The sequence below is a fragment of the Mesorhizobium sp. M0410 genome, from assembly GCF_040321435.1.
Taxonomy (GTDB): domain Bacteria; phylum Pseudomonadota; class Alphaproteobacteria; order Rhizobiales; family Rhizobiaceae; genus Mesorhizobium.
In genome coordinates this window covers 53,792-107,789 of record NZ_JAMYRN010000013.1, presented here as the reverse complement: position 1 = coordinate 107,789, position 53,998 = coordinate 53,792, and the positions used below count along the sequence as shown (strand labels likewise).

The window sequence follows — 53,998 nt, the reverse complement described above, 5'->3', positions numbered from 1 at the left end:
GCTGTCGTCGAGCGGATCGCCCATCGCATTGCGGTCATCTATGCCGGCCAGATCGTCGAGATCGGCGATGCCAGATCGGTGCTCTCGCAGCCGAAGCACTCTTATACCAAACAGCTTATCGCGGCCGTTCCCACCATAGACCGGCGGCATGAACGTTTCGAGCTGGACACGCGCCAGGTTCCCTCGCTCGTGCGCCCGCTGGGATTTGAGCCGGGCCCGGCCAATTGGCAGCAATTCGGGCCGGACCATAGGGCACGGGTGGAAGCGTGATGATTGTCGCTCGAAAGCATGCAGAGTCAGACGGACAGCCCCCTCGCTGCTTTTCAGACGGAGGCCGCATTTGATCGAGCATGATCTCTTCGACCGTGCATTCGCCCCGCTCGAAACGGCCGTGGCTGCGTCGCGCATTCCTGGCGGCGTGCTCGGCATGGTCGACTGGGACGGTCAACGCATCGTCCGGGCAGTCGGCTCAGCCCAAGTCGTGCCGAAGATACGGCCGATGCATATCGAAACATGGTTCGATCTGGCGTCGCTGACCAAAGTCATCTTCACCACGCCGCGTATCCTTGCACTGGCGGAAGAAGGCGTCATCGACCTCGACGCGCCGCTGATTTCGGTCCTGCCCGACCTTCGCCAATATGACGAAAAAGCCTGGGAACGGAAGGTGACGTTTCGCCAGTGTCTCGGTCATCAGACGCCGTTTCCCGCCGTTGCTCCAATCTACACCTATGGCCGCGATCCCGAGCTGTTGCGCGCCTTTGTCCTGCAGCGCGAGTGGCAGGTCGGGGAGCCGGTCTATTCCGATATCAATTTCATTCTGCTCGGCTTCGTCCTGGAGCGCCTGTCCGGCAAGACCATTCGCTACATGGATCCCGGTCCGGGCTTCGCGTTCTCCACCGAACCGGATCGCGCGGCGGCCACAGAAGACTGCACATGGCGCCATCGTGTTCTCTGCGGCGAGGTCCACGACGACAATTGCTCGGCATTGCAAGGGGCCGGTCACGCCGGGCTGTTCGGAACGGCGGCCGCGATCCTCGATTTTGCGCTAGGGCTGCTGGACGGGAGCGGCGCATCCGAGCGTTCAATAGCGCTGATGCGCACGCCCTTGTCGGCAACCCGCACCCATGGCTGGGAGCGGCCTTACGAAGGCTGGTCCGGCGGCCGGCTGTGCAGCCCCGGCACAATTGGCCATACCGGCTTCACCGGCACCGGGCTTTGGGTCGACTTCGACAAAGGCAGAGCATGGACCTTGCTCACCAACCGGATCCATCCGACACGTCATTTCAACAGCGGGATCGCAGCGCTAAGGCAATCGATCGGCGATCTCGTCAACGGAGCCTGACAAGTCATGATTGCTAAAAATGGCGCACCAATGTGGGCTGTCGGCCTGATGACCGGCACCGTGCTGGACGGTAATATCGACGTCGCGCTGATCAAGACCGACGGCGAACGGATCGCGGATTTCGGCACCTACACGCTGGCGCCTTACCCCAGGTCGATCCGCAGCCTGTTGGAGGAGACGTTGCGCCAGGCCAGGATCTGGAATTTCACCGGACCGGAACCGGCGATTTTTCGTGAGGCAGAGGAGGCACTGACGCGCGCCCAATCCGCCGCGGTCAGGGATCTTGTCGAAAGTCACGGCCTGACCATGGCCGATATCGGCGTCGTCGGCTTCCATGGCCAGACCGTGCTGCACCGTGCCCCGCAAGTGGGCCGGCTGGGCCAGACCCGCCAGCTCGGCGACGGCGAGCTGATGCATGCGATCCTTGGCACCAGGGTCGCCTATGACTTCCGCTCGGCCGACATGCGCGCCGGCGGCCAAGGTGCGCCGCTCTCTGCCGCCTATCACGCCGCGCTGCTGCGCGACGCTGATGCCAGTGGAGACACGGCAGTGCTCAATCTCGGTGGCGTCGCCAACATCACCTGGTGGGACGGCAAGGACAATGTCGTCGCCTTCGATACCGGACCGGCCAACGCGCCGCTGAACGACTTCATCAAGTCGAAGGGGCTTGGCGAAATGGACCGCGACGGCGCGTTGGCCCGCGCCGGGACGGTCGACGAGACGCGGCTGGCCAAGCTCCTGCAGCACCCTTACTTGACCAAACCCTACCCGAAATCGCTGGACCGTTTCGATTTCGGCGCCTCGATGGCGGACGGAATGAACGCCGCGGATGGGGCAGCCCTGCTGACGGCCTTCACCGCGGCCGCCGTCGCCAAAGCGCTCGATCTTCTGCCGCACCGGCCGAAGCGGCTGGTGGTCAGCGGCGGCGGTCGCCACAATCCAACGATCATGGCCATGCTTGCCAGCCGCGCCGGCGTCGAAGCGGTTCCGGCCGAGGCGCTGGGCTGGAAGGGCGATGCGGTGGAGGCGGAGTGCTTTGCCTTCCTGGCAGTGCGCGTGCTTAGGGGCTTGCCGATCAGCTTCCCCAGCACGACCGGCGTGCCGCAGCCGATGCGCGGAGGGCGGCTCGCCGGCTAATCGTGTTTCAGGTTCTTCTGTAAGAAGATGCGGCTGCGGCCAATGGGAAAGTCGGCGAGCGCACCGAACGGCCGGTAGCCGTGGCGCTCATAGGCCTTGGCCGCCTTGGGATTGAACGTGTCGATCCAGGCGCCGTGACAGTCGCGCGCGATCGCCTCCCTCTCGGCCGCCTCGAGCATCCTGCCGGCCATGCCGTGGCCGCGCAGTTTTTCATCGACCCAGAGCCATTGCACATAGAGCCAGCCCCAGGCGGTGTATCCCGAGATGCCGGCGACAATTACGCCGTGCTCATCGCGCACGAACACGGCCATTGCCTTCCTGCGGGAGGCGCCGACATCACTGTCGTTGAACGCAGCAAGCCGCTCTCCGAGAAAAGCCAGCTCGTGCGGCAAGGGATCGGCGGTTGTCTCAAGCGTTGTATTGTCCATCCACCAAGCATCTATCGATGGACGGGGCCGAGACGCAAGCCTTGCTGCGCTATAGCTTCGGCGAACGCCACGCGGCTGCCACAGCAGCGATCAGCATGAGCAGGGCTGCAACCACCGCCGACGCCGCAAAACCGAATGTGGAATAAAGCGGTCCGAACGCCGTGGTGCCGACGAACACCGCGAGATAGGTCACCGCGCTGTTCAAGCCCATGATCGTGCCGCGCCGCGCAGGATCGAGCGCGGACAGGCGCATCACCAGGACATTCAGGCCGAAATGATTGGCAAGGCCCCAGACGGCTATCATCGCTATGGTCAGATGGAAACTACTGCTCGCCGCGGCAATCGCGACATAGACGGCCGCGACGAGCAGGTAGGCAAATGGCATGACACGCCGCGCGCCCAGGCGGTCGATAACGCCGTCAAGAAGTGCCGCCGCGCCAAATCCGGCGCCATAAGCGAGCGCGGCCAGCCCGTTGGCGCTGACCGGCCGTCCCAAGCCATTGTGAAGGTGATCGCCAAGATAGCCATAGACACCGTAGAACGCGGTCATGAATGCGGCGCAGGCAACCAGAAGCGGCACTATGCCGGGGACGCTCAAAGCGCCCAGCGGCGTCGGCGCCGGGCCGCTCTTCCTGACATCGCTCAGCGACGTCAGCGTCAGGCTTGCCAATGCGAGTGCTGAGAGCACCGCGACCGCCGCGAAAACGGCGCGCCAATGCACCAGGTCGGCAAGTACGGCCGACAGCGAAACCCCGGCGATCATGCTCAGCGTCCAGCCGGTCAGCACGACGCCTATGGTGCCGCTTTCGCGGCCGGGCGGTGCAATCGCGGCGGAGCTGGCGTAGATTGCCGGCATGGCGACACCTGCAGCGATGCCGGCGAGAAGCTGGGCCGCGACCAGCGCCGTCACCGTCGGCGCAGCAGCGCTGGCGACGAGCGCTATCGCCAGCAGCAGCAACGCTCCTTGCAGCATGCGGCGGGCACCAAGCCGGTCGATATAGCGCGCCAGGAACAAAGCGCTCGCCGACGTACCGAGCCCGAACGCGGCGGACGCGATCATAACCGCCGGCACGCTTGTGCCGAAGGACGCGGCAACCGCCGGTGCGATCGGACCGAGCACCAGCGAGTTCGAGCCGATCACGGCAATGCATCCGGTGAGGAGGTAAGCGAGCGCCGGGATAGGCGGCCTTGCCGTAAATGTTGCGACTTGATCATTGTTCGACATATGGCGATATTGGCCGTACTAAATTCTGCATCAATAGGGAATTTCATTATGGATGAAGAAACAGATGGCATTCCGCAGAACAGGCCTGCCGCCCGCGATATCGATGCAATCGACCGAAAAATATTAAGCGTTCTGGTCGACGACGCCACGATCAGCTATGCCGAGCTCGGCGACCGCGTCGGCCTTTCACCGCCGGCAGCCCATGAACGCGTCAAGCGCCTGCGGCGCAGCGGTGCCATCCGCAACACCGCGATCATCATCGATCCAAAAGCGGTGCACAAGCCGCTGCTTGCCTTCGTCCATATCGACACCAAGGGGTGGGGCAAGACGCCGGAGCTGATGGCAATCTCCGAACACCCCGAAGTCGAGGAGATTCATTCGGTGGCCGGCGACACATGCATGCTGATCAAGGTCCGCACCGAGGACACGCGGGCACTCGAAGGCCTGTTGTCGCGCCTCTACGAAACGCCTGGTGTCACCTCGACCCGAAGCTACGTCGTGCTGTCGACCTATCTCGAGCGGCCGGTGCAGCCGGGGATAACGACGGAATGGCCGACCCCCCGGCACATGGCCAAGCCGCTTTATTAGCTCATACGATCCTCACGCGTATCCAACGTCGAACCGGAAACGTCTTAGGCACTGCATCCTGTGGTCATCCGTCGGGCCGGTTCGTTTGCGCCGGTTTTTGGATCCGACGGAATGCCTGTTGCGCAACCGGAGACACGCGATGAGAAAATTAATCGTAGGCAGCTTCATTTCGCTGGACGGCGTCATCGAAGCACCAATGGAATGGGCCTCGCCCTTCTTCGACGAGGAGATGAAGGAACACTCATATGAAAAGGCCGGCGAGGCGGATTTTTTCCTGCTCGGCCGCATCACCTATGAAATGTTTTCGGCGCGTTGGCCGCAGGTCAAAGGCAGCAAGTACATGGACCGCATGAACGGGCTGAACAAGCTCGTCGCTTCGCGCAGCCTCAAGGCAGTGAGCTGGAACGCGTCGCTGATCGAAGGCGACGTCGCTGCCGAAATCGCCAGGATCAAGCAGCAAACCGGCGGCAACATATTGAAGTATGGAGTGAGCAATCTCGACCAGACGCTGCTCGCCAACAGGCTTGTCGACGAGTATCAACTCTCGATCGTGCCGACCCGCGTCGGGCATGGCAAACGCGCTTTCCAGGATGTCGACCCGTCCCTGGTCAAGCTGGAGCTTATAGATACGCACCGTTTCAAGAACGGGGTCATTACGCTGACCTATGTCCCGCTGTGATCCGCCGCCGAATTGAATGCCGATGAAGATGCAGCCAAGACTTGACCCGACCGGGCTTTTCGACGTCCGCTACGCCGGCTTCCTGGAGACAGTCGCGCATTTGCGTGGACGGCTGCACCGCTACTGTGCACGTATGACCGGTTCGACGCTCGACGCCGAAGACGTGATGCAAGAGGCGCTGTTCGAGGCCTATCGGAAGATCGAGAAGCTGGACGATGCGACTGCTCTTCGCCCCTGGCTGTTTCGCATTGCACATAATCGCTGCATCGATTTCCTGCGAAGCCGGCAGGTGCGTCAGCATGCGGAGGCCAATTTCGTCGAAGACGAGATCATCCTGCCGGTCGAGCCGGCGGGCAAGGGCGCGGATCGCGCGATGGAACGGCTGGTGATCCACCTGCCGCCCAAGGAAAGCGCCTGCGTCCTGCTCAAGGACGTCTTCGACTATTCGCTGGAAGAGATCGCCGATCTCGTCGGCTCGACCGTGGGTGGCGTCAAGGCCGCGTTGGGCCGTGGCCGCTCCAAATTGGGCGCCTTGTCAGGCGAGCCAATCGTGCGTTCGGAGCCCCAACGCGATCCGGAACTTCTGGAATTGCTCAGCCGCTATGTCGAACTGTTCAACCGCCGCGACTGGGACGGGGTTCGGGCGTTGACCAGCGCCGACGCACAATTGCGGGTCGCGGATTGCTTCAAGGGCAGGCTGTCGGAATCACCTTACTTCGTCGAATATGAAAGAGCCTCGACGGCCTGGAAAATGGCGATTGGCATGATCGATGGCGAGGCGGTGCTGCTCGTGCTCCACCATGGCGAAGACGGTTGGAAGCCGGCCCATCCGGTTCGGATCGAAGCCGCTGGCGGGACCATAAATCGCATCACCGATTATTATGCCTGCCGCTGGATCATGCCGACGGCTGGTGCGGTGGTCGTTTCCAGGCCGGCCTAACCAACAGGACATGCAAGTGTCCGGCATCAACCTCAATGAAATGGGATCAATGCCGGACAAGACATAGGGGGCTTACTGAAGCTTCGCCTGCAAGGCGTTGACGTCATCCGTCGTCATTTCGCCATCGGTCGTCACCTTGCCGTCGACGATCTTCCAGAGCCGGAACGGGCCGGTGATGTCGCCGTACTTATCGAAGGCTACAGGGCCGATGACGCCTTCGTAGCGGATCGGCTTGCCGTCCTTGATCAGGCCGAGCGCCTTGGCGAACTCGTCCTTGCCGGCATAGATCGGCGTGCCGGCCGGATCGACCGCCTTGTACATCGCGTCCTTGATCTTGGCCGGATCCTCGGAGCCGGCAATCGCGATAGCCAAGCCGACAATGGCGCCGGCATCATAGGACCGGTCGGCCGCCGGGTTCGACGGCTCAATGCCCGAAAATTCCTTGTAGTTCTTGGTGAAATATTCGGTCGATGCGGTCGGGCTGGTGCCCGAGGAAGTGCCATAGGCATCCTTCAAATAGTCGGCGCCGACGGATTCGATGAAATCCGGGCTGTTCATGCCGTCATTGAGCAGGAATTTCTGGACACCGCCCTGCGAAATCCAGGTACGGGCGATGGTTGCGCCATCGACAGGCGTGCTGACGAGGTAAAGCCCGTCCGGTTCGCCGGCCATGGCCGCGGTTACCTCCGAGGCATAGCTCGACTGCTTTTCATTGTAAGGCGTGTCGGAGACGATGGTGCCACCGAGCGCCTTATAGGCACGCGAGAATTCCGCCACCATGTTGACGCCGAAGTCGTTGTTGACGTGGATGACCGACAGCTTCTTGAAGCCCTTGTCGATGGCATATTTGGCGGCGGCGACGCCCTGCAGAGCGTCCGAGGTGATGGTGCGGAAAAAGATGCCGTTGGTCTTGCCGTCGCGCCCGAGCGCCGTCAGCGTCGGCGACGACGAAGCCGGCGACACCTGGACGATCTTGGCCGGCGCGGTGACCGAGGTCAGGATCGGGATCGACACAGAGGAGATGATGCCGCCTATGATCACCGGCACCTTCTTGACCTGCACGAGCTGGGTTGCGGCGTCGACCGCAATGTTGCCCTGGCTCTGGCTGTCGCGCGTGTCGGTCGCGAGATCGCAGCCGCGGACGCCGCCCGCATCGTTGATGTCGCGGAAGGCCATCTCGACCGATTTGGCGCCGGCCTGGCCGTACTCGCCAGCCGGGCCTGTCAGTTCCATGACGAGGCCGACGGTGATCTTGCAATCGGCGGCTTGCGCTGCGCCGGCCGCTGTCAGCAGAGCGAGCGCGGTGGTGATCTGAAGTATGGTCTTTTTCATTGTTGTTCCCCTTTCGTTGCACGACTCTCATTGATGTCTTGAGCCTGTTCAGCCTTCCGGCATCTGCAGCCAGGTTTCATGCAGATGTCGCCATTCGACGCCGTTGCGCGCCGATGAACTGGTGGTGAAAACGGCACTCGAGCGGCGGCGGCTATGTTTGCCGGCGCGCTGCTGCGCTTCGATGTAGCTGACGACGATCGTGTCGCCTTGTTGCCAGCCGGCCCTGATTTCCTCGATCGAGATGGTGAAATGGCCGTCACATGTGGCGCGGCTTGCCCTGACATGGTCGAGCACCGCGTCACGATCGAGGACCTGGCCATCCGGCACAACCATGCAGAAGCCTTCGCCCATGACGCGTTCGAAGCGCATGAAATCTGAATTGTCCGCACTCGCCGCATTGAACCAGTCGACGAAGAAGCGGTGGAGATCGACCACCTCGGCGCTGGCGCGGGAAAGCAAGGAGGGCTTTTCGTCCATGGCCGCGTTCATTTCCTGCCTGCATTCAAATTGTAATGCATGATCGAGCCGTGGCGGCCGTGACGGTCGCGTTCCAAAGTGTAGACGTCGCCCAGCGGCCCACGGCTTTGCGCGATCACGGCAGCGATCCTCGCCCGGTCGTCGGCATCGAGCGCGACGTCCATGATTCTGGCATTGGCAAGGGCGTGCGCCTGGTTGCGGGCGCCGACGATGACGGCCGCCACTTGCGGCTGCTCCAGCACCCAGGCGCTGGCGATGGTGGCGATATCGACGCCGTGGCGGTCGGCGACGGCCTTCAGTGTGCGAAGCAACTCCTGGAAAAGCTCCCAGCCACCAAAGTCGTCAATGATCAGCTTGTATTTGACCAGCGATCGGTTTTCGAGCGGCGTCTGCGGCTCGGCAGCGCCAAGCCATTTTTCGCTGAGGAAGCCGCCCGCCACCGAACCGTAGCAGAGGAAACTGACGCCGTGCCGGCTGGCGAGCGCTGCAAGGCTGTTGGCTGGCCGCTGGTCGAGCACCGAGTATTGCAATTGCTGGCTGACCAGCGGCACACCGGCCGCCAGGATCTCTGCCAACCGCGGCGTGTCGAAGTTCGTGGTGCCGATGTTGCGCACCTTGCCTTCCCTGCGGATTTCGTTGAGCCAGCCCATCGCTTCGACGTAGCCGGGCAGCGCATAGTCCCACCAGTGGAACTGCACGAGATCGAGCCGCTCGGTCTTCAGCCGCCGCAGCGACTGCTCGACGATGCCTCTGATGTAGTCGCGGCTGATATTGGAAAGCCTCTCCAGGTCAGGCACCAGCTTGGTGTGCACCTTCATTTTGGCGGCAGCATCAAGGCCACGCTCATTGGCAAGGCGCAGGCGTGCCGCGCCGATCAGCTCCTCGACACCGGTATAGATATCGGCGCAATCATAGGTCCTGATGCCGGCGTCGAAGGTGGCGATCAGGTCGGTTACCGCCTGTTGGCGGTCGATCGCGCCGTGCCCGCCGGCAAGCTGCCAGCCGCCGCGAATAACGCGCGAGATCGTATAGCCGGGGCTGAGCTCGAAAGCCTTGGCGGTCATCTCCGGTCATTCTCCTTCGGCAGCGGCACCGCCGTCGTTTCGGCATGGCTGAACCGCCGCTTGCCGGTCCTGACGATCCTCAGCCGGCTGGCACAATTGGGATCCGGACAAGCGATCTCGGCGTCCGACGTCATCCAGTCGTTCCTGTGGGTCGGGCGCTGCTTTGCGGCCAGAAGCGGCAACACTGCCGCAATGGAATAGATCGAGAAACCTTGCCCCGCCGGCATCGACAGCATCTCGCCCTTCAACTCGAAATAGTCGCCGGGCTTGGCGCCGCAATAGATCGGCTTGCCCTCGGGGATAACCGCCTCGACACGAAGGTCGAAGAGCTCAAAACTGTCGTCGGTCTCAGCCATTCAGATCTCCACCCGGGTGAAGGTGATGTCGCAGGCACCGTTGCGGCGGATCACGCCACAAGCGGCTGCGAATTTGTCGCGATCCTCAGGCACCACCTGCGCGACGACGCTTCCGGCAAGCCAGCCGATCGGGAACAGCAGGCGTGCACCCGCTCCGTAGAACAGGCCGACGTCAAAGATGGCATTCGGGTTGCCGCCCCACATGCGCGGCGGCACGTAGGACAACACGATGTCGCCCGGCTGCGGCGTCAGCGTTGCGTTCTCCGCCGGCAAGGGCCTGGCATAGGTTTGGCCCTCAAGTTCGGCTGATGGAACCGGGCAGGAGATTTCCGGCCCCGTCCACATAGCATGGATGCCGGAAACGACGCGCGGCTGCTCGAGATACGCCACCAGGAAGGCGGCGTTGTCGGGCGCCTTTTCAGGCAACAGAAGCGCGGTCACGGAAAGCTTCGAGCGTGGCTCGGTGATGCTGATGCCAGGCGCCGTCATGCCCTCAATCCTTCCTTGCTTGTGGATTGGAGCTTGTCGCGCAGAAAGGCGAAGGGCCGGCTGATATCGGCCACCAGCGCCTCGCGCGCCGCTTGCGCATCCTGCCTCGCAAGCGCTGCGACGATGCTGCGGTGGTAGTGGGCCGTATCGACCTCGCCGGCGTCGGAGAAGGCGTAGATGGCAACGCGGATGCAAGGCCCGGATTGCAACCACAGGCTCTCGATCATCGGGATCAGCACGGCGGAACCGCAGCAACGGTAGATCTCGAAGTGGAAGCTCTGGTTGAGCGTGGCCTCGCGGTCGATATCCTTCTTGTGCTTCAGCGCCCGCATCTCGTCCCATTCGCCGAGCATGGCCTCGACCGAAGCAATCTGGCGCGCGTTCATGCGCGTGGCGGCCAGGGCGATCGCTTCGCCCTCGATCAGGGAGCGGGCCCGCAAGAGGTCGTCGATGCGCTCCAGCGTGATCGGCGGCACGCGCACCGAACGGTTGGGAAGCGCCTCCAGCGCCTTCTCGGTGATCAGCCGTCCGAGCGCCTCGCGCACCGGCATGGTGCTTGTGACCAGCGCGTCGGCGAGGCCGCGGATGGTTAGCACCTGGCTCGGCTCGAAAAGGCCGCCGATCAAGGCGCGGCGCAGCTCCGAATAGACGCGATCCTGCACGGTCTCGCGGCCGACCGGCGTAAGCTGGGCTGCGATCACCTCATTGTTCTTTTCGATGGCGGCCTTCTGCATGGGCAATCCCGGTCTTGGCCGTTTTCGGCTTGCGGAAGAAATTAAAGCCGAATAGCGTGATCAAAGCAAGTGTGATCACAAATCAAATCATTGGCGGCGAAGATCGCTTTCGGCCTGAGGGATTCATGGGCGACACGACGGAACGGCAGGAGGAGATCCGCACGCCGGTTCTGACGGCCAGGAACGTCGTCAAGCGCTTCGGCGGCCTCGTCGCGGTCAACAATGTCTCGTTTGACGTCCGGCCGGGTGAAATACTCGGCCTCATCGGCCCGAACGGCGCCGGCAAGACCACGATGTTCGACCTGCTCGCCGGCAGCATTCTGCCGACCAGCGGCGAAATCCTCCTCAATGGCGTATCGGTGTCGGGGGAAGCAGCCCATCGCCGCATCGGCCGCGGCCTTGGCCGCACGTTCCAGATCCCCCGGCCCTTGCCTAACCTGACGCTGATCGAAAACGTCATGCTGGCCGCGCAAGGACAGACTGGAGAAAAACTGCTCGCCAATTTCCTGACGCCCCGGCGGGTCGCTGCCGAAGAAAGGGCTGCCGAGACAAGAGCCGTCGAACTGCTCGAGCTCGTCACGATCGCTCACCTCGCGCACGAACCTGCGCGCGTGCTTTCAGGCGGCCAGCGCAAGCTGCTCGAGTTGGCCCGCGTGATGATGGCCGACCCGGCGATCATCCTGCTCGACGAGCCGGCAGCCGGGGTCAACGCAACCCTGCTCGAGGTCATTATCGATCGCATCCGCGACATCAATGCGCGCGGCATCACCTTCCTGCTGATCGAGCACAATATCGACATGGTGACGCGGCTTTGCCACCGCGTGCTGGTCATGGCGAGCGGCCAGCTTCTGTGCGAAGGCACCCCGGAGGAGGTGGCGCGCGACCCGCGCGTCATCGAGGCGTACCTCGGAGGCACGGCATGAGCCAAAAGGTACTCGATGTCCGCGATCTCGAAGCCGGCTACGAGCCTGGCGTTCCGATCGTGCGCGGCGCTTCGATCACCGTCGACCAGGGCGAGATCGTCGTCGTTCTCGGTCCCAACGGCGCCGGCAAGTCGAGCCTTATCAAGGCCATCGCCGGCCTTGTCCCGATCACCGGCGGCACGGTGCTGCTGGACGGCAAGGATATCACGGCGTCGCCCGCTCACATCATGGTCCGCCTTGGCCTTGCCTTCGTGCCACAGACAGAGAACATCTTCCCGCTGATGTCGGTCGAGGACAATCTCAGGGTCGCCTGCGGCATCCTGAGGCCGCGCGAGGTCCCCGCCCGCATCGAGGAAATGTATGCGGCCTTTCCCGATCTCGCCCGTCAGCGCAGAACGGCCGCGGGCAATCTGTCGGGTGGACAGCGGCAGATGCTGGCTGTCGCCCGGGCGTTGATCGTCCATCCCAAGGTGCTGGTGCTCGACGAGCCGTCGGCCGGCCTGTCGCCGAAGTTCGTGGCGACGGTGTTCGAGATGCTGGCCGGCATCCGAAAGTCCGGCGTCACCATCCTGCTGGTCGAACAGAACGCCAAGGCAGCGCTTGCCATTGGAGACCGCGCCTATGTGCTGGTCGAGGGCAGGGAGCGGCACCAGGGCGTCGCCTCCGAGCTCTGGAACGACCCGGTCGTGGCTGAACTCTATCTTGGCCAGCGCCGCCTCGATCTTGGACAAGGAAGCGCGGCATGAACCTGCAATTCGTCGTCGACGGACTGCTGGCAGGGTCGATGATCGGCCTCGGCGCCATCGGCGTGACACTCACCTATTCGATCCTGCGCTTCTCGAACTTCGCCCATGGCGACTTCATGGCCTGGGGCGCCTATGCGACGCTCGCCGTGGTTGGCGCCATTGGCGCGATTTTCGGCAAGATCGCGCCGATCGCGCCCCTCTCCTTCGGTTGGCCGCTGATCGTCGCGCTCATCATCGGCATGGCGGCCACCGGCCTGCTGGCGCTGGTGCTCGACATGGTGCTGTTCGCGCGGCTGCGGGCCAAGGGCCAGGCGATCATCGTGGTGATGGCCAGCTTCGGCGCCTCGATGGCGCTGAGAAGCCTGCTCGAATTCATCTTCACCTCGCGTCCGACCTATTTCAGCCGGGCGATCCAGATCGCCATGCCGATAGGTTTCGGCATCCGCATCACCCCGGACCAGATCGCGCTGCTGCTGCTGACCGCCGTGCTGGTGCTCGGCGTGCATCTCCTGATGACGCGGACCCAGACCGGCCGCTCGATGCAGGCATTGAGCCAGAACGCGGCACTTGCCCGCATCGTCGGCATCGACGTCGCCAGGGTGGTGCGCGTCACCTGGATCATCGGCGGCGCGCTGGCCTGCGTCGCCGGCGTCATGATCGGCATTCTCATCCAGATCCGCCCGTTCATGGGTTTCGAGATGCTGCTGCCGATGTTCGCGGCCGCCATCCTCGGCGGCATCGGCAGCGTGCCTGGCGCCGTTCTCGGCGGCCTGATCATCGGCATGGCCGAAGCGGCTGCCGTGCATTTGATCGGCGCCGAATGGCGGGCAGCCGTCTCGTTCATCATCCTGATGGCGGTGCTGTTCGTGCGGCCCATCGGCCTTTTCGGAGTGAGGGAACGCTGATGGATCTGCTCGGCTACGGCGCCTTCTTCCTGACCACCGCGCTGATCTTTTCGCTCATCACGCTCGGGCTCAATCTGCAATGGGGGCTGACCGGGCTTTTCAATGTCGGGGTCGCCGGCTTCGTTGCCATCGGCGCCTACACCTCGGCGCTGCTGACCACGCCCGACGATGCCGCGCGCCTGGGCGGCTTCGACCTGCCGATCCTTATCGGCTGGCTTGGCGCCATGCTGTTGGGCGGCGTCACCGCCGCCATCACCGGCATTGCCACGCTACGCCTGAGATCGGACTATCTGGCGATCACTACTTTCGGCGTCGCCGTCGTCGTGCAACTGGTAGCGCTCAATGCCCAGAAGCTGACCGGCGGGCCGTTCGGCATCGGCTTTATTCCGCGTCCGTTCGGCGGCCTTGCCGAAACGCCGTTGCTGTTCAACCTTTCGAACCTTGCGATCGTCTCGGTGGTGACGCTGATCGTCTATCTCGCGCTGGAGCATCTGTCGCGCAGCCCGTGGGGGCGCGTGTTGAAGGCGCTTCGCGAGGATGAGCGGGCCGCGATATCCCTAGGCAAAAGCGCACGGTTCTACCGCGTCCAGGCCTTTGCCGTCGGTGGCGCCATCATGGCGCTTGCCGGTGCGCTGCAGGCGCATTTCACCGGCTTCATCGCCCCGGACAATTATTTGCCGGCACTGACTTTCCAGGTCTGGGTGATGCTGATCGTCGGTGGCTCGGGCAGCAACATCGGCGCCGTCATCGGCAGCATCCTGGTCTGGGCGATATGGGCCGGATCGGGAGCCTTGACCAGTATGTTGTTCTCGCCGGAACAGCAGGCCCGCGCCGCTTCGCTGCAGATCGTCGCCATCGGCGTGATGCTGTGCGTCATCCTTCTGGTCAGGCCGAACGGCCTGTTTGGCGACAGGCCGCGGCGTCCAAGGTTCGGCAAACGTCGACGCGTGGCCCCGAGCGAGAGCGGCTCATGAACGGCGTGACCGGGCCGCACGGCGTTTCCCTTTGGCATGCCGTCAGCCGCAGTCGCCGCGACCGGCCCACCCTCGAAGGCGCACTCGATGTCGATCTGGCAATTGTCGGCGGCGGTTTTTCAGGCCTTTCCACCGCGCTGCACAGTGCCGAGAAAGGCAACTCGGTTGCCGTCCTCGAGGCGGAAATCATCGCCTGGGGGGCAACCGGCAGGAATGCCGGCTTCGTCGTGCCGAATTTCGCGAAAAGAGACCCCGACGATATCATTGCCCAGCTCGGCCCCGAACGCGGTGAACGCCTTGTCGATTTCGCCGCCGGGAGCGCCGACCTCGTCTTCGACCTGATCAGGCGGCATGCCATCGAATGCGATTCCGTCCAGAGCGGCTGGATACAACCAGCCCATTCACCGGCCGCTTTGCAAAAGACCAGATCGCGCGCCGAACAATGGGCAAGGCGCGGAAGGCCGGCTGTTGCGCTGGACGGACAGGCGGTCGAAGAGCTGACCGGCGTTCGCGGTTATCTCGGCGGCTGGATCGACAGATCGGGTGGCGTCCTCAATCCGGTCGAACATGCGCGCGGATTGGCCGACGCGGCGGAAAAGGCCGGAGCGCGCATCTTCGAGAATACGCGTGTCGCGTCGATCGATCACATAGGCGATGGTTGGGCTTTGAAGACGGCCTCCGGTTCGGTACGGGCAGGAAAGGTGCTGGTCGCCACCAACGCCTATGGCGGGTCGCTGAACCGCACGCTTGAGCGAACCTACATCCCGCTGAAAATCTTCCAGATCGCGACGGCGCCGCTGCCGCGCGAAGTGCGCACTCGCCTGCTTCCTGGCGGGCAAGGCGTCGGCGACACAAGACGCAATCTCTTCACCTTCCGCTTCGACGGCGAAAACAGGCTGATCACCGGCGGCATGCATGTTTTTGGCCCCGGTGCCGACACGCGGGTGCCGCGGGCGATCTGGCGGCGGCTTGCCAGATATCTCGATCTCCCGGACATCCCGCCGCTTGAATACAGCTGGTCGGGGATGGCTGCCGTCGAGCCCAACTTCCTGCCGCACCTCGTCGATCTCGGCCCCGGGCTGATCGCCGGCTTCGCGTGCAACGGACGCGGCATCGCCATGACCACTGCGATGGGCAAGGTGCTTGCGGATTGGGCTGATGGAATAAAGCCTCAGGATTTGCCGCTGCCGTTTGCGCCGCCGTCGCCGATCCCGTTCCATAGCCTGATGCGGCATGCACCAAACATGGTGCTCCCCTGGAGCATGCTGCGCGACCGGCTGGATGGCTGATCGACGTGCGTCTCCGGCCGCCGTCCTGATACCCGAACTGCTAGACTCGCCCACACCATGTTGTTAACGACAGCGGATGAAGCAGAACTATCTTTATCTCATCATCGGCGCTTTGGCCGTCGCCGTTATTGCGTTGGGGATTTACGTTTATCGCGAGGAGACTAGGCCGAAAGGCGTGGAACTTCGCATCGACGATTCCGGCATTTCAGTTCAGGAAAAATAGACCGCGTAGTCCTGTTGCCCGACTTTGCACTGGAAGTCGGCTTGTACCGCCTCACCCCAACTCCAACGTCGTTATCGCAAAAACTCCGGACTGCACGAGCTGCGGCGCCTTTCCCTTGTACATCCGAGCCGTCTCGAAGCCCGGTTGAAGGCCTGCGGACGACAGCAAGTCTGCAAATTGCCGGCTGGTTTCGGGAACGTCGAGATGGACGTTTCCGGGACCGGACATGTGCGCGAGCGCGGCGAAGAGATGGCTTGCCGCGTCCAGGCTGCCGGCAAAGAGCGGGCCGATCTTGCAGCCGTCCCGGCATTGGCGCGCGACGCCGTATCCCGCAATGGCGCCGTGCTTGAGGATCGCAAGCGCCATATGCGGCGGGCGCAGCCAGTGTTCCAGGAAGGATCGCCTCGGACCGGGAAAGAAGCGGCGGTCATAGTCCAGTATGTCCGGCACGAGTTCCGGCCCTATGGCGCGAATGTCGTTGCCGACGGCTGCCGGCACATTCGGTGACCCCATGAACCGGATCGTCCGGTAGGCCGGTGCAAAACCCATGCTGCGGTAGTTGACCTGCTGTTCGACAACGCCGTCGAGGCCGATCGTGCGGTTGCCGAGCCGCGCTATGCCGGCATCCCAGACCGCCTTGCCATGACCTTGGGCACGCCTGTTCGGCCGGCAGATGTAGAGGCCGATGAAGCCGAAACCGTCGCCATAGGCAACGGCCGAAATGCCGGCCGCCATCTCGCCATCGATAAAGGCGCCGATGAAGCCCTGCGGGTCGGCTGCCTGAAACAGCGCGGCATCGTTAAGGCCGGGATTCCAGCCTTCCGCCGCCGCCCAATCGACAAGGGTTTGCACTTCTTCACGTGCGAGCGTTCGGATCGTTCGGGGCATTGCGATCACTCGGCGGCGCCAGGCGCGAAGGATTTCAACGCGCCATGATAAGACTTTGCCAACGGGCTTGCATAGGCGCCGCGCTTGGATGTCGTCAGGCCAAGGGCGATCAATGCCTCGGCCTGTTTCACGGCAGCGCCCACGCCGTCGATGACCGGAAGCCCGAATTCCCGCTGCAGCGCCGCCGCCAGATCGGCCATGCCGGCACAGCCGAGCACGATCGCCTCGGCGCGATCCTCGTCGATGGCGCGCGCAATCTCGCTGCGCAGCCTGAGCAGTGCGTCGGACGCCGGATCTTCGAGGGCAAGAACCGGGATGTCGGCGGCGCGCACGCGTGCCCGCCCCGCCATGCCATAGCGTTGCACCAGGCCTTCGACCGGCACGCGCGAACGTCCGGTGGTGGTGACGACGGTGAAGCGCTGGGCGATGAACGAGGCCGTGCTGAGCGATGCCTCGCAAATGCCGATGACCGGAATGTTGGCCATGGCGCGCGCGGCATCGAGGCCGGTGTCGTCGAAACAGGCAATGATCGCGGCTTGCGCGCCGGAGCGTTCGCCGGCGGCGATCTCGACCAGCAGGCCGGGCACGGCAAGTGCTTCATCGTAATAGCCTTCGATCGATACAGGTCCCATCGACGAGGTGACGGCAACGATCTTCGTCGATTGAGCAGCGACCGATCGGGCTGCCGCCGCGATAGTGTCGGTCATGCTGGCGGTGGTGTTTGGATTGACGACGAGGATCTGCACTGTCAGGCACGCTCGCGGCGGCGGCCGACATAGACGATTGCGCCGAGCGTCAGCAGGATCACCAGGAAGGAAAACACGGTCGTCACGGTGCCCAGCGCATAGAGCACCGGCGTCGTGACATTCGTCGTCATGCCGTAGATTTCGAGCGGCAACGTGTTGAACGTGCCCGAGGTCATCAGCGTGCGGGCGAACTCGTCATATGACAGAGTGAAGCCGAACAGGCCGACGCCGATCAGGCTGGGCGCGATCATCGGCAGCACGACATGGGCAAAGGTCTGCCACGACGATGCTCCGAGATCGCGCGCGGCTTCCTCATAGGCTGGCGAGAACCGGTTGAAGACAGCAAACATAATCAGCACGCCGAAAGGCAAGGTCCAGGTCAGATGGGCGCCGAAAGCGGAGGTGTACCAGGCGGGGCGGAAGCCGATCTGCTGGAAGACGACGCCGATGCCGAGACTGATGATGATCGACGGCACGACCAGGCTGGCGACGGCCAGATAGAACAGTGCGGTTGCGCCGCGAAATTTCTGCCGGAAGGCCAGGCCGGCGAGCAGCGACACGGCGACAGTGACGACCATCACCATCAGGCCAAGGACGAGCGAGCGTTTGAAGCTGCCGCCGAAGTCGCCGACCGCCTGGCGCTCGAACAAATTGGCGAACCAGTGCAGCGACACGCCGTTCAGCGGAAATGTCAGACCGCCGTTCTCGCCCTGGAAAGAGAGGATCAGGATCGCCGAAAGCGGGCCGTAGAGGAACAACACGAAAAGACCGAAGAACGCCGCCAACACATAGAATTCGAGGGTGCGCTTGTCCTGGCTCATCGCCTCACAGCTCCTTGCGGATGTCGACGATGCGCAGGATGCCCGCGACCATCAGCAGCACCAGCACCAAGAGCACGACGGCGTTGGCGGCGGCTGCCGGATATTGCAGCAGCGACATCTGGTTCTTCATCATCAGCGCGACGGAGGCGCTCTGCCCGCCGGACATCACCTGCACCGTCGAGAAATCGGCCATCACCAGGGTGACGACGAAAATGGTGCCGATCGCCATGCCGGGCTTGGCGAGCGGAATGACGACGTTCCACAGAACCTGCCAGCCGGAAGCGCCGGCGTCGCGCGCGGCTTCTATCAACGACTTGTCGATGCGCATCAGCGTGTTGAAGATCGGCGTCACCATGAACAGCGTATAGAGATGCACCATGGCCAGCACCACGGCGAATTCGGAATAGAGCAGCCATTCGATCGGCTTCGGGATCAGCCCCATTTGCACCAGCGTCGAGTTGACCAGGCCATTGCGGCCAAGCACCGGAATCCACGAGATCATGCGGATGATGTTGGAGGTCAGAAACGGCACCGTGCAGACAAGGAACAGCACCATCTGCATGGCCGTGGTCCTGATATGGAAGGCAAGGAAATAGGCGACCCAGAAACCGATGAACAGCGTCAGCCCCCAAACGATGGCGGCGTATTTCAGCGTATTCAGGTAGGTTTTCCAGGTGACCCAGGAGCCGAGCGTGTCGGAATAATTGGTGGTCAGGAAATCCGGATACATCGCCGCGAAATCGTAATCCCAGAATGAGACCACGGCGATCATCAGGATCGGCAGCAGGAGGAACGCGCCGAGGATCAGCGCCAGCGGTGCCGCCTGGAGATAGGGTGCGACTCCGGCAAAGGAGCGCCTACGTCTGGCAGACTTTGCAGACGTAACGTGCGTGGATTGTTCGAGCGCTACTGCCATCTATATCTCGGTCGAAGTCGGCGATGCGACTGAGGGGTGTTCCCTTCTCCCCCTGTGGGAGAAGGTGGCCGAGCGAAGCTCGGTCGGATGAGGGGTGTTCCAGCTTGGCACCAACAGTGCTCCGTCCAGCACCCCTCAACCGTCTTGGCGCTGCGCGCCAATCCACCTTCTCCCACAAGGGGAGAAGGCAGAGGGCATCAAGCAGCGATGAACTCGTTCCAGCGCTTCACCATGTAGCGGTCCTCGTCCATGACCGAGTTCCAGCAGGCGACCTTGCCCATGCGCTCTTCGAACGAGCCGCCGTCACGCACGGCGCCAGCCTTTTCCATGACCTTGCCGTCCGGCGACAGGATATCGCCCTTTGCCGGCTTGCCTTCGATCCAGTAGCCCCACTCGTCCTCGGACATGAACTTCTTGGCCGACACCATGTTGGCCGAGTAATAGCCCTGGCGGTTGAGATAGCCGCCAACCCAGCCGGACGTGTGCCAGTTGATGTATTCATAGGCGGCGTCGAGTTCGGCGCCGGAGAGATGGGCTGCCAGGCCAAGCCCGCCACCCCAGGACCGGTAGCCTTCCTTGAGCGGCTGGAACCGGCACGCGATGCCCTTGGAGCGGACCGCGGCCACGGCCGGCGACCACATCGACTGGATTACGACTTCGCCTGAAGCCATCAGGTTGACGCTCTCGTCGAAGGATTTCCAGAAGGCGCGGAACTGGCCGGCTTGCTTGGCCTTGATCAGGAAGTCGATCGTCTTGTCGATCTCCTCCTTGGTCATGTTGCCCTTGTCGGCGTATTTGATGTTGCCCGTTGCCTCCATGATCATCGCCGCATCCATGATGCCGATTGACGGGATGTTGAGGATGGCGGTCTTGCCCTTGAAGGCCGGATCCATGATGTCGGCCCAGGTGGTGATATCGCGGCCGACGAGGTCGGGGCGGATGCCAAGCGTATCGGCATTGTAGATCGTCGGCACCATGGTGAACCAGTTGGTCGGCGCCTTGGCGAAGACCTTGCTGTCCTGCGCCTCGACGTAACCGACGGTATGCGGCGCGGTGCCCTGGGCAATGACGCTGTCCGGCGTCAGCTTGCCGGTTTTGAACAGCGGCACCAGCTCGTCGTAATATTTCAGCTTGGTGACATCCATCGGCTGCAGGACGCCTGTCGGGAACACCTTCTTGCAGATCCAGTATTCGATGTCGGCGATGTCGTAGCTGTCGGGCTGCGTCACGGCGCGCTGCGCGGCGGCGTCGGAATCGGTTGCTGTCATCTCCAGCGTGATGCCGAGGTCGGCCTTGCACTTGTCGGCGATGGCATTGAGGTTGGATACGCCGGTGCCGAACTGGCGCAGCGTGATGTTCGATTGCGCCCAGATGGTCGGAAAGCCTGATATGGCGCCGGAACCGGCGGCGAAACCGACGGCGGCGGCACCTGTCTTGAGCAGCGAACGTCGCGATATTCCAGTCTTCTTGTCGGTGGTGTTGGTCATGTTCAGTTCCCCTGTTTTGGTTGGTTATGCTGGATTTCAGGAATCGAGACGGCCAAGGACGATCGCGTCCTCGGCGTCCCAGGCGATCGGCACTGCGTCGCCGACGGCAACCGGCCTGGCGAAGAAGCTGGTGTCGTCGACGATTACCGTGAAATCCTCGATGCCGGCGCCATTGACCGAGAGCTTCACGGTCGAACCGCGGTACTCGACGTTTGAAACGATGCCGGTGAAGCCGAGCCCGGCTGCCGCCGGCACGCCGATGCGCACGTGGTCGGTGCGAATGGCGATGTCGATGGGCTCCCCGGTCTCCCTGCCCTGCCCGCTCGCGGCGAACGCGACGCCGCCGGGCACGTCGAAAACGACCATGCCGTCGCGACTACCGGCGACGCGGCCGGAGATGACGTTGTGGTCGCCCATGAAACGAGCGACGAAGGCGGTGGCCGGCCGCTCGAACACCGTGCGCGGGTGCGCCGCCTGCTCGATTCGGCCGTCGTTCATCACCACGATCAGGTCGGCCAGCGCCATCGCCTCTTCCTGGCTGTGGGTGACGTGGACGAAAGTGATGCCGAGCGATGTCTGCAGCTTCTTCAGTTCGGCCCGCATGCGGATCTTCAGGAACGGATCGAGCGCCGAAAGCGGTTCGTCGAGCAACAGCGCCTCGGGATCGGTGATCAATGCGCGGGCAAGAGCAACGCGCTGCTGCTGGCCGCCGGAAAGCTGCGCCGGACGACGGCTGGCATAGGCCTCCATCTGCATCAGCTTCAGCATGTCGAGTGCCTTGGCGCGGCGCTCTTCCTTGCCGACGCCCTTCATCTTCAGGCTGAAGGCGACATTGTCGATCAGGTCGAGATGCGGAAACAGCGCGTAGGACTGGAACATCATGGCGGTGCCGCGCCTGGCCGGCGGCAGGTCGGTAACCACTGTGTTGCCGAGACGCACGTCGCCGCTCGATATGCTCTCGTGCCCGGCGATCATGCGCAGCGTCGAGGTCTTGCCACAGCCGGACGGACCGAGCAGGCAGCAATAGGTTCCCGCAGGGATTTTCAGGCTGATGCCTTCGACGGCAGTCGTCGCGCCATAGACTTTCGAAACGGACACAATGTCGATTTCGGCGGCTTTGGACATCCAGCTTCCCCTTTGGTCGGATTAGCCAAAGCATCATGCGTGCCAGTTGCGCACCGCCGCACCAACCGGCTGAATCCTCGAAGAAATCAGGGCCGCCTCTATATGGCTGCCGATACGGCATCCTTGTGCAATGCACAAATTATAGGCGATTGCCACCGATCCTCGCGAAAATCGTATGCAATCTTTTTCGTTCCTGTATTCACTTTGTCTCTCGTCCAAGCGACGCGATTCAGGATAGAAGAAGGCAGGACCACTGCCATGAACATTGCCAACCAGACTATCCCTGCTATCGAGGCCGCCAACGAGGATCGCGCGCAGGCGATCCGCGACCAGTTGCGCGACGCGATCGTCGATCGCCGGCTGGCGCCGGGAACCAAGCTTTCCGAGGGCGAAGTCGGCACGCTGTTCGATGTCAGCCGCACCGTGGCGCGCGCCGCACTGCAGATGCTCTCCTTCGAGGGATTGGTGCGCACCGAGCGCAATCGCGGCGCCTTCGTCGCCAATCCGTCGCCGGAGGAAGCGCGGCAAGTTTTTGCTTCGCGCCGGCTCATCGAACCCGGCATCGCGATTGCCGCCGTCGGGCGGATGACGCCGGCGCATGTCGCCGCGTTCAAGGCCCAGCTCGACGAAGAAGGCCGTTTCATCGCCGAACGCGGACCGAATGCAAGGCGATCGGAGATCAAGGCGTCGGGGGATTTTCACCTGCTTCTGGCGTCGGTCGCGGGAAACGTCATCCTGCAGCGCTTCATGGAGGAATTGGTCGCTCGTTCATCGCTGGTGATCGCACTCTATGGCCGCTCGGGTATCTCGAGCTGCGGCCACAACGAACACACGCAGATCCTCGAAGCGCTGGAAAATGGCAATGCCGAACGCGGCAGCGCCCTGATGCTGCACCACATCGACCATATCGAGGCCGACCTCGATTTGCGCGTCAGGAGCGGCCCGGCACTCAGGCAGGCGCTCGAGTTCTGAGGTCACTTCAACGCACGATCCTCACGCACATCGGCGTGCCGATGTCGATGGATCGGCCGGTATCGGTCAGCCGGCCGGTTGCGGCATCACGGGCGAAAATCGAGATGCGGTCGGCATTCTGGTTGGCCGAGAACAGATGGCCGCCCGAAGGCGTCAGGGCCAGGTTGCGCGGCGTGGCGCCCCCGCAAGGCGTATAGCCCACAAGGGCAAGTCTGCCGGCTTGCTGGTCGACCGAAAACACGGCGATGCTATTATGGCCGCGGTTGGAGCCATAGAGGAAGCGGCCGTCGGGCGAGATCTGGATGTCGGCGCAGTGATTGCCGTCGCGCGCCTCGGGCGGCACCGCCGGCTTACTGTCGATCACCGCAAGCTTGCCTGATCCGTCTTCCAGCGCCAGCGAGACGACCGTCGAATCCAGCTCGTTCATGACGAACACGAAGCGGCCGCCCGGATGCAGCGCGAGATGGCGCGGACCAGCCCCCGGCGCAAGCGCCGATTCGGCGAGCTTCGTCAGACTGCCGTCTGAGCCGATGCGATAGGACACCAGCTGGTCGATGCCGAGGTCGGCGACGATCGCAATGCCGCCGGCAACCGTCTCGGTTACGCTATGGGCGTGCGGCCGCTCCTGGCGTGCGGGGTCTGGTCCGGTCCCGCTATGGGCGACGCTCGACAACGGTGCGGTCAGGCCGCCATCCTCGCGCAGCCCCAAAACCACGACCGAGCGATCGGGGCCGCCCTCGCCCATGCCGTAATTGGCGACCAGCAGCTTGGTCCCGTCGCGCGTGATGGTGTTATGCGCCGTGATGCTGCCCAGCGTCGGCTGCTTGTTGATGTAGGACAGCGTGGCGGTCTGCCTGTCGAAACGGTAGGCCGAGACAACGCCTTCGCGCCAGGTGAACACTTCGGAATTGGCGTAGACGTGGGAGCCGTGCGGCGTCACCGACAGGAAGGTCGGATTGTCGATGTCTTCCGTCTCGGCCAGTTTCTTTGTCTCCAGCGTCCCCTCGTCGAAACTGTAGACGCCCAGCCCGACGCCGCGCGCGCCCTGAAAATATGGGGCGTCGCGATTGAGGCTGCCGACGAAAACCAGACAGGCATTCTGCATCACTTCCTCCCATGTTCCGCCGGCATGGGCCGCGACGGAGCCGCCAAAATTTCGCCGAGACTCGCTTGCATCACAACCCCATATGTGAAAATACTATTCACAAAAGAAGATTGACGGGAGGATCGATCATGCATTTCGCTGTCCTGCGGCGCGCCCTGATGGACGATTCCCGCTCCCAGAGGAAGTCGTCATGAGCGGTTTCGCGCCAACCGTGGGCGTGGCATCGACACACCCCGCCAACATGCCTAGGGATCACGCCGACCTTCCCGTCTGGAACGCGGAGAACTGGTTCTACGAAGACTGGCCGGTCGGCCAGAAGATCCGCTCGCTGCGCAGGACCATTGCCGAGGGCGACAGCCATCTTTTCAACGCGCTGGTGCTCGATATCCATCCTTACGTGCAGGACCAGATGTTCGCCGAAACAGAAGGCATCTTCGGCAAGCGCCTGGTCGCCGGCGCCTTCGTGTTCTCGGCCGGGCTCGGCCTCGTTGCCACCAATTGCATCAACGCTTTTTCCTATGGCTACGACAAATTGCGCTTCATCAAGCCGGTGTTCATCGGCGACACGATCTATTCGATCCGCTCCAACCTCGACAAGAAGCCAAAATACAAGGAAATGGGGCTGATCCGCGCCAGCTATGAAGTCTTCAAAGGTGAAGGCGAGCTTGTGCTTTATTGCGAGCACCTGCAGACGGTGAAGTACCGCAATCCGGCCGATTTCGCCGGCAAGACGGAGAAATAGGCAATGGCTGCCATTGCCGAACTGCCGCTGACCGGGCTCATCGTTGTCGATATGAGCCAGTTCTTGTCCGGCCCCTACTGCTCGCTCAGACTGCTCGACCTCGGCGCTCGCGTCATCAAGATCGAACGGCCGGATGGCGGCGACCTGTCGCGCCGACTCTATCTCAGCGACACCGAGATCGGCGGCGATTCCACTATCTTCCACGCGATCAACCGCGCCAAGGAAAGCTTTGCCATCGACCTCAAGGACGAGGCCGATCTTGCGGCACTGCGCGGCCTGCTGGCCAGGGCTGACGTGCTGATCCAGAACTTCAGGCCCGGCGTCATCGAACGACTGGGCTTCGATTATGAGGCGGTGCGCAACATCAATCCGAGCCTGGTCTACGCCTCGATCAGCGGCTATGGCGAGGAAGGCCCATGGGTCAAGCGGCCCGGGCAGGATCTGCTGGCGCAGGCCCGCTCCGGCGTCATGTGGCTGAACGGCGACGAGGACCAGGGGCCGGTGCCCTTCGGCCTGGCGATCGCCGACATGCTGGCGGGTTCGGCCGCCGCGCAAGGCATCCTCGCCGCACTGGTGCGGCGCGGTGTGACCGGCAAGGGCAGCCATGTCGAGACCAGCCTGCTCGAAGCGCTGGTCGACTTCCAGTTCGAGGTGCTGACCACGCATCTCAATGATGGGCGCCGGCTGCCGCGGCGGTCGAGCTTCCGCAGCGCGCACGCCTATCTGTCGGCGCCCTACGGCGTCTATCCGGCCAAGGACGGCTATCTGGCGATCGCCATGACGCCGATCTCGAAACTCGCCGATCTCCTCGGGCTCGAGGAACTTGCGCCCTACCGCGATCAGCCGTCGACCTGGTTCACTGCCCGCGACGAGATCAAGGCGATCATCGCGCAAAAAATCGCGACGAAAACGGTCGACGAGTGGCTTGCCATCCTCGAGCCTGCCGACATCTGGTGCGCCAAGGTTTTGACCTGGCCGGAAATGATGGCCAGCGAAGGCTTCCAGGTTCTCGACATGTTGCAGACGGTGACGCGCGAGGATGACGTTTCGATCCTTACCACGCGCTCGCCGCTCAGGGTCGACGGCATCCGCGCCAAGGTCGAGCGGGCCGCCCCACGCATCGGCGAGCACAGCGCAAAAATCCGCGCGGAGTTCGGGCTGTGAGCGACGTCATGCTCAAAGGCATGACCTGGAGCCATCCGCGCGGCTATGACCCAATGGTCGCCTGTTCGGCGCTGTGGAAGGAACGGACCGGCGTCACTATCGAATGGGACAAGCGCTCGCTGCAGGATTTCGAATCCTTCCCGGTCGAGGAACTGGCCCGCGCCTATGATCTGATCGTCATCGACCATCCGCATGTCGGCCAGATCATCGCCGAGAACTGCCTGACGCCGCTCGATGTCGCCGGCCGGGAAGCCGAACGTGCAGCACTTGCGGCGGGCAGCGTCGGCCGGTCCTATGCCAGCTACAACTGGCAGGGCCGGCAGTGGGCGTTTCCGATCGACGCGGCCAGCCAGGTGCAGGCATGGCGCCCCGACATGCTCTCGGCTGCGCCGGCGAGCTGGGCCGATGCGCTCGATCTGGCGCGGCAGGGCCGCGTGTTGTTGCCGCTCAGGCCGCCGCATTCGCTGATGGTGTTCTATACGCTCGCCGGCAATCTCGGCCGGCCCGCCGGTGAAGGCCCGGGCGACCATGTGGATCCAGCAACTGGCAAGCAGGTTTTCGAGATGATGCGCGAGATCGCGGCCCTCGTCGACCCGGCCTGTCTTGGCATGGACCCGATCGCGGTTCTTGAGCAAATGGCCGGATCGGGATCGCGGATCGCCTGTGCGCCGCTGATCTATGGCTATGTCTCCTACGCCATCGCCGGATTCCGGCCCAGCCGCGTTGTTTTCGCCGATATCCCTGCTGCGGGCAATGTCGGTCCCAAAGGCTCGGCGCTTGGCGGGACCGGCATCGCCGTGTCAGCCTTTTCGAAGGCCAGGCGGGCGGCCATCGACTTCGCTTACTGGATCGCCAGCGGTGACGTGCAGCGCGGCCCTTACGCCTCGGCCGGCGGCCAGCCCGGCCATGCGGCAGCCTGGGCGGATGCCGCCGTCAACGCCGCCACCGGCAAGTTCTACGTCGCCACCCGAGCCACGCTCGAAGGTGCCTGGGTCAGGCCGCGGCACGACGGCTACATGGCCTTCCAGCAGGCGGCGTCAGATCGGATCAATCTTGGCTTGGGCGAAAGGCACAATGCCGCTCGCGTCGTTGCCGATCTCAATCGCCTGTTTCGGGAGAGCCTTTCGACGCAGGTGTCCGGGGTTGCCGGCGGAGGAGCCTGAAACAACCGAACGGAGGCCTGCGCTCAAGACGTTTCGGGCGTGATTGCTGGATTGCCGACCGAACTGAAGGCGCGATATGACGGCGCGCCGCAGAAGGTGCTGCCGTCGGCCTGGGCCGCACCTGGCCTGGTCATCGTGCTCCTGGTTTCGCTCTACGGTCGCGAGCGGCGCGTGTCGGCGACCATCTGAGGCCGTCTATTCGTTTTAGCCGCGTTTGTGCGACGCCAAGTGATTCCGCTTGGCTGCAAAATGCTCTACAAACTCCACAGCCGCTTGGCGTTGCCGGAGAGCAGCTTTTGCCGTTCATCGTCGCTGGCACCACTGAGCAGCGCATGCGTCGCCGCCACCCAGGTCGCAAGCCCGCCGCCGAGCGTGCAGACCGGCCAGTCGCTGCCCCAGACGACGCGATCCCAGCCGAAGCATTCGATAGTGTGCTCGACATAGGAACGCAGCGTTTCGACAGTCCAGGATCCAGCATCCGCATAGGCGACCACACCGGAAATTTTGCCGGCGACGTTCGGGCGCCGCGCGATCTCCGCCATGTGCTCGCGCCAGGGGTGCTCGGCACTGCCCTTGATGTCGGGCACGCCGCAATGGTCGAGCACGAACTGCACATCCGGCGCGAGGTCGGCGAGTACGATCGCCTTGGGGATCTGGTGCGGCAGGACGACGAGGTCGAAGGTCAGGCCGCTGCCGGCAAGCCGCTTGATGTTTTCACGAAACAGCGCGCCTTCCGACAGTTCATCCGGCATGACGTGCAGCACACGCCGAAAGCCCTTGACGAAAGAATCTTCACGCTGGCGCTCGAGATAGCCGGCAAAGCCCGGCTCTTCCGGACGGCAGGAGGCGATTGCACCGCGTAGCAGGCTGCCCTTCTGCTGCGACAGCGTTTTCACATGGCTGGTCTCGGCCTCGATGTCGGCAGGATCGACATCGACCTCCATGTGCAATGCGCCCTCGATGCCGGCGCGGCGGGCCTGGACTGCATATTCGTCGTAGGAGAAATCGCGGTTGAGCGCCGGCACACCGGCCAGCCAGGGATAGCGCAGCGCGGACTGGTCGATCAGGTGCAGATGAGTGTCGAAGATCATGGTGGCGCGCTCCTCCTTGGCGACTTCGCGATCATCTCACGGAGAAATTCTTCATTCAAATAAGAATTCATCGCGATTGCTTGACGGTCGATCCCGCCAGCTGCGACAGCTTTTCGGTCGCTGCCAGCAGCAGCTCAATCGTCCTCGTAATGTCGGGCGCCTTGGGTGCGTTGACCAGTGTTATGTAGGGGATCGACAGCGCGGCGATCGCCCTGCCGTCCGAGCCAAGAACCGGTGTCGACAGGTTGAAGACACCGGCGGTCTGCATCGATGCCATCATCTCGTAGCCGCGTTCCCGGATCTGGTCGAGGCGGGCAAAGAACTCCGGCGATTGCGGCGGCTTGTCGGTGCTGCGCAGATGTTCTGAGATCATCATCTGCCGCTCTTCCGGCGGGCGGAACGCCAGCAACACATGGCCGGAGCCGGTGTCGAACAGGCTGATATGCGAGCCGACGCGGATCGAGATGCCCCAGTAATCCGGTGCTTCCTGCTGTGCGATCACCACCGCAGAACCGCGATCGAAGACGACCAGCTGATTTGCCTGCTGTGTGGTCTCGGCCAGCTCGCGCATCAGCGGCGTCGCATAGGAAACCAGCCGTCGCACCGGCGCGTGCAGCTGCGCTAGGCCAAACAGCTTCAGCGTCAGTGAGTAACGGTCACCATCCGGCCGCGTGACATAGCCGCGCCGCACCAGCCGGTCCAGCATGCGGTAGAATTCGTTCGGGCTGCGGTCGAGCTTCTTGGCGATTTCCGCCTGCGTCAGGCCACCATCGACCCCGGCCAGCAGCTCGAGGATGTCGAGCCCCTTGTCCAGCGCCGGGGCTCGATAGCGGTCGTCTTCCTCGTCCTCAGCCATTCCGCCTCTCCAGTGAATTGCATTTTTCATATACGCATAACGGTATTGCTTCCGAAAGAACTTTCGGCTTGACGATCATATGAATGTTTTGTTTGTATATGAATGAAGCTGCCGATTGACCTCACTACGCGATCGATGCAGGCTCTTGGGAGGATACCAATGACGAAACTGCTCTGCGGCCTGTCAGCCGGCGTAACGCTGCTCGCACTTGGTGCGAGTGCTGCCCTTGCTGCCGACCTGCCCGGCAAATTCGACGGCGTCACCATCGATGCCAAGCTGATCGGCGGCCAGCAATATGAAGGGCTCTACGCGCGCATCGGCGAATGGGAAAAACTGACCGGCGCCAAGGTCAACGTGATCTCGAAGAAAAACCACTTCGAGCTCGACAAGGAAATCAAGTCGGACATTGCCTCCGGCAGCATCAACTGGTGCGTTGGGTCGAACCACTCGTCCTTCGCGCCGCAGTATCCTGATATCTACACCGACCTCAACAAGCTGCTGCCGAAGGAGGAGATCGACGCCTTCGTGCCGTCGACGATCAAGGCCTCGACGCTCGACGGCAAGCTGGTGATGCTGCCGCGCGCGCAGTTCGACGTGTCGGCGCTCTATTACCAGAAGAGCCTCTACCAGGACGAAGCCAAGAAGGCCGCCTACAAGGCCAAGTACGGCAAGGAGCTGACACCGCCCGACACCTGGGACGAGGTCGCCCAGCAGGCGGAATTCTTCGCCAGCCCGCCCGATTTCTACGGCACCCAGTTCGCCGGCAAGGAAGAGGCGATCAACGGCCGGTTTTACGAGATGCTCATCGCCGACGGCGGCGAATACCTCGACAAGGATGGCAAGCCGGCCTTCAACTCGGAAGCCGGCGTGCACGCACTCGACTGGTTCGTCAATCTCTACAAGGCCAAGGCGGTGCCGGCCGGCACCACCAACTATCTGTGGGACGATCTCGGCCAGGGCTTTGCCTCAGGCACCGTCGCCATCAACCTCGACTGGCCGGGCTGGGCAGTCTTCTTCAACGATCCGAAGTCGTCCAAGGTCGCCGGCAATGTCGGGGTTAAGGTGGCGCCGAAGGGATCGGCCGGCATTCGCACCGGCTGGTCGGGGCACCACGGATTTTCGGTCACCGAAAACTGCGCCAGCAAGGAGGCTGCGGCGTCGCTGGTCTGGTTCCTGACCAATGAGGACAGCCAGAAGCTCGAGGCGGCAAGCGGCCCACTGCCGACCCGCACGGCGGTGTGGGACTGGGACATCCAGCAGGCGGCAAGCGATCCCTATAAGAAGGAAGTGCTGGCGGCTTTCCAGGAAGAGGCAAAGCACGCTTTTGCCGTGCCGCAGACAGCTGAATGGATCGAAATCTCCAACGCCGTCTATCCCGAATTGCAGGCCGCCATCCTTGGCGACAAGACCTCCAAGCAGGCGCTGGACGACGCTGCCGCCAAGGCCACCCAGATCCTCGAGGACGCAGGCAAGCTTTGATCATTCAACCAAGGGGGGCGCCGCGCTCATTGAAGAGCGGCGCCCCGAACTTTTTTCGAACCATGCGCAACACGCTGTGTCTTGATCCCAGCTCGCCAATGGCGGCCTTCGGTGTCCGGGCACCAACCAGAACCGGATCGCCATGAAAGGCTGGAGACCTTCGCCGCCATTGCTGCTCCTGCTGCCGGCGGTGATCGTGCTGGCGGCGGTGGTGGTGGTGCCGCTGCTGCTGTCGCTCTATTCCAGCTTCACGCCGTTCCGGCTGACCAGGCCGGAAACGTTCTGGGTCTTCATCGGCGCGCGCAATTACGTCGCCATCCTGACCAGCCGCGCTTTCTGGGTCGCCTTTGCCCGCACCGTGGTCCTGCTGACGGTGGCGCTCAACCTGGAAATGGTGATCGGGCTCGGGCTGGCGCTGCTGGTGGAAAAGGCATCGCGCGGCCAGCGGGTTCTGCGCACCATCATGATGTTTCCGATGATGTTTTCGCCGATCCTGGTCGGTTTCCAATTCAAATTCATGTTCAACGACAATATCGGCCTGGTGAACAACGCCCTGCAGGGGCTCGGCCTGACCGACCGCGCCATCCCGTGGCTGATCGACGGCAATCTCGCCTTCATCGCCATCCTGACCGCCGAGATCTGGTCGTCGACCTCGGTGTTCGCGATCCTGATCCTTGCCGGGCTGCTGGCGATGCCGCGCGAACCGGTCGAGGCGGCCCGCGTCGACGGCTGCACGCCGTGGCAGACATTCCGCTATGTCACCTGGCCGTTCGTCATGCCGTTTGCCTTCATCGCCATGACCATCCGCTCGCTCGACGTCGCGCGCGCCTATGACATCGTCAAGATCATGACCGACGGCGGTCCTGCCGGCCGCACCGAACTGGTCTGGACGCTCGTCGCCCGCACCGCCTATGGCGATGCCCGGATGGGAATGGCCAATGCCATGGCCTATTTCTCGATCCTGCTGTCCATCCTGTTCACCGTCTATTTCTACCGCAAGCTTGCCGCGGCGCGCACGCAGATCGCGGCGGAGTGGTGAGGATGGACCAGAACAGCCTGCATCGCGTCGGCAACAAAGCGCTCGGCATCGTTCACGGCATCGGGCTGTTCCTGGCCATGCTGGTCATCTGCCTGCCCGGCATCTGGATCGTGCTGTCGTCGCTGCGGCCGACCGTCGAGATCATGGCCAAGCCGCCGGTGTGGATCCCGCAGCAACTCTCGCTCGATGCCTACATAGCCATGTTCAGCGGCGTCGGCCAGGGCGGCATCCCGGTGCTCGACTACTTCCGCAATTCGCTGATCATCTCGGTGACCTCTACGATAATCGCCATCGTTATCGGCATGGCCGGCGGCTATGCCTTTGCGCGCTACCGCTTTCGCGCCAAATCGGCGATGTTCCTCGGCCTGATGCTGACGCGCACCGTGCCCGGCATTGCGCTGTCGCTGCCGCTGTTCTTCGTCTTTGCGCGGCTCGGCATCATCGATACGCATTTCGGGCTGATCCTGGTCTATGTCGCGCTCAACGTGCCCTTCACCGTTTGGCTGATCGACGGCTTTTTCCGCCAGGTGCCGAAAGACCTCGCCGAGGCGGCGCAGATCGACGGCTGCACGCGCTGGCAGGCCTTCTGGCAGGTCGAGTTTCCGTTGGCCGGGCCGGGCATCGCCTCGGCCGGCATCTTTGCCTTCCTCACCTCCTGGAACGAGTTTGCGCTCGCCTCGCAGCTGACGCGCTCGATCAACTCCAAGACCCTGCCGGTCGGCCTGCTCGACTATACAGCCGAATTCACCATCGACTGGCGCGGCATGTGCGCGCTGGCCGTGGTTATGATCATACCGGCGCTCACGCTTACCTTCATCGTCCAGAAACATCTCGTCGGCGGCCTCACTTCCGGCGCGGTGAAAGGCTGACATGGCAACTGTATCGCTCAAGAAACTCACCAAGAGCTATGGTCCGGTGGCGGTCGTGCACGGCATCGACCTAGAGGTCGCCGACCGCGAGTTCATCGCGCTGGTCGGGCCGTCCGGCTGCGGCAAGTCGACGACCCTGCGCATGATCGCCGGCCTCGAGGCGATCAGCGACGGGATCATCGAGATCGGCGGCCGCATGGTCAACGACCTGCCGCCGCGCTCGCGCAACATCTCGATGGTGTTCCAGTCCTACGCGCTCTATCCCCATATGACGGTGCGCGAAAACCTCGGCTTCTCGCTGAAGATAGCCGGCGCCGCGAAGGAAGAAATGGACCGTCGCGTAGCCGAAGCGTCCGGCATTCTCGGCCTCGACCAGTTGCTCGACCGCCGGCCGTCGCAGCTGTCGGGCGGACAGCGCCAGCGCGTCGCCATGGGTCGCGCCATCGTGCGCGATCCCGACGTCTTCCTGTTCGACGAGCCGCTTTCCAATCTCGATGCCAAGCTTCGGACGCAGATGCGCACCGAGATCAAGAAACTGCATGCCAAGGTCCGGTCGACGGTGATCTACGTCACCCACGACCAGGTCGAAGCGATGACATTGGCCGACCGCATCGTCATCATGCGTGACGGGTTCATCGAGCAGGTCGGCTCACCCGACGAGGTCTTCCGCCGGCCGCAGACACGCTTCGTGGCCGGCTTCATCGGCTCGCCGCCGATGAATTTGCACGAGGCTGACGTCGACGACGGACAGCTGCTGTTCGCCAGCGGCGAGAGACTGCCTCTGCCCAGCCAGTTCAAGGCCAATGTCGGTACCGGCGACAAGGTCGTATTCGGCCTCAGGCCCGACGACATCTATCCGACGGGACACGGCATCAGCTCCGGCGAAGAGGTCGACGTCCACCAGGTGGAACTGCCGGTGACCGTCACCGAACCGCTTGGCAACGAGACGCTGGTGTTTGCCGAATTCAACGGCAGCGACTGGGTATCCCGCATGCTCAATCCAAAGCCGCTCAGGGCCGGAGACCGGGTCAGGATGAGCCTGGACCTGTCGCAGGCCCATCTGTTTTCTGCCGAAACGGGCAAAACATTGCGAGGTTAAAATCATGGCAAAGATCGAGAAAGTCGAACTGCGCATGGTCGACTTGGTGCCGAAGGTCAAGCGCACCGATGCCATCCAGAGTTTTGTCAGCCAGGAAACACCGATCGTCACCATCACCGACGCCGACGGCGCCGTCGGCACCGGCTACAGCTACACGATCGGCACCGGCGGCTCGTCGGTGATGCGGCTCCTGGCCGACCACCTTGCACCGCGGCTGATCGGCCGCGACGCCGACATGATCGAGGCGATCTGGCACGAGCTGGAGTTCGCCACCCATGCCACGACGATCGGCGCGATCACGGCAATCGCGCTGGCGGCCATCGACACTGCGCTTTGGGATCTGCGGGCGAGGAAGCAAAACCTGCCGCTGTGGAAGGTTGCCGGCGGCGCCAAGGACCGCTGCCCGCTCTACACCACCGAAGGCGGCTGGCTGCATATCGAAACCGAGGCACTGGTCGAGGATGCGCTGGCCGCCAAGGCCAAGGGGTTTCGCGGCTCGAAGGTCAAGATCGGCAAGCCGCACGGTTCCGAGGATCTTGCCCGGCTGACGGCGGTGCGCCGGGCGGTTGGAGACTCCTACGAGATCATGACCGACTGCAACCAGGGCCTTTCTGTCGACGAGGCGATCCGCCGGGCCGAGCGCTTGCGTGAACTCGACCTCGCCTGGATCGAGGAACCGCTGCCGGCCGACGACATTGACGGCCATGTGCGGCTGTCGAGTGCCACATCGACGCCGATCGCCATCGGCGAGTCGCTCTATTCGATCCGGCATTTCCGCGAATATATGCAAAAGGGCGCGTGTTCGATCGTGCAGGTCGATGTCGGTCGCATCGGCGGCATCACGCCGTGGCTGAAGGTGGCGCATGCGGCCGAGGCGTTCGACATACCGGTCTGCCCGCATTTCCTGATGGAACTGCATGTCAGCCTGACATGCGCCGTTCAGAACGGCAGATATGTCGAGTATATTCCCCAGCTCGACGAGCTGACCGGCAAGAAAATGCGTATCGAGGACGGGCACGCGCTGGCGCCGGACGAGCCCGGCATCGGCATCGACTGGGACTGGGACGCGATCAAATCGAAGAGCATCGCGGAATTCACCGTGGCGATAGTGAAATAGGAGGCGGACATGCAGCGAATGGGAATGGTGCTCGGTCTCAAGCCGGAGAAAGTCGCCGAGTATGTGCGGCTTCACGCTGCCGTCTGGCCGGACGTCCTCAAGATGATTTCCGCCTGCAACATCAAGAATTATTCGATCTATCTGAGGGAGCCGGAGCACCTTTTGTTCAGCACCTTCGAGTACCACGGCACCGACTATGCCGCCGACATGGCGAAGATGGCTGCCGATCCCACGACGCAGGAATGGTGGGCGCTGTGCATGCCATGCCAGGAGCCGCTGCCGACCCGCAAGGAGGGCGAGTGGTGGGCGCCGATGGACGAAGTCTTCCATTATGACTGATGACATTTTCGATCCTGCCTCGCTTTCCCAGGCCTGGGCACAACCGTCAAAGCCCAGGCCGATCGTGATTTTCGGCGCCGGCTCGATCGTCGGCGATGCGCATTTGCCGGCCTATGGGCAAGCCGGTTTCCCGGTTGTCGGGCTTTTCGACCCCGACCTGGCCAAGGCGGAAAAACTGGCGCAGAAATGGGGCGTCACCGCTTACCGGTCGGTCGAGGAAGCTGCGTCAATCGATGACGTCGTCTTCGATCTGGCGACGCCGCCGGCCCACCACACCGGCGTGCTCAGTGCGCTGCCCGATGGTGCGGTGGCGCTGATCCAGAAGCCGATGGGCAGCGACCTCACCGAGGCGACCGAGATCCTCGAAATCTGCCGCTCAAAAAACCTCAGGGCCGCTGTGAATTTCCAACTCCGTTTTGCGCCGATGATGCTGGCGCTGAAGGATGCGATCGCCAAGGGCTGGTTGGGCGAAGTGGTCGATTTCGACGCATGGCTGGCGCTGGCGACACCCTGGCAGCTCTGGGAATTCCTGTTACAGGCGCCGCGTGTCGAGATCGCGATGCATTCGATCCATTATCTCGACCTGATCCGGCAATTGCTCGGCGATCCCAAGGGGGTTCACGCCAAGACACTCGGCCACCCCGGCCATAAGGTTGCGCAAACGCGCACCAGCGCGATCCTCGACTATGGCGACACCGTGCGCTGTGCGCTGTCGATCAACCACGATCACAAATTCGGTCGAAAACACCAGGCCTGCGAATTCCGCATCTGCGGCACCGAGGGCGCCGCTTACCTCAAATTAGGCGTCAACCTCGACTATCCGCGCGGCGAGCCGGACATTCTCGAAATCTACCCCAAGGGCGGCAAGGACTGGATTGCGGTTCCACTCGTCGGCTCATGGTTTCCGGACGCCTTTGCCGGCCGCATGGCCAATGTCCAGCGCTACGCGTCGGGCGAGGACGCCGAGCTTGTCAGTTCCGTCGAGGACGGCTGGAGCACCATGGCGCTGGTCGAAGCCGCCTATCAATCGAGCGCGGCGCCGGCAACACCGATAGCGGCGAGGCCCTGACATGGAGCAGACGATCTACTTCGAGGACTACCAGATCGGCTCGTCGCGCACGACCAGCGGGCGCACCATCACGGAGACCGATTTCGTCGTCCATGCCGGCCATACCGGCGATTTCTTTCCCCACCACATGGACGCCGAGTTCATGAAGACGACGCCGTTTGGCCAGCGCATCGCCCACGGCACGCTGGTCTTTTCGGTCGGCGTCGGGCTGACGGCAAGCGTCGTCAACCCGGTTGCCTTCTCCTATGGCTACGACAGGCTGCGCTTCATCAAGCCGGTGTTCATCGGCGATACGATCCGGACCCGCACCACCATCTCGGCCAGGGAAGACGACCCGAAGCGACCCGATTCAGGCCGGGTCGTCGAGCGCTGCGAGGTGATCAACCAGCATGGCGACGTGGTGTTGGTCGCCGACCACATCTACATCGTCGAGCGTAGCGACAAGCCGAGCCGAGCCTCGACGGATGGCGCTGAAACCTAAAGACAAAAAACCCGCCTTGCGACGGGTCCTCGGTGCGAATCAGCACCATACGCGAATTAGTAGCATAGCTGCCGGCACAAAGCAAGAACAAAATGTGGCGCTGTCGGCAAAAAATGCGAATTCGCTCTTCACCCGTTCCCGTCTTTATCCGCTTGCCGAGGTCGCGCTCAAGGGGCGCCTGCCCCGGACCGTTAAGCTGTAACTGTCGACAGGCAGCGGATGGTGCCGACATCGCTCGGGAATGGTCATATCCGGTTGACCGGATATACCGGCTTGCCGCCGCGCAGGACCGATGCGACATCGGCAAACACCTTGTTGCGAACCTCCGCGTAGGACTGGGTCGAGTAGTGCGCCGCGTGTGGACTGACCAGGACGGTGTCCAGCGCCAGCAGCGGATTGTCAGGCGAAGGCGGCTCCCGCTCGAAAGTGTCGATGCCGGCGCCAGCCAGATGGCGACGCCGGATCAGATCCGCCAAGGCGACCTCGTCGACGAGGCCGCCGCGGGACACGTTGATGAATATCGCCCCTTCCTTCATCCGCGACAGGGCTTGCGCCGACATGATGTTTCTGGTCTCCGGTGTCGCGGGAACGTGCAGCGAGACGACGTCGGCGCTGGCAAGCAACTCGTCGAAGCCGACCGGTTCAGCACCACCGGCCGTGATGCGCTCGGCCGGCATGTGAGGGTCGTAGGCGATGATGTGGTAGCCGAAGACCCGCGCCCGCTCGGCAGTCAGGCGCCCGATCTGGCCGAAGCCGATCAGGCCGATGATCTGCCTGTCGGGCCGTGTGATGCCGGCGCCATCGGTCATTGCAGCCCAGCGGCCGGCGCGCACCGCGCTGTCGAACTGCTTCAGCTTGCGCGTCAAGGCCAGGATCAGGGCCATGGCGTGGGTGCTGACTTCAACCAGATTGGCGTCCGGCACGTAGGTTACCTGAACACCGGCACGGCTGGCGGCCTCGACGTCGATCGAATCGAGCCCTACGCCGAACCGTCCGACGACCTTGAGCCTCTTCAGTTCCGCCAAAACGCGAGCCGTTATCGGCTCGCGCAATACCATCAATGCGTCGGCGTCGCGGCAGTGTTCGATCAGGGCATCTTCCGTGAGCAGCGTCTTTTCGACAAACTCGGCGCTCAAGCCGTCGAGGTAGCGCAGCTGCTCCTCCTCGACTGACAATACGCCGTCGGTCTTGATGATCTTCATGCCAAACTCTTGCTATGAGGCGCTGCGCGCCGAGACGACACCGGCGGCAAGGCCGGCGCCGAGAAACATCGTGTCGCTGGCCAGCACGTGGAAGCTGATGCCGTGCCGCGACCATTTGCCGACATCATCCGCCGAAGGGCGAAAAATGCCGACGGCCTTGCGGGACGCGCGCGCCGCGGCCGCGATCCTCATAATCGCGGCATTGAGCTTGTCCTGGCCGGCCGGCCCCATGGCGTCGATCGAGACCGACAGGTCGCCCGGGCCAATGAAGATCACGTCGACGCCGTCGACCTGGACGATGTCGTCGATGTTGGCGAGGCCTTCCGCCGTCTCGACCTGGATGGCGACCGTCAGGACCTCGTTGGCCGATTTGAGGTAGTCCGGAATGCTGTAGCCATAACCGGCGGCGCGGCCTGGGCCGACACCGCGTGCGCCGACCGGCGGGTAACGGCAGGCCATGACCGCCATGCGGGCTTGCTCGGCCGTGGAGACGCGCGGCACCAGGACGCCCGACGCGCCGGCGTCGAGCGCGGCCGCGATCCACTCCGGCGTGTGCCCGGGAACGCGCACCATCGCGGGAACCTTGTGGACATCGGCGGCGCGGATCAGATCCTCGAGCCGTTCGCGGCCGATCTGCGAATGCTCCCAGTCGATGCACAGGAAATCGACCCCGCTCGCGGCCGCCACTTCGACCGCCACAGGATGCGGGATGGCGCAGAAGGTGCCGATGAGGCGATCGAGAGAGATACATTTCTTGCGAAAGTCGTACATGAAATCTCCAGAAATTTTCGGCGTCGGCAAAACCCGTTTGCCTATGTGGCCCTTGACGAAGGATGCACGGCTTCCGTCGACATCGGAAAATGCCGGCTGCCGCCTGAAAACGGCGGAAAAGTCTTGTAGTCGGCGCGCATCTCCAGCCGCGCCGGCGATTGCAGCGCGTGCGTCAATGCAGCGGGACTATCGAACATGACGCGATTGCGCTGCATATGGTCGATCCGCGGCCAGGGCAGCGAACCGCACCAATCCAGTCGCGACAGAACCTCGATGTGGCGAATGCCTGGGAAGCCCCGCATCAATTGCGGATGATGCGTCACATAGTGGCGGAGCCAGACATTCATGTCTTCGGCCGGCCCGGGATAGTGGACAAGATAGCTGCAGGGCAGCCCGGACGTCTTGACGCCAGCGTCATCGACGGGAAACGGACGCACGCACATTGCCTGTTGCGTTGGCCTCGAACCGGCGATGCTCGACAGCATACCAGGTGCGGCAAGTGCCTGCAGATGGCCGGACGGCGCCAGCGCCGCCTCCATGTCCGCCAATTCGTCGAAATAGAGCTGGAAGCCAAAGACCGGCGGTGGACCATCGTTGTTGAACATGTCCGTCGCCACTTCGGGCAGATAGATGTTGGCAAGCGCAAGGCCCGGGGTCGACGCAATCACACGCCGCACAGCGTCAACGTCTTCACCGGCGATGGCCAAATTTGCCTCGCGGTCGTCATGGAAAAAGGCAAGATAGGCAAAGCGCATGTGGAGACCCTCTGGATCGAGTTCGGCTAGATCAAATTCGGAAGAAAGAGAGCGATCTGCGGAAAGAGGACAATCAGCAGGATCAGCAGAAGCGTCAGCGCGATGTAAGGCGCCGCTGACATGGCAACCGTTTTGAGCGACGTCCCTTTAGGCGCGACACCGATCATGATGAACAGCAGCAGGCCAAACGGCGGCGTGGTGAAGCCGACCTCGTAGGCGAGCAGCAGGATCAGCCCGAACCATACGGGCTCGTAGCCGAATTGCTGGGCGATCGGCAGGAAGATCGGCAGCGTGATCAGCATCATCGAGACCTGATCCATGAACATGCCGAGCAGCAGGATGACCAGCACCATCATGAGCAGCATGGGATACGGTCCAAGATCGTAGCCGACGATGAACTGGATAAAGCCGTTGGAGGCGCCGGAGAATGCGAATATCTGCGAGAACGTCGTCGAAGCCGAGATGATCAGGAAGGTCATGCCGGTGACCTTCATCGCGTCGTCCAGCGACTTCCAGACAACCGACCAGCTGAACCGTCGGTAGACAAACAACAAGGCGAAAACGGCGGCACAGCCGAGTCCCGCCGATTCCGTCGGCGTCGCTATCCCAAGGATGATCGTGCCGACCACCATGAACACGATGACGCTCATCGGAATAATGTTGACGGCGACCGCCCTCACCTTCTCGGCCGCGGGAACGGCGGGCACCGGATAGTGCGGAGCGGCGTCCGGGTCGATCTTCGTCTGGGCGAAGATCAGCGCTGCGTACATGACAACGAGCAGCAGCCCGGGCAGAGCCCCCGCTATGAGCAGCGCGCCGACGTCGATCTGGGCAAGCGAGCCGAGCAAGACAGCCAGCGAGGATGGCGGGATGATGACGGCAAGGCTTCCGGCGCCAAGCACCGGGCCGTAGGCCATATGCGGCTTGTAACCCCGCTTCAGCATCTCGGGCACCATCAGCGAGCCCATCATGCCGGTATTGGCGAGGCTCGAACCCGACAGCGCGGAAAAGATCGTGCCGGCGGCGAGGACGACATAGGCGAGGCGTCCGCGCAGATTGCCGATGCACAGGTCGAGCGCGTAGATGACTTTCTCGCCGAGGCCGGAGCGGAAGAACAGGCTGCCCATGACAAGAAACATCGGCAGCGGGGCAAGCGCATAGGTCGAGACAGCGTCGGAGAAGTTGGCGACCATCTGCGTCACGCCGATCGAACCGCCGAAGAACAGATACAGCCCGATCACATTGGTGACGAAGAACGCGAAGGCGACCGGCAGCCCCAGCCCCATCAATACCAGGATGGTGCCAACGAGCACGGCGAATGGAAACAGCCAGGCCACCGGTCAGAGCCCTTCCATTTCCAGAGGATCCAGCGTGTACAGCGTGTCACGGCCGAGAAAATATCTTAGCCATTCCAGCGCCGAGAGGTAGAAGGCGAGCATGATGGGCAGAAAGACCAGCCATTTCGGCATGTCGAAGCTGCGCGTTTCATATTCGCCGCCCGCCACGGCACTTGTCAGGGACGACAGAGCGACGCTGCCGAGGTAGAGGCTGACGGCAATGCAGGCGAGGTAGACCAGCTTTTCAAGCACCGCCCGTGCCCGCACCGGCAGCGCCTTGCGCAGGAACTCGACGAAGACATGGCCCTTGCTGTGGACCAGCCAGGGCATCGGCAGAAATGCCGCGTAAAGCAAGCCGTATTCCGTCGCCGATACTGCCCAGGCGAGCGGCCTCAGGCCCAGATTGCGGACGCACACATCAGCAACCACCGCGACAATGATGAGGCCAAGCACCACTTTTGCCACCGCCGCCAACGCAAGGCTCAGCTTCCCAATCGCTGCAAACAATCTGTCCATGCCCGACGACCCTGATGTCCACCTTTGCCCCTTGGCCCAGCTTTGATGGAGGGCGCACAAGGCACCCTCGGCTCGGGCTACTGAAAGAATTTCTTCAACTGATCGATGTTGGTGGGATCGCGTTTGGCCATTCTCGCCCAGCTCGCCTGCGTGGCAGCCGCCAGGAATTTGTCGCGGCCGGCGCCGGTCAAGCTGACAACCTTCTGCCCGCCGTCGATCATCGCCTGTGCCTGTTTTTCGGATTCGGCAAGGTTGGCGTCATAGCTCGCGCGCTCGTATTCGACGGCCGTGTCGGCAAGCAGCTTCTGCGCCTCGGGCGACAGCGTGTCCCATCTGGCCTTGTTGATCGAGATCAGCACGTCGGTTTTGAAGAATTGCGGATCGACACGGTATTTGGTGAATTTGTCCCAGCCGAAGGATGCATAGCCAAATACGGTATAGGCGTTGGCATTGACGACGCCGCGCTCGAGCGAGGTATAGACATCCCCCGGCGCCTGCACGATCACTGTCGCGCCCAGGGATTCGAGGAAATCGCGATAGAGCGGCGACGAGCGGATCTTCAAACTGCCCCAGTCGATGCTGCCTTCGCTGTTGAGCTTGGGTTCGTCGACGGTGAAGACGTTGAAGCCCGAGCCCGCGTCGACATGCGCCAGCAGATGGGCATTGGCCTTCTTCTCGAAAATTGCGCTGATGAAGTCCCAGCCGCCATTGTCGCGAACCTCCCAGGGCGTCTTCGTCGATGCGGAGAAAACCTCGCCTTCGGCCACGAGTTCGAGGAACTGCCCTGCCGGTGTGTCGATCACATCGATCAGGCCGCTCCTGAGCGCCGCGCCCTGCTGGATCGGTGGAATGACCTCCGGCCCGCCACGCACGTTGATCTGGACCAAGCCCTTGCCCTTTTCGTTCACCTTCTGAACGAACTTCAGGAAGCTCTGGGCGTAGCCGTTCTGCGTCGGCGTAAAATGCACGGCGTTAAGGACGACCTCTTCGGCCATGGCGATACCCGCCACACCCGACATGAGTGCAGCCAGAACAAGGGATTTCCAAATGCGCATTGCCGTATTCCCTCTGATAGATTCACTTCGCCGGAGCCCATCATCGGGCCGATCTGAAATTGCACGCTTCGCCGCCACACGAACGGCGGTTAGTTGACATCATCTCCTACTGTCAGGAACCGCCCATGCGCGTAGAAGACCGGCGATCGGTGAGCGCGATCCAGCGCAACGCCCGAGACGATGCCGATGACGATCATGTGCGACGCCCGCACAATGATTTCGGCCACCCGGCATTCGAACATTGCCCTCGCGCCGACAAGCAAGGGCGCGCCGGTTTCGCCGCGCACCCATGATCCGGACGAGAACCGCGCGGCGCCCTTGGCTTTGGTCATGCCGCCAAACGCACGCACAACGTTCTCCTGGTCGCCGGCGGGAAGATTGACCGAAAAAGGCAAACCTTCGCGAATGGCCGAGGCAAAGGTGCTGCCGCGGTTGACACAGGCAAGCAGCGAAGGCGGCTCGGCACTGAACGAGCAGAGAGCGGTCGCCGTGATGCCGCAAAAGCCGATCTCGTCATGCTCCGACGCGAGGATGGCGACGGAGCCCGCCACGGCTCGCATAGCCTGCTTGAACGCGCGCGGATCGATGGCGTTGTGCCCATCCACCCATAGCGTCGGAATGGCGGCGGCCGGCATCAATTTACTCGAAGCCCGGCCTGGCGCATCAGCGGCAGCACGCGGTCGCAGAAGAAGGGCAGTTCGTAGGTGTAGTTGACGAATGTGAGGGCGGCGCCGGAATAACCCTGTTCCATGATCTCGGTGAGGTCGTCGACGATCTTTTCCGGCGTGCCGATGAGCGGGAAGGTCCCGGCACCGCCGGCGAACCTCTGCCGATATTCGGTGAAGGCCTTCGCGTCATGCGAGTTCGCGAATTCCTTCTTCTTGCGCATATGCTCGTCGACGGCACCCTCGTCCGCGCATTCCAGCGCGTAGTGCCGGTAGTAGTCCTCGGCTTCCTGCTGGGTCTCCCGGCAGACGACGTGACAGACCGTATAGACGCCGACTTCGCGCCCGACTTCGGCCGCGCGGTTGGTAATGTCGACCACATGCGCACGGCCGTCGGCAATTTCGGAAAAAGTCGAAAACAGATAGTCACAGTGGCGCGCCGCGTAGTTGCGCCCCGGCGCGCCGAAGGCGGCGTTCATGGTCACCGGTCGTGGCACTTGCAAGCTTGGCGGCCGGCTAACGACACTCTTCAGATCATAGAACTCGCCGCTGAAGTCGAACGGCTCCCTCGATTGATAGGCACGCACGATGATGTTGATCCATTCCTCGGCCTGATCGTAGGTCCGCTCGCCGACCGTCTGCCCGAACATGGCGAACTCGTCCGGGTTCCAGCCGCAGACGATGTTCAAGCCGGCACGCCCGTTGGAGATGTGGTCGACCGTCGCAAGCGCTTTGGCAGCCTGCAGCGGATGAACCAGCGGCACATGCACCGTCATGAACAGGCCGATGTTTTCCGTGGCGACAGCAAGACCCGCCGCCCAGGTGAACGTCTCAAACGACCATTCCCGCACATGCGTCAAACCGCCGAAGCCGCGCCAGCGGGCGATCGGCAGCAGAAACTCGAGGCCGGCGCGGTCGGCGATGCAGGCGGAATTGAGGTTGTCTTCCCAGCGGGCACGCCAGCGCTCGGGAACGGTGGTCATTGCCAGGCCGCCATCGGCGTTCATGGAGAAGACGCCGAGCTTGAACCTGTTCGGCCCTTTCAGCGGGTGCTGCTTCCTGGTCATGGTTTCCCCCGCTGCGACATGCTCTCACCTTCACCTGTGGAATTTTGAGACGGAGGGCTCAGCTTCATGAAACGCTCCTCGGCGTTCTGAATGAAATGGGTCATGCGGTCGTAAGCGGCGACGGCGTCGCGCTTGACGAATGCCTCATAGATTGCGCGCATGCCGGCCACGACGACGGCCTGCGTCGGCTGGTGCGACAGCGTCCTTAAACGGACGACGAGGACATGGTCGGCGAACCTTGCAATGGTTTGTGAAAGGCGCTGGTTCTCGACAGCGCCGAGCCAACAATTCCTGAATGCCGAATTGGCCTGGAAGAAGCGGTCGGCATCGCCGCCGGCAGCCGCAGCCTCCGCCTCCCGAAGCGCGGCCGCAAGCGTCTTGAGGCCAGCGGCGTCGAGTGTCCGCGCAGCGTGTGCGGCGGCCCGCGGCTCGAGCAAGCGGCGGACCTCGAAGATGTCGGCGACATCCGTTGCGGTAAGCGTGGGCAGCGTGAAGCCGCGTGTGGTGCCGACGAGATAGCCCTCATGCACCAACTGCATCAAGGCGTCGCGGACAGGCATTCTGGAAATGCCGAGCTGGGCGGCAATGTCCACATCTACGAGCTTCTGGCCAGGCGCCAATTCGCCATGCTGTATGGTCAGACGGATTTGTTGATAGACCTGGGCACGCAGATTGCCATCGCCAACCCGTTTGAGCTCTATCGTTTCCGTCATCCACGCCTTTCCATGCGAAGATTTCGTATATCGTTTGAGGCTGGTGTTCTCGCAGTATCCGTTGAAATGAAGCTACATATCGAGAGAATTCGACCTGCAGGCCACGTTCCAATGTGAAGTGGAGCACAGGCTGGATCGCCTGGCAAGATGTTTTAAGTTTATAATGTATACTGTTTAGGTTCGTTGTCCGGAGGGCAGAGGGTCACGCCATCCGTGCGGTCGCGCCGCGCGACGCGGGGAGAGCCAACGATCCGCGCGGTTCGGTAAAAACGTACAGACGTTTTCGCGTGACACATCGAGGCTGGCGGATTTAACTAAAATACTTGCGATCTGCGCGCGCCGGCACGCCCACCCGATCCCCTCGCCGGTGCGCATTACTGGATCGCCCGCCGTATCGAAAGGTGCGGCGGGCTTTTCGTTTCGTTTGGCGGGGAGGCGCTTATGCGAGACTTGCCCAGGGATATCGACGCAGACGTCGTGATCGAAATCAGCAAGCTGCTCGACGACCGGGCGAAGTCCGTGCCGGTGCCGGTGCACAAGCTGGCGGCGATGATCCGGCTGGGCGTGGAGACGCGTCTGACCAATCACTCCATCGAAGAGCTGATCGTGGAGATGGCCGCGACGCGAGGGCTTCCGATGCTGTTTGATTTGCCGGCGGCAAATGTCGACAATGTCGTGCCGTTCGCCTCGGCGCGCCGTCCCCGCTGAAATTTCGTTCGAGCCACCGATCTTCGCGTCGCCACCCGATTTCACTTGCCCTGATGCGCAGGCCGGGTGTCGCTTTTCTTTTCGGGGTCGTGGGTATGGTGGCTGTCGCGTTCGCCGCCGCCCCCGGAGACCTTGCTGTGGCTGCGCCGGTCGGAATCGGCCGGCGGCTTTTCGACGCTCAGCGGCTTCTTGGCGTTTTCGTGCGCCGCGCCGGGACCACCCTGGCGGATGCTGGCAGGAGTCTTCTTCGACGTGGACATGACCTAGCGATCCTGGACGTTGCCTTGGTGGGTGGTGTTGACCTTCGTATTGCCTTGCTGGCCCTGCTTGTCGGGATCCGGCACGGTCGATTGGCCGTGCGGTGCTTGGTCGGCGGCTACCGTTTTTTTGTCACCGGCTCCTTTTGGGCTCAGATTCTCCGGTGGAACAGGGGGAGGTTTTGTGCTCATGGCGTTTCTCCTTCCGCCACCCAAACAAGCGGGTCGGGAGAAAAGTTCCAGATGGCCCGGTCCGAACGGCAATTGCTGCGAATAGCCGGGCCAGCAGGCCGTGGCTTGGGCCGGCGGAAGGCCTGCGCAATCCAGGATTATTTCTTGATGATGGTTCCGTTGTTCAGATCGAAGGCCTGGGCACCGAAAGCCTGTTTATAGAAATCCTCCTGCAGCTCGCCCCATTCGCCGAGATAGGCGCCGCAATTGCTGCAATAGATCGGCGTCGAATCCTTCGGGTCGTCGGGAATATCCATCAGGATCGTCCCGCACGCCTTGCAATCGAGCTTGTCATCCAAACGGCGGCTCATCGGCCGATAATTGCGCGTTTTCGGCCCCGCGCCAACTGTCGTTTTCGTACGCAGCCCCGATGGCACGTCTTCCAACTTGCAAGGACCCCAGGCTAGCGTTCCGCCGGATTTCCGAAGGTCGGATCTCGCCGCCTCGAATACGTCCCCACCCGCGGCAGCTCGTCTGGAAAGTCGACCCAGGGCAACCTCATGTCCCAGTATGCATGGGCCTGTGGCGGAAACCGTTCGGGGTGATCGAGAAAGCCGATTGCCAGATAGAGTTCGTCGGGCAACCCTTGGTCGACATAGCCGATCGATGTCCCGCAATCCGCGCAGAAGGACCGGAGCACGCCGGAGGTTTTCGAAAAGGTCCTCGGCGTGCCGGTGAGCAACGTGAATTCGGAAGGCCGATAACCGACCCACACCGTCAGAGGGCTTCCTATCGCCTTGCGACAGTCGTCATCGTGATCGGAGCAAATCCAGAAAGGCTCGCCGCGCATCTCCGCCGTTATGGCGCCGCAAAAACAGGAGCCCGTTTCAGTTCGTGGCATTGGTTAACTTCATTGCTGGACCGGCCTTCATTGCTGGCCTGGCATTTCGGTATTTTCCTTGGGGTTCTTCTTGATGCCGGCGGCAGGCGAGGTATCGGCCGGAGCATTGCCACCCTGGTTCTGTTCAGGGGCTCTTTTGAGCGGCGAGGTTTGCCAGCCCATATCGCCGTACAAAAAGCCTATGAGAAAGCCGACGATGATGATGGCCGAAATCACCATCGCAATTAACGCGTTACGTCGCTCCATTTCGCGCGGCTCCTTTCTTCGAGCCGAACAAACGATGGCGGAAATGGTTCCGGAAGGCCTCGACCGGAATCGGCGGCGGCAGGCTGGCACCTCGCTGCCCCACCGACAAGCCGCTGGATTGAAAAGGCGGGCCCGCTGGAACGACAGGAATTCAGCCGGCGCGCGCGAGTTCATCTACGGCATTCAAAATCGCACTTTGGCTCGCCGGCTTCTGCACGATCCTGCAAGCGCGGAACCCGGCTGGAATTTCGCGTTCGCCGTACCCGGAGAGGAAGGCGAACGGAACACCGCGCGTTTGCAACGCTTCCGCGATCGGATAGCTGGTTTCGTCGTTCAACTGGATATCCAACAACGCCGCGTCGATGCCGCCTTCGCCAACGAGCCGAAGTGCTGCCGTTACCGACGAAACCGGTCCAACCACCTGATGGCCGGCTTTGCGCAGGTAAGCCGCCGCGTCGTCGGCGATCAGCCATTCATCCTCGACGATCAGCACACGCACCTTTCCGGTCACGACGAGCCCTCGCGGGTCAGAGGGAATGCAATTTCCGCCTCCAAACCATTTGAGCGGAAAGTTGTTTCAATTTTTCCGCCCAGCCTGTAGCCGATTTCTCCGCGCAGAAGGGTAAGGCCGAAGCCGCTGTCGGTTGGCTCCTTGATGCGGGGGCCGCCCTTCTCGCGCCAGACGAGCTTGAAGGTTCCATCCACCACCGACCATTTCACAATTATCCGCCCGGCAGGCTTCGACAGTGCGCCATATTTAGCGGCATTGGTCGCCAGTTCATGGATTGCCATGCCGAACGAAAGCCCCTGTACAGGCTTGAGGCTTACCCGCTTGCCATCGAGCTCGAACCGTTCGGCCCCGAAGGGACCAAGCTCCTGGCGCAGCAGTTCCTCGACGGAGGCTTCCGTCCAGCTTTCGCGCGAGAGCAGACTGTAGGCTCGTGACATTGCATGCAGACGGCCGATCAAAGCTTCAGCGAACTCGTCTTTTGACGCCGAGTATTCCCGCGTCCGGTTGGTGATGCTGGCGACAACCGCCAGCATGTTCTTGACGCGATGGTTCAGCTCCGAGATGAGCACCTGCTGACGCTCTTCAGCCTGCGCCAGTGTCGTCACGTCGATCAGTGTCACGACCACGCCCTGGATGCTGCCGCTCTTGTCCCGGTAAGGGTTGATGCGGACCAGGTAGAACCGGCCCTTGTCGTCGCGCGCAAGGTGATGGTTCAGGGTCTCTCCCGTCTCGAACACCGCCTGGATGTGCCGCTTCAACTCGGGGTAGTCGAGTTGGCTCGAAAGATCGGTCAGCGGTCGGCCGACATCTGACGGACGCAAGTTGAAGAACGACGACGCGGCAGGAGTAAAGGTTCGCACCACAAGGTTGCGGTCGAGGAAGATGGTGGCGATTTCCGTGCTTTCGAACAGGTTTCTGAGATCGCTGTTGGCGCGATCGAGTTCCTCTATCTTGCCGGTCAGTTCCGCATTGATGGTGTTGAGCTCTTCGTTGAGCGACTGCATTTCCTCCTTCGAGGCCTCAAGCTCCTCATTCGTCGACTGTGCCTCTTCATTGACGGAGACGAGTTCCTCGTTCGAAGATTTTACTTCCTCCAGCGCGGTTTCGTACTCCTCGATGGTCGACTGCAGCCGCTCGCGCGTGTCGCGCAACTCCCGTTCGAGATCGGCCGCGTCGTCTGTGCCGCGGCTTTCGCGGGCCGGATCGGAGCGTATCTGGGCCTGCCCCACCGGATTGAACAGGACGAGGTAGAGGGGCTCGCCATTGCTGCGTTCCGTGTACGGCTCGACTGTCAGTGTAATGAACTGAAGCTGTCCGTCGTCTTCTTCGACCGCTATGTTCTCCCGCACGACCGTGCGGCGCGTCGTTGCTGCTTCCCGCAACGCGGCGCGCATCTCAAGTCTCAGCCCGCGGCGGGCCAAGGTCAGCAACTGCCGGCTCGGGGCACCTTGCGGCGCTTCCAGATATTTACCCGTCCGCGCCGAATAGTAGACGATGTCGCCATCGCCATTGACCAGCACGTGAGGCGGGGCGAACCGCTCCAGCACCTGAGCCTCGATTGCCTGGCGCAGCGAATGGCTCGCGCCATCGTTTTTTGAGCCACGGCGTCCCGCCGGCAGGGCAGCTGTGAAGCCATTGCCGATCAGGACCGGCGGTCGCGGCGTGGCATGTTCCCGCGCCTGGAATATCCGCTGCTTTTTATCGACCGTGGCGAACAGGTCGCCGTGCTGACCGACGCTTTCCGAGGTGCCGAGGAACAGATAACCGCCCGGCCTCAGCGCATAGTGGAAGATCGGGACGACCCGGTTCTGGATCTGCGGGCCGAAATAGATCAACAGGTTGCGGCACGAAATCATATCCATACGCGAGAACGGAGGATCGCGGATGACGCTGTGCGGGGAAAAAATGCAGAGTTCGCGCACCTCTTTGGCCAGCACATAGCTCTCGCCGTCGCTGTGGAAAAAGCGTTGCCTGCGCTGTGGCGATAGCCCGTGCAGCAGCGCTTCGGGATAACGCGCCGCACGCGCCACCGCGAGCGCCGGCTCGTCGATGTCGGTCGCGAATATCTGGACGCGCGGCGGCGCGGGAAGTTTCTCCATGCGCTCGCGCATCAGCATGCCGATCGAGAACACCTCCTCGCCGGTGGCGCAGCCGGGCACCCAGACACGCACCGCATCGGACGCGTTCCTGCCCTCGAAAATCTGCGGTATGATCTTGTCCTCCAGCAATTTGAACGCTTCGGCGTCCCGAAAAAAGCTGGTGACATTGATGAGCAGGTCGCGAAACAGCTTCGCCACCTCGTCGGGATCCCTCTTCAGCCGTTCTATGTAGGTGCTGATCGACTGTAGCTGCGTTATCTGCATGCGCCGCTTTACGCGACGCAGGAACGTCTTGGCCTTGTAGCCGGAAAAGTCGTGACCGGAATGGCTGCGCAAAATGGCGTAGATTTCATCGCGGGCTCGATCTATCTCGGCCTTGCGTTCGTCGTCCGCTTCGGTCAGGCCGTTCAGCACGTCGAAACCGCGGACAAACGCCTGAAGCTTTGCACCGATCTGCTCGGCGGGCGCCGCTATGTCGATCAGGCCGCTCGAAATCGCGCTCTGCGGCATATCTGGATTGCGGGGGCCGGAACCGTTGGAGGCCTGGGCAATGGTCAGCCCGCCATGCTCCTTGATGGCCCTGGCGCCAAGCGTGCCGTCCGAATCGCCACCCGACAAAATAATGCCGACGGCATACTCGCCCTGGTCCTCGGCCAATGCGCTGAAGAAGATATCGATCGGCTTGCGCTCGCGGTTGAGCGTGTTCGGCCGGCGCAGCGAAAGCGCGCCCTTACGGATGGTGAGGACGACGTTTTGCGGCATCACATAGACCTGGTCGGGTTGGACCGCTGCCCCCTCCTCGGCCACCAAGACCGGCATTTCGGTGTAACGTCGGATGACCTCGTGCAGCAGGCTTTCCCGCTCCGGGCTGAGATGCGTGACGACGACGAACGCCATGCCAGTGTCGCCGGTCAGCCCTTTGAACAGGCCCTCCATCGCGGGAATGCCGCCGGCCGATGCGCCGACCCCGACTATGGGAAATCTTCCATTCTGGGATGCCACGCCAAGCCCCTGGTAACAGCCGCAAACACAAAGCCGTCAAATCGGGCCTTAGACCCAAATCGCGCCTCAGATTAAGACCGGGCCGAGCCTGAGGCCAGTAAATAGTCCACCAACGGAACAAAGTACCGCCGGTGGGCATTAACATTTGACTTTGGAGGCGGTTCCAATGGCAAAACGATCACCTGAAATAAAGCCGGCCAAGCGAATTCTGTTGCCCTCGCCGGATCTGACCAAGTTCCCGGTATCTGAAAACATTCCGGCTCGCCTGCTCGCGCTCGCGGAACGGTTGCAAGAGGTATTGGAGCGCCACTTTGCAGAAGTCCGCGCCGACAAGCGTAGATCCCGCAGAAAGAAGGAACAATGAGGTGCGCGACCTGCAAGGCCTGCATATCCTGATCGTCGAGGACGAATGGATGCTGGCGGGGGATCTTGCACGTTATTTCAGCAAGATGGGCGCCGTGGTGCTTGGCCCGGTAGCGACGGTGGAACAGGCATCGAAACATACGGACGAGGCCGAAGCCGCGATCCTGGACATCAATCTCAACGGACGACGGGTATTTCCGATCGCCGACGAACTGATGCGCCGTGGCGTGCCGTTCGTGTTTTTCAGCGGCGATGAAGACATCGTTATTCCCGAGCGGCTTCGGTATGCCAGCAGCCTCCGAAAATCCTCGGACGCCCAGGCTGTTTTCGACGCTCTCTTTCCAGCCGAGACGTCGGCATCGACAGGAGGTCGAGCGTCGGAGCCCTCGGACGACGTATTTTCGCTGCTGCCTAAGCTCAGGCTCGCGGCGCGCCTGCTGCTGGGAGATGTCGAGGCCTCCGACCGGCTGGTCGAGCGGACGCTCGAACAGGCTATCGGCGAAATCGACCGGAGACCATCCGGCTCCTCCACCGAGGACTGGCTCAACGGCATCATGCGAAACATCGTCAGGGCACGTGGAGCGAACCTGCTGCACTGACCGCGGCAGTTGCCGGCAATCAGACGAGGTCAGCCTTTCCGGTTGCGTTCGACGAATTTGTTGAAGCGGCTGGTTTTGCCGCCGCTGGTCTCTTCCTGGTAGAGGAAGGCCAGTTCGTTCTCGTCGAATATCCTGAAGAACTCGTCCCATTCGACAGGCTCGAACGTCTCTTCAGGCTCGCCGAAGTCGATGCGCAGTATGCCGCCCTCGCCCTTGGTGCGCACCACCGCCGGCCGGCCATCGCGATCCTCGGCCCAACGGCGGATTTCATCATGATCGGTGGTCGTCTTCGATTCAGACATTCCAATCTCCCTTCGATTCCACCGCACACCGCGAGATCCCGGTCTGCCTCGTACAACCAGCAGATGCATTGCTGCCGAGCATATGCGCGCGGTTGGTCGATTATGGCTCCTAACACCAAGCGCGCTTCGATGTTCCCGTGCCCAGCCCAAGGCGGTCGCTTCCGGAGCGCAGCGCTCGGGAACTTTGTTGAAGCAAGGGAACAAACCTTTCGCCCGGAAGTTTGGGGCGGCAAAGCCATTCGTATGAGGAGTTGTCGTGAAACGTATACTGGTCACGGGAGGCTGCGGTTTTATCGGCCGCCACGTCGCCCAGGAACTCGTTGAACATGGCTATGGGGTTTCAATTCTCGATGCGCTGCTGGACCAGGTGCATGGCGGCGAGGCAATCAGCCTGCCGCCAGGCGCCAAGCTGATCAAAGGCGACGTTCGTGATCGCGACGCCATCGCAGAGGCGGTCGACGATGTCGACGCGATCATTCACCTGGCGGCTGAAGTGGGCGTCGGCCAGTCCATGTACGAGATCGCCCGCTATGTCGGCGCCAACGACCTCGGCACCGCCACGTTGCTGGAGGCACTGATCAAACGGCCGATCGAACGGATCGTCGTTGCGTCGTCGATGAGCGTCTATGGCGAGGGTCTCTATGCCACGCCGGACGGCCGGCGCATCGACAATGCAAGACGGCAGCCGGACGACATCCGCAGCGGCCAATGGAATCCCCTCTCGCCGGAAGGAGAAGTCCTGTTGCCGCTGCCGACCGACGAGCAGAAACCGGTCGACCTCGCCTCGATCTACGCGCTGACGAAATATGCCCAGGAACGAGCCGTGCTGATCTTCGGCGAAGCCTATGGCGTCGATGCGGTGGCGCTGCGCCTGTTCAATGTCTTCGGTGCCGGACAGGCACTCTCCAACCCGTATACCGGCGTGTTGGCGAACTTCGCCTCGCGCATCGCCAATGGCCAGCGGCCGCTGATTTTCGAAGACGGCGAACAGCAGCGCGACTTCGTTCATGTACGCGATGTCGCCCTCGCCTTCCGGCTGGCGCTGGAACAGCCTCAGGCGCGCGGCCACGTGATCAACATCGGCAGCGGGCGGGCCTACCCGGTCAGCGAGGTCGCTCGGCTGCTCGCCGAAGCCATGGGCGTGCCTGGCCGCCAGCCGGAAATCCTCGGCAAGGCACGCTCCGGCGATATCCGCAACTGCTTTGCCGACATCTCGAAGGCGCGCGAACTGCTCGGCTTCCAGCCGCAGTACCGGCTGGAGCATTCGCTCGGCGATTTCGTCGCCTGGGTGCGCAACACGGTCGCCATCGATCGCAGTGCAGAGATGAAGCGGCAACTCGAAGCGCGAGGGCTGGTATCATGAGACCGGATTCACGCAATTTTCGCGAAGCGCCCGTCGCCATTATCGGCGGCAGCGGCTTCATCGGCTCGAACCTCGCCGACAGCCTGTTGTCGGACGGCGAGCCGGTGCTGGTCATCGACAATCTGAGCCGTCCCGGCGTCGAACAGAACCTGGAATGGCTGACGCAAAAGCACGGCAACCGCCTCGCCGTCGAAATCGCCGACGTCCGTGACGCCGAGGCGCTGATGCCGCTGGTGGCGCGTTCGAAGGCGGTTTTCCACTTTGCCGCGCAGACCGCCGTCACCACGAGCCTGGTTCGGCCGGACGAGGATTTCGACATCAACCTGCGCGGGACGTTCAACGTCCTGGAAGCCGCTCGCCGCAGCGGCAAGCGCATCCCCGTCATTTTCGCCAGCACCAACAAGGTCTATGGCCGCCTCGCCGACCTTGCCATGCGCGAAGAAGACGGCAGATACGCGCCTCGCGACGCGGGCATCCGAGCGCATGGCGTCGACGAGACGCGCGGCCTCGATTTCTGCACGCCCTATGGCTGCTCCAAGGGCGCGGCGGATCAGTATGTCCTTGATTATGCCAAGTCATACGACCTGCCGACGGCGGTGCTGCGCATGAGCTGCATCTATGGACCGCGCCAGTTCGGGACGGAGGATCAGGGCTGGGTCGCCCATTTCCTGCTTAACGTGTTCTCCGACCGGCCGATCACCATCTACGGTGATGGCAAGCAGGTGCGCGACATCCTCCATGTTGCCGACGCGGTCGCGGCCTATCGCGCTGTGCTCGACCGCATCGAGGCGATCAAGGGCCAAGCATTCAATCTCGGCGGCGGACCGGACAACGCCGTCAGCCTGCGCATGCTGCTGAAGGAGATTTGCGACATAACGAAACGGGACGTTTCGATCCGTTACGACCGCGAACGCACCGGCGACCAACCGTTCTTCGTCGCCGACACACGCGCGATCGAGGCGGCACTGGGATGGAA

The 53,998-nt window shown here is 62.6% G+C and carries 65 protein-coding genes (2 of these 65 cut by a window edge); 31 read left to right on the top strand and 34 right to left on the bottom strand.

The window, feature by feature from the left end; translation table 11 throughout:
* From NKI63_RS20235 to NKI63_RS20225, 3 genes are all read left to right on the top strand, one after another.
* Window positions 1-270 carry the final stretch of an ABC transporter ATP-binding protein gene (locus NKI63_RS20235; protein WP_352823073.1) on the top strand. The gene continues 1,479 nt to the left of window position 1, outside the view, so 270 of the gene's 1,749 nt are visible here — the last part of the coding sequence; the start codon falls outside the window, past its left edge; the stop codon is at window positions 268-270.
* Between the two features lie 70 nt (window positions 271-340).
* Window positions 341-1,342, top strand: coding sequence for a serine hydrolase domain-containing protein (locus NKI63_RS20230; RefSeq protein WP_352505362.1), 1,002 nt, complete (start codon window positions 341-343; stop codon window positions 1,340-1,342).
* 6 nt (window positions 1,343-1,348) lie between these two features.
* Entirely contained in the window at window positions 1,349-2,479 is a 1,131-nt protein-coding gene (locus NKI63_RS20225) for an anhydro-N-acetylmuramic acid kinase (RefSeq protein WP_352505363.1), read from the top strand.
* Here NKI63_RS20225 and NKI63_RS20220 read toward each other — a convergent pair.
* Window positions 2,476-2,907, bottom strand: a complete 432-nt coding sequence (locus tag NKI63_RS20220) for a GNAT family N-acetyltransferase (RefSeq protein WP_352505364.1) — start codon at window positions 2,905-2,907, stop codon at window positions 2,476-2,478. The genes NKI63_RS20225 and NKI63_RS20220 overlap by 4 nt on opposite strands.
* Window positions 2,908-2,956: 49 nt before the next feature.
* On the bottom strand, window positions 2,957-4,132 hold the full coding sequence (locus NKI63_RS20215; protein WP_352688658.1) for an MFS transporter: 1,176 nt from the start codon (window positions 4,130-4,132) through the stop codon (window positions 2,957-2,959).
* A gap of 48 nt (window positions 4,133-4,180) precedes the next feature.
* Here NKI63_RS20215 and NKI63_RS20210 point away from each other — a divergent pair, with 48 nt between their 5' ends.
* From NKI63_RS20210 to NKI63_RS20200, 3 genes are all read left to right on the top strand, one after another.
* Complete coding sequence (locus NKI63_RS20210) at window positions 4,181-4,720, top strand: Lrp/AsnC family transcriptional regulator (protein WP_352476516.1); 540 nt, start codon at window positions 4,181-4,183, stop codon at window positions 4,718-4,720.
* Window positions 4,721-4,859: 139 nt separating this feature from the next.
* Window positions 4,860-5,399 (top strand): dihydrofolate reductase family protein, encoded by a 540-nt coding sequence (locus NKI63_RS20205; RefSeq protein WP_352505366.1) that lies wholly within the window; start codon window positions 4,860-4,862, stop codon window positions 5,397-5,399.
* 22 nt (window positions 5,400-5,421) lie between these two features.
* Window positions 5,422-6,339 carry a sigma-70 family RNA polymerase sigma factor gene (locus NKI63_RS20200; RefSeq protein WP_352823068.1) on the top strand — a complete coding sequence of 306 codons (918 nt, stop codon included), beginning with the start codon at window positions 5,422-5,424 and terminating at the stop codon, window positions 6,337-6,339.
* Between the two features lie 72 nt (window positions 6,340-6,411).
* Here NKI63_RS20200 and NKI63_RS20195 read toward each other — a convergent pair whose 3' ends face one another.
* Genes NKI63_RS20195 through NKI63_RS20170 form a run of 6 tightly spaced genes read right to left on the bottom strand, consistent with a single transcriptional unit; the run spans window position 6,412 to window position 10,791 of the window.
* Entirely contained in the window at window positions 6,412-7,671 is a 1,260-nt protein-coding gene (locus tag NKI63_RS20195) for an ABC transporter substrate-binding protein (protein ID WP_352590317.1), read from the bottom strand.
* Between the two features lie 48 nt (window positions 7,672-7,719).
* On the bottom strand, window positions 7,720-8,148 hold the full coding sequence (locus NKI63_RS20190) for a DUF4440 domain-containing protein (protein WP_352823066.1): 429 nt from the start codon (window positions 8,146-8,148) through the stop codon (window positions 7,720-7,722).
* An 8-nt stretch (window positions 8,149-8,156) separates the two neighbouring features.
* Window positions 8,157-9,212, bottom strand: a complete 1,056-nt coding sequence (locus tag NKI63_RS20185; RefSeq protein WP_352743893.1) for an aldo/keto reductase — start codon at window positions 9,210-9,212, stop codon at window positions 8,157-8,159.
* Window positions 9,209-9,568, bottom strand: a complete 360-nt coding sequence (locus tag NKI63_RS20180) for a TIGR04076 family protein (RefSeq protein ID WP_352472221.1) — start codon at window positions 9,566-9,568, stop codon at window positions 9,209-9,211. Before NKI63_RS20180 ends, NKI63_RS20185 begins: the two co-directional genes overlap by 4 nt.
* Window positions 9,569-10,057, bottom strand: coding sequence for a DUF3830 family protein (locus NKI63_RS20175; protein ID WP_352823063.1), 489 nt, complete (start codon window positions 10,055-10,057; stop codon window positions 9,569-9,571).
* On the bottom strand, window positions 10,054-10,791 hold the full coding sequence (locus NKI63_RS20170; RefSeq protein ID WP_352502975.1) for a GntR family transcriptional regulator: 738 nt from the start codon (window positions 10,789-10,791) through the stop codon (window positions 10,054-10,056). Before NKI63_RS20170 ends, NKI63_RS20175 begins: the two co-directional genes overlap by 4 nt.
* Window positions 10,792-10,916: 125 nt before the next feature.
* Between NKI63_RS20170 and NKI63_RS20165 the strand changes: the two genes are divergently transcribed.
* From NKI63_RS20165 to NKI63_RS20140, 6 genes are all read left to right on the top strand, one after another.
* The gene (locus NKI63_RS20165) at window positions 10,917-11,714 is read left to right on the top strand and encodes an ABC transporter ATP-binding protein (RefSeq protein ID WP_352823060.1); all 798 of its coding nucleotides are present in this window, start codon (window positions 10,917-10,919) and stop codon (window positions 11,712-11,714) included.
* Window positions 11,711-12,460, top strand: coding sequence for an ABC transporter ATP-binding protein (locus NKI63_RS20160; RefSeq protein ID WP_352823058.1), 750 nt, complete (start codon window positions 11,711-11,713; stop codon window positions 12,458-12,460). Before NKI63_RS20165 ends, NKI63_RS20160 begins: the two co-directional genes overlap by 4 nt.
* Entirely contained in the window at window positions 12,457-13,365 is a 909-nt protein-coding gene (locus NKI63_RS20155; RefSeq protein WP_352502972.1) for a branched-chain amino acid ABC transporter permease, read from the top strand. Before NKI63_RS20160 ends, NKI63_RS20155 begins: the two co-directional genes overlap by 4 nt.
* Window positions 13,362-14,339 (top strand): branched-chain amino acid ABC transporter permease, encoded by a 978-nt coding sequence (locus NKI63_RS20150; protein ID WP_352823128.1) that lies wholly within the window; start codon window positions 13,362-13,364, stop codon window positions 14,337-14,339. Before NKI63_RS20155 ends, NKI63_RS20150 begins: the two co-directional genes overlap by 4 nt.
* Window positions 14,336-15,628, top strand: a complete 1,293-nt coding sequence (locus NKI63_RS20145) for an NAD(P)/FAD-dependent oxidoreductase (protein WP_352823055.1) — start codon at window positions 14,336-14,338, stop codon at window positions 15,626-15,628. The genes NKI63_RS20150 and NKI63_RS20145 overlap by 4 nt, the downstream gene beginning before the upstream one ends.
* Before the next feature lie 76 nt (window positions 15,629-15,704).
* Entirely contained in the window at window positions 15,705-15,851 is a 147-nt protein-coding gene (locus NKI63_RS20140; RefSeq protein WP_352452379.1) for a hypothetical protein, read from the top strand.
* Window positions 15,852-15,902: 51 nt separating this feature from the next.
* On the opposite strand, the gene NKI63_RS20135 is transcribed toward NKI63_RS20140, so the two are convergent.
* The 6 genes from NKI63_RS20135 to NKI63_RS20110 form a co-directional block, all read right to left on the bottom strand.
* Window positions 15,903-16,739, bottom strand: a complete 837-nt coding sequence (locus NKI63_RS20135; RefSeq protein WP_352823053.1) for a GNAT family N-acetyltransferase — start codon at window positions 16,737-16,739, stop codon at window positions 15,903-15,905.
* A 5-nt stretch (window positions 16,740-16,744) separates the two neighbouring features.
* The gene (locus NKI63_RS20130; RefSeq protein WP_352472211.1) at window positions 16,745-17,485 is read right to left on the bottom strand and encodes an aspartate/glutamate racemase family protein; all 741 of its coding nucleotides are present in this window, start codon (window positions 17,483-17,485) and stop codon (window positions 16,745-16,747) included.
* A gap of 2 nt (window positions 17,486-17,487) precedes the next feature.
* Entirely contained in the window at window positions 17,488-18,306 is an 819-nt protein-coding gene (locus NKI63_RS20125; protein ID WP_352451583.1) for an ABC transporter permease, read from the bottom strand.
* 4 nt (window positions 18,307-18,310) lie between these two features.
* The gene (locus NKI63_RS20120) at window positions 18,311-19,222 is read right to left on the bottom strand and encodes an ABC transporter permease (RefSeq protein ID WP_352823051.1); all 912 of its coding nucleotides are present in this window, start codon (window positions 19,220-19,222) and stop codon (window positions 18,311-18,313) included.
* 197 nt (window positions 19,223-19,419) lie between these two features.
* The gene (locus tag NKI63_RS20115; protein ID WP_352823048.1) at window positions 19,420-20,709 is read right to left on the bottom strand and encodes an ABC transporter substrate-binding protein; all 1,290 of its coding nucleotides are present in this window, start codon (window positions 20,707-20,709) and stop codon (window positions 19,420-19,422) included.
* 36 nt (window positions 20,710-20,745) lie between these two features.
* On the bottom strand, window positions 20,746-21,834 hold the full coding sequence (locus NKI63_RS20110) for an ABC transporter ATP-binding protein (protein WP_352823046.1): 1,089 nt from the start codon (window positions 21,832-21,834) through the stop codon (window positions 20,746-20,748).
* Between the two features lie 258 nt (window positions 21,835-22,092).
* Here NKI63_RS20110 and NKI63_RS20105 point away from each other — a divergent pair, with 258 nt between their 5' ends.
* Window positions 22,093-22,806, top strand: a complete 714-nt coding sequence (locus NKI63_RS20105) for a GntR family transcriptional regulator (protein WP_352505385.1) — start codon at window positions 22,093-22,095, stop codon at window positions 22,804-22,806.
* 7 nt (window positions 22,807-22,813) lie between these two features.
* Here the strand turns inward: NKI63_RS20105 and NKI63_RS20100 are convergent, their stop codons facing one another.
* Entirely contained in the window at window positions 22,814-23,911 is a 1,098-nt protein-coding gene (locus NKI63_RS20100; protein ID WP_352823043.1) for a lactonase family protein, read from the bottom strand.
* Window positions 23,912-24,101: 190 nt separating this feature from the next.
* Here NKI63_RS20100 and NKI63_RS20095 point away from each other — a divergent pair, with 190 nt between their 5' ends.
* The 4 genes from NKI63_RS20095 to NKI63_RS20080 are packed head-to-tail and all read left to right on the top strand — an operon-like array spanning window position 24,102 to window position 27,169.
* Window positions 24,102-24,653 (top strand): MaoC family dehydratase, encoded by a 552-nt coding sequence (locus tag NKI63_RS20095; protein ID WP_352505387.1) that lies wholly within the window; start codon window positions 24,102-24,104, stop codon window positions 24,651-24,653.
* 3 nt (window positions 24,654-24,656) lie between these two features.
* Entirely contained in the window at window positions 24,657-25,817 is a 1,161-nt protein-coding gene (locus NKI63_RS20090) for a CaiB/BaiF CoA transferase family protein (RefSeq protein ID WP_352823041.1), read from the top strand.
* 20 nt (window positions 25,818-25,837) lie between these two features.
* On the top strand, window positions 25,838-26,980 hold the full coding sequence (locus tag NKI63_RS20085; RefSeq protein ID WP_352823126.1) for an extracellular solute-binding protein: 1,143 nt from the start codon (window positions 25,838-25,840) through the stop codon (window positions 26,978-26,980).
* A gap of 39 nt (window positions 26,981-27,019) precedes the next feature.
* Window positions 27,020-27,169: a hypothetical protein gene (locus NKI63_RS20080; RefSeq protein ID WP_352823039.1), complete on the top strand. Its 150-nt coding sequence runs from the start codon at window positions 27,020-27,022 to the stop codon at window positions 27,167-27,169.
* A gap of 65 nt (window positions 27,170-27,234) precedes the next feature.
* Here NKI63_RS20080 and NKI63_RS20075 read toward each other — a convergent pair whose 3' ends face one another.
* The gene (locus tag NKI63_RS20075) at window positions 27,235-28,071 is read right to left on the bottom strand and encodes an amidohydrolase family protein (protein WP_352823036.1); all 837 of its coding nucleotides are present in this window, start codon (window positions 28,069-28,071) and stop codon (window positions 27,235-27,237) included.
* Window positions 28,072-28,138: 67 nt separating this feature from the next.
* Window positions 28,139-28,927: an IclR family transcriptional regulator gene (locus NKI63_RS20070; protein WP_352451570.1), complete on the bottom strand. Its 789-nt coding sequence runs from the start codon at window positions 28,925-28,927 to the stop codon at window positions 28,139-28,141.
* A gap of 159 nt (window positions 28,928-29,086) precedes the next feature.
* Here NKI63_RS20070 and NKI63_RS20065 point away from each other — a divergent pair, with 159 nt between their 5' ends.
* The 9 genes from NKI63_RS20065 to NKI63_RS20025 all read left to right on the top strand — a co-directional run bounded on the left by NKI63_RS20065 (window position 29,087) and on the right by NKI63_RS20025 (window position 36,621).
* On the top strand, window positions 29,087-30,406 hold the full coding sequence (locus NKI63_RS20065; RefSeq protein WP_352823033.1) for a type 2 periplasmic-binding domain-containing protein: 1,320 nt from the start codon (window positions 29,087-29,089) through the stop codon (window positions 30,404-30,406).
* Window positions 30,407-30,548: 142 nt separating this feature from the next.
* Window positions 30,549-31,445, top strand: a complete 897-nt coding sequence (locus NKI63_RS20060; protein WP_352823030.1) for a carbohydrate ABC transporter permease — start codon at window positions 30,549-30,551, stop codon at window positions 31,443-31,445.
* A gap of 2 nt (window positions 31,446-31,447) precedes the next feature.
* Window positions 31,448-32,314 carry a carbohydrate ABC transporter permease gene (locus tag NKI63_RS20055; protein WP_352823027.1) on the top strand — a complete coding sequence of 289 codons (867 nt, stop codon included), beginning with the start codon at window positions 31,448-31,450 and terminating at the stop codon, window positions 32,312-32,314.
* 1 nt (window position 32,315) lies between these two features.
* The gene (locus tag NKI63_RS20050; RefSeq protein WP_352823024.1) at window positions 32,316-33,413 is read left to right on the top strand and encodes an ABC transporter ATP-binding protein; all 1,098 of its coding nucleotides are present in this window, start codon (window positions 32,316-32,318) and stop codon (window positions 33,411-33,413) included.
* A gap of 4 nt (window positions 33,414-33,417) precedes the next feature.
* On the top strand, window positions 33,418-34,530 hold the full coding sequence (locus NKI63_RS20045) for a mandelate racemase/muconate lactonizing enzyme family protein (RefSeq protein WP_352823022.1): 1,113 nt from the start codon (window positions 33,418-33,420) through the stop codon (window positions 34,528-34,530).
* 9 nt (window positions 34,531-34,539) lie between these two features.
* The gene (locus NKI63_RS20040; protein WP_352823020.1) at window positions 34,540-34,869 is read left to right on the top strand and encodes an L-rhamnose mutarotase; all 330 of its coding nucleotides are present in this window, start codon (window positions 34,540-34,542) and stop codon (window positions 34,867-34,869) included.
* The gene (locus NKI63_RS20035; protein WP_352823017.1) at window positions 34,862-35,938 is read left to right on the top strand and encodes a Gfo/Idh/MocA family protein; all 1,077 of its coding nucleotides are present in this window, start codon (window positions 34,862-34,864) and stop codon (window positions 35,936-35,938) included. Before NKI63_RS20040 ends, NKI63_RS20035 begins: the two co-directional genes overlap by 8 nt.
* A gap of 1 nt (window position 35,939) precedes the next feature.
* The gene (locus NKI63_RS20030) at window positions 35,940-36,419 is read left to right on the top strand and encodes a MaoC/PaaZ C-terminal domain-containing protein (protein WP_352823014.1); all 480 of its coding nucleotides are present in this window, start codon (window positions 35,940-35,942) and stop codon (window positions 36,417-36,419) included.
* Window positions 36,403-36,621, top strand: a complete 219-nt coding sequence (locus NKI63_RS20025) for a hypothetical protein (RefSeq protein ID WP_352823011.1) — start codon at window positions 36,403-36,405, stop codon at window positions 36,619-36,621. Before NKI63_RS20030 ends, NKI63_RS20025 begins: the two co-directional genes overlap by 17 nt.
* 43 nt (window positions 36,622-36,664) lie before the next feature.
* On the opposite strand, the gene NKI63_RS20020 is transcribed toward NKI63_RS20025, so the two are convergent.
* The 9 genes from NKI63_RS20020 to NKI63_RS19980 form a co-directional block, all read right to left on the bottom strand.
* Window positions 36,665-37,621 (bottom strand): C-terminal binding protein, encoded by a 957-nt coding sequence (locus tag NKI63_RS20020; RefSeq protein WP_352823008.1) that lies wholly within the window; start codon window positions 37,619-37,621, stop codon window positions 36,665-36,667.
* A gap of 12 nt (window positions 37,622-37,633) precedes the next feature.
* On the bottom strand, window positions 37,634-38,392 hold the full coding sequence (locus tag NKI63_RS20015; RefSeq protein ID WP_352823005.1) for an HpcH/HpaI aldolase family protein: 759 nt from the start codon (window positions 38,390-38,392) through the stop codon (window positions 37,634-37,636).
* Between the two features lie 41 nt (window positions 38,393-38,433).
* A complete protein-coding gene (locus NKI63_RS20010; RefSeq protein ID WP_352823002.1) occupies window positions 38,434-39,147 on the bottom strand; it encodes a hypothetical protein in 714 nt (237 codons plus the stop codon).
* Between the two features lie 26 nt (window positions 39,148-39,173).
* Window positions 39,174-40,484 (bottom strand): TRAP transporter large permease, encoded by a 1,311-nt coding sequence (locus NKI63_RS20005; RefSeq protein WP_254818782.1) that lies wholly within the window; start codon window positions 40,482-40,484, stop codon window positions 39,174-39,176.
* A gap of 3 nt (window positions 40,485-40,487) precedes the next feature.
* Window positions 40,488-41,000, bottom strand: a complete 513-nt coding sequence (locus tag NKI63_RS20000) for a TRAP transporter small permease (RefSeq protein ID WP_352505402.1) — start codon at window positions 40,998-41,000, stop codon at window positions 40,488-40,490.
* A 77-nt stretch (window positions 41,001-41,077) separates the two neighbouring features.
* Complete coding sequence (gene dctP, locus NKI63_RS19995; protein ID WP_352505403.1) at window positions 41,078-42,055, bottom strand: TRAP transporter substrate-binding protein DctP; 978 nt, start codon at window positions 42,053-42,055, stop codon at window positions 41,078-41,080.
* 89 nt (window positions 42,056-42,144) lie between these two features.
* The gene (locus NKI63_RS19990; protein WP_254818785.1) at window positions 42,145-42,690 is read right to left on the bottom strand and encodes a flavin reductase family protein; all 546 of its coding nucleotides are present in this window, start codon (window positions 42,688-42,690) and stop codon (window positions 42,145-42,147) included.
* Window positions 42,690-43,787, bottom strand: a complete 1,098-nt coding sequence (locus tag NKI63_RS19985; RefSeq protein WP_352505404.1) for an LLM class flavin-dependent oxidoreductase — start codon at window positions 43,785-43,787, stop codon at window positions 42,690-42,692. The genes NKI63_RS19990 and NKI63_RS19985 overlap by 1 nt, the downstream gene beginning before the upstream one ends.
* Complete coding sequence (locus NKI63_RS19980; protein WP_352505405.1) at window positions 43,784-44,500, bottom strand: GntR family transcriptional regulator; 717 nt, start codon at window positions 44,498-44,500, stop codon at window positions 43,784-43,786. The genes NKI63_RS19985 and NKI63_RS19980 overlap by 4 nt, the downstream gene beginning before the upstream one ends.
* A gap of 441 nt (window positions 44,501-44,941) precedes the next feature.
* Between NKI63_RS19980 and NKI63_RS19975 the strand changes: the two genes are divergently transcribed.
* Window positions 44,942-45,208, top strand: a complete 267-nt coding sequence (locus tag NKI63_RS19975) for a hypothetical protein (protein WP_352505406.1) — start codon at window positions 44,942-44,944, stop codon at window positions 45,206-45,208.
* Window positions 45,209-45,249: 41 nt separating this feature from the next.
* On the opposite strand, the gene NKI63_RS19970 is transcribed toward NKI63_RS19975, so the two are convergent.
* The 7 genes from NKI63_RS19970 to NKI63_RS19940 form a co-directional block, all read right to left on the bottom strand.
* The gene (locus NKI63_RS19970) at window positions 45,250-45,468 is read right to left on the bottom strand and encodes a hypothetical protein (RefSeq protein WP_352505408.1); all 219 of its coding nucleotides are present in this window, start codon (window positions 45,466-45,468) and stop codon (window positions 45,250-45,252) included.
* Window positions 45,469-45,471: 3 nt separating this feature from the next.
* Window positions 45,472-45,657, bottom strand: a complete 186-nt coding sequence (locus tag NKI63_RS19965; RefSeq protein WP_352701890.1) for a hypothetical protein — start codon at window positions 45,655-45,657, stop codon at window positions 45,472-45,474.
* 137 nt (window positions 45,658-45,794) lie between these two features.
* A complete protein-coding gene (locus NKI63_RS19960; RefSeq protein WP_352645260.1) occupies window positions 45,795-45,995 on the bottom strand; it encodes a hypothetical protein in 201 nt (66 codons plus the stop codon).
* Between the two features lie 104 nt (window positions 45,996-46,099).
* A complete protein-coding gene (locus tag NKI63_RS19955) occupies window positions 46,100-46,537 on the bottom strand; it encodes a GFA family protein (RefSeq protein WP_352505410.1) in 438 nt (145 codons plus the stop codon).
* 27 nt (window positions 46,538-46,564) lie between these two features.
* Entirely contained in the window at window positions 46,565-46,783 is a 219-nt protein-coding gene (locus tag NKI63_RS19950) for a hypothetical protein (RefSeq protein WP_254818791.1), read from the bottom strand.
* A gap of 151 nt (window positions 46,784-46,934) precedes the next feature.
* On the bottom strand, window positions 46,935-47,294 hold the full coding sequence (locus NKI63_RS19945; RefSeq protein ID WP_352645259.1) for a response regulator: 360 nt from the start codon (window positions 47,292-47,294) through the stop codon (window positions 46,935-46,937).
* On the bottom strand, window positions 47,291-50,395 hold the full coding sequence (locus NKI63_RS19940; RefSeq protein WP_352505412.1) for a CheR family methyltransferase: 3,105 nt from the start codon (window positions 50,393-50,395) through the stop codon (window positions 47,291-47,293). Before NKI63_RS19940 ends, NKI63_RS19945 begins: the two co-directional genes overlap by 4 nt.
* A 166-nt stretch (window positions 50,396-50,561) precedes the next feature.
* Here NKI63_RS19940 and NKI63_RS19935 point away from each other — a divergent pair, with 166 nt between their 5' ends.
* Window positions 50,562-50,759 carry a hypothetical protein gene (locus NKI63_RS19935; protein WP_352505413.1) on the top strand — a complete coding sequence of 66 codons (198 nt, stop codon included), beginning with the start codon at window positions 50,562-50,564 and terminating at the stop codon, window positions 50,757-50,759.
* Between the two features lies 1 nt (window position 50,760).
* A complete protein-coding gene (locus NKI63_RS19930) occupies window positions 50,761-51,357 on the top strand; it encodes a response regulator (protein WP_352505414.1) in 597 nt (198 codons plus the stop codon).
* A gap of 29 nt (window positions 51,358-51,386) precedes the next feature.
* On the opposite strand, the gene NKI63_RS19925 is transcribed toward NKI63_RS19930, so the two are convergent.
* Window positions 51,387-51,659 (bottom strand): hypothetical protein, encoded by a 273-nt coding sequence (locus NKI63_RS19925; protein WP_352505415.1) that lies wholly within the window; start codon window positions 51,657-51,659, stop codon window positions 51,387-51,389.
* Between the two features lie 256 nt (window positions 51,660-51,915).
* Between NKI63_RS19925 and NKI63_RS19920 the strand changes: the two genes are divergently transcribed.
* Window positions 51,916-53,022 (top strand): NAD-dependent epimerase/dehydratase family protein, encoded by a 1,107-nt coding sequence (locus NKI63_RS19920; RefSeq protein ID WP_352505416.1) that lies wholly within the window; start codon window positions 51,916-51,918, stop codon window positions 53,020-53,022.
* Window positions 53,019-53,998, top strand: the 5' portion of a protein-coding gene (locus NKI63_RS19915) for an NAD-dependent epimerase/dehydratase family protein (RefSeq protein ID WP_352505417.1). The gene runs 100 nt beyond the window's last position; 980 of the gene's 1,080 nt are visible here — the first part of the coding sequence; its start codon is at window positions 53,019-53,021; its stop codon lies off the right edge, out of view. The genes NKI63_RS19920 and NKI63_RS19915 overlap by 4 nt, the downstream gene beginning before the upstream one ends.

What these genes read in the sequence shown, in the direction of transcription:
- NKI63_RS20045 (WP_352823022.1), top strand. Translation starts at nt 33,418, where the DNA reads ATGGCAAAGATCGAGAAAGTCGAACTGCGCATGGTCGACTTGGTGCCG.
- NKI63_RS20125 (WP_352451583.1), bottom strand. Translation starts at nt 18,306, where the DNA reads ATGAGCCAGGACAAGCGCACCCTCGAATTCTATGTGTTGGCGGCGTTC.
- NKI63_RS20200 (WP_352823068.1), top strand. Translation starts at nt 5,422, where the DNA reads ATGAAGATGCAGCCAAGACTTGACCCGACCGGGCTTTTCGACGTCCGC.
- NKI63_RS20075 (WP_352823036.1), bottom strand. Translation starts at nt 28,071, where the DNA reads ATGATCTTCGACACTCATCTGCACCTGATCGACCAGTCCGCGCTGCGC.
- NKI63_RS20155 (WP_352502972.1), top strand. Translation starts at nt 12,457, where the DNA reads ATGAACCTGCAATTCGTCGTCGACGGACTGCTGGCAGGGTCGATGATC.
- NKI63_RS20190 (WP_352823066.1), bottom strand. Translation starts at nt 8,148, where the DNA reads ATGGACGAAAAGCCCTCCTTGCTTTCCCGCGCCAGCGCCGAGGTGGTC.
- NKI63_RS20020 (WP_352823008.1), bottom strand. Translation starts at nt 37,621, where the DNA reads ATGAAGATCATCAAGACCGACGGCGTATTGTCAGTCGAGGAGGAGCAG.
- NKI63_RS20015 (WP_352823005.1), bottom strand. Translation starts at nt 38,392, where the DNA reads ATGTACGACTTTCGCAAGAAATGTATCTCTCTCGATCGCCTCATCGGC.
- NKI63_RS20055 (WP_352823027.1), top strand. Translation starts at nt 31,448, where the DNA reads ATGGACCAGAACAGCCTGCATCGCGTCGGCAACAAAGCGCTCGGCATC.
- NKI63_RS20210 (WP_352476516.1), top strand. Translation starts at nt 4,181, where the DNA reads ATGGATGAAGAAACAGATGGCATTCCGCAGAACAGGCCTGCCGCCCGC.
- NKI63_RS20165 (WP_352823060.1), top strand. Translation starts at nt 10,917, where the DNA reads ATGGGCGACACGACGGAACGGCAGGAGGAGATCCGCACGCCGGTTCTG.
- NKI63_RS20030 (WP_352823014.1), top strand. Translation starts at nt 35,940, where the DNA reads ATGGAGCAGACGATCTACTTCGAGGACTACCAGATCGGCTCGTCGCGC.
- NKI63_RS20095 (WP_352505387.1), top strand. Translation starts at nt 24,102, where the DNA reads ATGAGCGGTTTCGCGCCAACCGTGGGCGTGGCATCGACACACCCCGCC.
- NKI63_RS19965 (WP_352701890.1), bottom strand. Translation starts at nt 45,657, where the DNA reads ATGAGCACAAAACCTCCCCCTGTTCCACCGGAGAATCTGAGCCCAAAA.
- NKI63_RS20100 (WP_352823043.1), bottom strand. Translation starts at nt 23,911, where the DNA reads ATGCAGAATGCCTGTCTGGTTTTCGTCGGCAGCCTCAATCGCGACGCC.
- NKI63_RS20050 (WP_352823024.1), top strand. Translation starts at nt 32,316, where the DNA reads ATGGCAACTGTATCGCTCAAGAAACTCACCAAGAGCTATGGTCCGGTG.
- NKI63_RS20170 (WP_352502975.1), bottom strand. Translation starts at nt 10,791, where the DNA reads ATGCAGAAGGCCGCCATCGAAAAGAACAATGAGGTGATCGCAGCCCAG.
- NKI63_RS20205 (WP_352505366.1), top strand. Translation starts at nt 4,860, where the DNA reads ATGAGAAAATTAATCGTAGGCAGCTTCATTTCGCTGGACGGCGTCATC.
- NKI63_RS19975 (WP_352505406.1), top strand. Translation starts at nt 44,942, where the DNA reads ATGCGAGACTTGCCCAGGGATATCGACGCAGACGTCGTGATCGAAATC.
- NKI63_RS20115 (WP_352823048.1), bottom strand. Translation starts at nt 20,709, where the DNA reads ATGACCAACACCACCGACAAGAAGACTGGAATATCGCGACGTTCGCTG.
- NKI63_RS20090 (WP_352823041.1), top strand. Translation starts at nt 24,657, where the DNA reads ATGGCTGCCATTGCCGAACTGCCGCTGACCGGGCTCATCGTTGTCGAT.
- NKI63_RS19970 (WP_352505408.1), bottom strand. Translation starts at nt 45,468, where the DNA reads ATGTCCACGTCGAAGAAGACTCCTGCCAGCATCCGCCAGGGTGGTCCC.
- NKI63_RS19955 (WP_352505410.1), bottom strand. Translation starts at nt 46,537, where the DNA reads ATGCCACGAACTGAAACGGGCTCCTGTTTTTGCGGCGCCATAACGGCG.
- NKI63_RS20065 (WP_352823033.1), top strand. Translation starts at nt 29,087, where the DNA reads ATGACGAAACTGCTCTGCGGCCTGTCAGCCGGCGTAACGCTGCTCGCA.
- NKI63_RS20185 (WP_352743893.1), bottom strand. Translation starts at nt 9,212, where the DNA reads ATGACCGCCAAGGCTTTCGAGCTCAGCCCCGGCTATACGATCTCGCGC.
- NKI63_RS20160 (WP_352823058.1), top strand. Translation starts at nt 11,711, where the DNA reads ATGAGCCAAAAGGTACTCGATGTCCGCGATCTCGAAGCCGGCTACGAG.
- NKI63_RS19980 (WP_352505405.1), bottom strand. Translation starts at nt 44,500, where the DNA reads ATGACGGAAACGATAGAGCTCAAACGGGTTGGCGATGGCAATCTGCGT.
- NKI63_RS20120 (WP_352823051.1), bottom strand. Translation starts at nt 19,222, where the DNA reads ATGGCAGTAGCGCTCGAACAATCCACGCACGTTACGTCTGCAAAGTCT.
- NKI63_RS20220 (WP_352505364.1), bottom strand. Translation starts at nt 2,907, where the DNA reads ATGGACAATACAACGCTTGAGACAACCGCCGATCCCTTGCCGCACGAG.
- NKI63_RS20040 (WP_352823020.1), top strand. Translation starts at nt 34,540, where the DNA reads ATGCAGCGAATGGGAATGGTGCTCGGTCTCAAGCCGGAGAAAGTCGCC.
- NKI63_RS20180 (WP_352472221.1), bottom strand. Translation starts at nt 9,568, where the DNA reads ATGGCTGAGACCGACGACAGTTTTGAGCTCTTCGACCTTCGTGTCGAG.
- NKI63_RS20035 (WP_352823017.1), top strand. Translation starts at nt 34,862, where the DNA reads ATGACTGATGACATTTTCGATCCTGCCTCGCTTTCCCAGGCCTGGGCA.
- NKI63_RS20105 (WP_352505385.1), top strand. Translation starts at nt 22,093, where the DNA reads ATGAACATTGCCAACCAGACTATCCCTGCTATCGAGGCCGCCAACGAG.
- NKI63_RS19950 (WP_254818791.1), bottom strand. Translation starts at nt 46,783, where the DNA reads ATGGAGCGACGTAACGCGTTAATTGCGATGGTGATTTCGGCCATCATC.
- NKI63_RS19935 (WP_352505413.1), top strand. Translation starts at nt 50,562, where the DNA reads ATGGCAAAACGATCACCTGAAATAAAGCCGGCCAAGCGAATTCTGTTG.
- NKI63_RS19985 (WP_352505404.1), bottom strand. Translation starts at nt 43,787, where the DNA reads ATGACCAGGAAGCAGCACCCGCTGAAAGGGCCGAACAGGTTCAAGCTC.
- NKI63_RS19990 (WP_254818785.1), bottom strand. Translation starts at nt 42,690, where the DNA reads ATGCCGGCCGCCGCCATTCCGACGCTATGGGTGGATGGGCACAACGCC.
- NKI63_RS20025 (WP_352823011.1), top strand. Translation starts at nt 36,403, where the DNA reads ATGGCGCTGAAACCTAAAGACAAAAAACCCGCCTTGCGACGGGTCCTC.
- NKI63_RS20070 (WP_352451570.1), bottom strand. Translation starts at nt 28,927, where the DNA reads ATGGCTGAGGACGAGGAAGACGACCGCTATCGAGCCCCGGCGCTGGAC.
- NKI63_RS20175 (WP_352823063.1), bottom strand. Translation starts at nt 10,057, where the DNA reads ATGACGGCGCCTGGCATCAGCATCACCGAGCCACGCTCGAAGCTTTCC.
- NKI63_RS20215 (WP_352688658.1), bottom strand. Translation starts at nt 4,132, where the DNA reads ATGTCGAACAATGATCAAGTCGCAACATTTACGGCAAGGCCGCCTATC.
- NKI63_RS20060 (WP_352823030.1), top strand. Translation starts at nt 30,549, where the DNA reads ATGAAAGGCTGGAGACCTTCGCCGCCATTGCTGCTCCTGCTGCCGGCG.
- NKI63_RS19925 (WP_352505415.1), bottom strand. Translation starts at nt 51,659, where the DNA reads ATGTCTGAATCGAAGACGACCACCGATCATGATGAAATCCGCCGTTGG.
- NKI63_RS20135 (WP_352823053.1), bottom strand. Translation starts at nt 16,739, where the DNA reads ATGCCCCGAACGATCCGAACGCTCGCACGTGAAGAAGTGCAAACCCTT.
- NKI63_RS20140 (WP_352452379.1), top strand. Translation starts at nt 15,705, where the DNA reads ATGAAGCAGAACTATCTTTATCTCATCATCGGCGCTTTGGCCGTCGCC.
- NKI63_RS20000 (WP_352505402.1), bottom strand. Translation starts at nt 41,000, where the DNA reads ATGGACAGATTGTTTGCAGCGATTGGGAAGCTGAGCCTTGCGTTGGCG.
- NKI63_RS20195 (WP_352590317.1), bottom strand. Translation starts at nt 7,671, where the DNA reads ATGAAAAAGACCATACTTCAGATCACCACCGCGCTCGCTCTGCTGACA.
- NKI63_RS20145 (WP_352823055.1), top strand. Translation starts at nt 14,336, where the DNA reads ATGAACGGCGTGACCGGGCCGCACGGCGTTTCCCTTTGGCATGCCGTC.
- NKI63_RS20010 (WP_352823002.1), bottom strand. Translation starts at nt 39,147, where the DNA reads ATGCGCTTTGCCTATCTTGCCTTTTTCCATGACGACCGCGAGGCAAAT.
- NKI63_RS20110 (WP_352823046.1), bottom strand. Translation starts at nt 21,834, where the DNA reads ATGTCCAAAGCCGCCGAAATCGACATTGTGTCCGTTTCGAAAGTCTAT.
- NKI63_RS20085 (WP_352823126.1), top strand. Translation starts at nt 25,838, where the DNA reads ATGACCTGGAGCCATCCGCGCGGCTATGACCCAATGGTCGCCTGTTCG.
- dctP (WP_352505403.1), bottom strand. Translation starts at nt 42,055, where the DNA reads ATGCGCATTTGGAAATCCCTTGTTCTGGCTGCACTCATGTCGGGTGTG.
- NKI63_RS20225 (WP_352505363.1), top strand. Translation starts at nt 1,349, where the DNA reads ATGATTGCTAAAAATGGCGCACCAATGTGGGCTGTCGGCCTGATGACC.